The sequence below is a fragment of the Collinsella aerofaciens genome (assembly GCF_041537385.1).
Taxonomy (GTDB): domain Bacteria; phylum Actinomycetota; class Coriobacteriia; order Coriobacteriales; family Coriobacteriaceae; genus Collinsella; species Collinsella aerofaciens_BV.
The window spans coordinates 402,290-459,960 of the sequence record NZ_JBGORS010000001.1 but is presented as its reverse complement, the minus strand read 5'-3'; the positions used below and the strand labels follow the sequence as shown (position 1 = coordinate 459,960).

Here is a 57,671-nt window from a genome sequence, read left to right as displayed (position 1 = left end):
ATTGTGTGCACGGGCCCCATGCTGCTTGGCGTGCTGCTCCAGGTGGGTATTTTGGTGCTGTGCGGTCTGTGGGGTGTGGGCCGCGCCAACCAAGATCTGCTGGTGTGCATGGTGACCTATACGCTGCTGGCATCGCTCACGCTCACAAGCTTTTTCTCCATGCCGGTCACGCGCTTTTTGGCCGACATGCTCTTTGCCGAGCGCGAGGATGAGATCCTGCCTTCGTTTTGGGGATCTAATGCCATCATGCTCGTTGCGGGCACGGTGCTCTACGGCGTCTTTTTGCTGTTCTCGGGCGCTACGCTGCTGCAGGGGCTGCTGTGCCTGTGGCTGTTCAACATTATGATCGTCAACTGGAATGGCATGAGCTACCTCACGGCCATCAAAGATTACCGCGGTATCCTGTGCAGCTTTGCGGCTGCCATTGGTGTGGCATGCCTGTGCGCCCTGGCCGCGCTGGAACTGGGGCTGCCGCCGGTCGAGGGCCTGTTGGCGTCAATCGCCCTAGGTTACGGCGTCATGCTCGCCTGGGACGTGGTGCTGCTATACCGGTATTTTCCTCAGAGCGATCGCAGCCCCTGGCTCTTTTTGCAGTGGCTCGATCAGTTTATGCCGCTTGCGCTCACGGGCCTGTTAACCAATCTGGGACTCTTTGCGCACCTGGTGATCATTTGGGCCGGTCCCATTGGCGTGCAGGTCAAGGGCTTGTTTTATGGTGCGCCCTACTACGATGTGCCGGCGCTCATCGCGTTTTTGACCATCCTGGTCACGACCGTCAACTTTGTGGTCTCGGTCGAGGTCAACTTCTATCCGCGCTACCGCGACTACTACAGCCTGTTCAACGACGGCGGCGTGGTAGGCGACATTGTGGTGGCCGAGGAGGAGATGCTCTCCACGCTCAACAGCGAACTGCGCTTTTGCGCGCTCAAGCAGCTGTTTGTGACCGCTGCGGTCATTTCTCTCGAGACCACGGTGCTCTCGGCTCTGCCGCTGGGCTTTAACAACCTTATGCACGGGTATTTTCGCACGCTATGCGTGGGTTATGGCCTGTATGCCGTGGGCAATACGGTGATGCTCATCTTGCTGTACTTTACCGACTATAAGGGGGCCGTGCTGGCCTCGGGGTTGTTTGCCGGTGTGGCCGGGCTGGCGACTGCCGTGTCGTTGCTTTTGCCGCAGCAGTTTTACGGCTTTGGTTTTTTGTTGGGTGCGGCGGTGTTTTTTATCGTGGCGCTGCTGCGGCTCGATACCTATACCGCCAACTTGCCGTATCGTATCCTGAGCCAGCAGCCCATTGTGGCGACCGACAAGACGGGCTGGTTTACACAGCTGGGCCGCTTGCTCGACCGTGCCGAGCAGCGCTATGTGGAAGGTCGCCATAAGGGTGAGCTACATGGCGCGTTTGAGCGCGCAGTAGCTCACGTGTATCGCAAGCATTGGGGAGGTTCTGATGACCGATAGGATGATGTCTCGCCGTCGCCTGTTTGAGGCGGCTGCCGGTGCGCTGTTGCTTTCGGGTTGCTCGGTGCAGGAAGACTCCTCGACCAAAAAGGTCAAAAAGCAGGACAAGATTAAAAAGGCTGAGGCCTCGAATGAGGTCAAGCATCTGCGCGACAAGGACGAGCTCTACGATGTCTACGACGACTCGGACATTGTGACCATGTACCTGACGGTTTCGCGCGGTAACAGGTCCGAGAACACCGACCACAGCTGGGCCGAGATCAACACGTACTCGGTGTATGACTATGCCGACATGGGCGTGACGCGCTATCAGGTTATGGGCCTGCTGCAGGCGGGCGACGAAGACGGTCCGGTGGCCGGCGAGGTTGGCTATGGCGAGGAAGCGCCCAATGCTACCGTGCAGGTGCGCGGTCAGACATCGAGCATGAACTCGCAAAAGAATTACAAGGTGGAGCTCAAAAAGGGCAAGGGTACCTGGCGCCATCAGCGTGCGATTGCGCTTAACAAGCACATGGGCGAGGGTATGCGTTTTCGCAACAAGATGGCCTATGACCTCATCCGTGGGATTCCCCAGATGATGGGCTTGCGCACGCAGTTTGTGCATCTGTGGGTGTGCGACCAAACCGAAAAGTCCAACGATACCTTTGAGGACTACGGCCTGTTTACGCAGGTGGAGCAGCTCAACAAGACGGCGCTTAAGGCACATGGCCTGGATAAGAGCGGGCACCTGTATAAGGTGAACAGCTTTGATTTCCATCGCTACGAGGACACCATTAAGCTTGCCGATGACCCCGACTATAACCAGACGGCGTTTGAGGGCATGCTCGAGATTAAGGGCGACTCGGACCATACCAAGTTAATCGAGATGCTCGATGCGCTCAACGACGATACGCAAAAGATCGACGATGTGCTCGACACCTACTTTGATACCGAGAATTTGGTCTATTGGCTGGCGTTTCAGATCCTGACGGGCAACTGCGATACGCAGAACCGTAACTGCTATCTGTACAGCCCTCTCAACTCCGATACGTGGTACATCCTCGATTGGGACAACGACGGTATGCTGCGTAAGCTGGAGCTTTCTCTTGCCGGGTTCTCGGACTATGCGAGCTGGGAGCGCGGCGTAAGCAACTACTGGGGCAACGTGCTATTCAATCGTGCACTGCGTAGCAAATCGTTCCGCAGCGAGCTCGACCGCGCCGTAAAGGACCTGCGCTCGTATATGACCGAGGCACGTCTTGCCAAGATGATCAAACATTATCGCGAGGTTACCGAATCGCTGGTCTTTGCTTTGCCCGATATCGACAACCTGCCTGTCACCAAGGACGAATACGAACAGATTGCCGCGGCGATTCCCTCCGAGATCGAGGAGAACTACAAGAGCTTTCGCGAGAGTTATAAAAAGCCCATGCCGTTCTACATTGGCGTGCCGCAGATCGATAACGGGAAGCTGCGCATTAACTGGGATGCGTCCTACGACTTTAAGGCGCGTGACATTCGCTATACCGTGGAGCTGGCGCGCGACTATGCCATAAGCGACGTGCTTTTTAAGGCCGAGGACGTGCTACTTCCCGAGGTGACCTGTGATGCGCCCGATGCCGGCCAGTATTTTGTGCGCGTGCGCGCCACCAGCTCCGACGGCTATACGCAAGATGCGTTTGACTACTATGTGACCGACGACGGCAAGCACTACGGCATGAAGTGTTTTTACGTGCAAGACGGCGGTAAGGTCGTGGAGGATACGTATGAGGAGGGCTAGCGCGCTGCTTGAGCGCTTGGCGGCCCCGCCCGAGTGCAGCACACAGGAGCGCTATCGCCACGAACTCAAATATCTCATCAACGAGGGTGAGCACGCTGCGCTTGCCTGTCGCATGTTGCCGGTGTTTAAGCTGGACAAGCATGCGCGCTCGGGCGGTTACACCATTCGCAGCCTGTACTTCGATGACTATTACAACTCGGCGTACGAGGAAAAAGATGCCGGCATTCTCATGCGAAAAAAGTATCGCGTGCGCATCTATAACGGCAGCGATAAGGTGATTAAGCTCGAGCGTAAAAAGAAGTACGGCAGCTGGATCTACAAGGAGGACGCGCCGCTTACGCGCGACGAGTTTGAGCGCATCTTGGCCGGCGAGTACGACTTTTTGCTGAGGAGCCCCTATCCGCTCTGTCGCGAGTTCTACATCGAGTGCATCTGCAACATGATGCGCCCGCGGACCATCGTGGACTACGAGCGCGAGCCGTGGGTGATGGACGAGGGTACCGTGCGCATTACGTTTGACATGAACGTGCGTGCCGCGGTGGGAAGCTTCGATATCTTTGACGCGACGCTGCCCGTGCTGCCGGTCCTGGAGCCCGGCAAGCTGGTGATGGAGGTCAAGTTTACGGAGTTTTGCCCGCAGCTGGTGCGCGATTTGGTGCCTCCGGGCGCGGCTGAGCTCACGGCGGTCTCCAAGTACTGCCTGTGTTACGAAAAGACCGCCTACCTGCGCGGTTTTAACTACTGGGAATCGGATTTTGAGAACCGAGGGGATATTTAGACCATGAGCACCAGGGACTTTTTTAAGAACTCCGTTTTGGAGGCGTTTGGTCAGGTCGACCCTGCCAAGATCGGCCTGTCGCTGCTCGTGGCGCTCGCCATGGGCATCCTGATCTATTACGTGTACAAGCGCTTTTTTACCGGCGTGGTGTATTCGCGTAGCTTTGCGGTGACGCTTGTGGGCATGTGCGTGCTTACCTGCATGGTCACGCTCGCGATCTCGACCAACGTGGTCATCTCGCTCGGTATGGTCGGTGCCCTGTCCATCGTGCGTTACCGTACGGCGGTCAAGGACCCGCTCGACCTTCTGTATCTGTTTTGGGCCATTACCACGGGCATTACGGCGGGCGCCGGCATGTATGCGCTCGTGGGGCTCACGGCGGTGGTCATCGTGGTGATGATCGCCGGCTTTGCGAGTCACCAGGACAAGGCGCGCGTGTACATGATGGTCATCCACTATTCGGGTCAGACCACCGGCGATGATATCGTGCGTGCGTTTGGGCGCACCAAGTTCACCGTCAAATCCAAGACGATGCGCGGTGACAAGGTCGAAATGGCCGTCGAGGTGTTCTCGGACGGTGTGGATATGCCCTATGCCGACGCCATCCGCGCGCTCGATGGCGTGGAGGACCTGACGCTCATTCAGTACAACGGCGAATATCACGGCTAGTTTGGTTCAGTTTTATTTAAGGGGCGGTGTCGCGTGGACGTGCAGCAGCTTGAAGAGACCTGGGCCGTAAGGGCCGGCGCACGTGAAACGTGTCTTGTTGCGGCCTCGCATGTGCCGGCTGCGCTGTCGATGCTGGGGATTGTGCAGCCCGGCGATCGCTTGGTGGCCTTTGCGGATGACTTTGCCGATGCGTTTGCCTGCGGCTTTGATGGCTGCGATGTTGCGCTGGTGGGGGAGCCCGCGGCTGCGTCGTTTGCTGCTACGTTCGAGGGCTTTTATGCTTCGTTTGATGCCGAGGGGCCGCACCTGTGGTGGTTCGTCAACTCCATCGGCGGGTTTGGTCTGCGTGTGCCCGACCTTCGCGCTCTGGGCCGCGCGGCTCGTGAGTCGCATGCGCTGCTCGTGGTTGATAACACTGTGTCGGGCGTCTTTGGGTGCAACCCGCTGCGTCTGGGCGCCGTGCTTTCGTTCGAGGCGCTCGACCGCGTGTGTGCCGGCGTTGCGCCGCGCAAGCTCGTCGCCGCTTCGGTGGCGCGCTCGCCGCTCAAGCGCCATCGCGTGGATGCCGCCGCAGAGTGCGCACACGCGTTGCTTGCGGACTGCGGTGCGTCTGCGCTTGACCTGTCTGCCGAGGAGACCGACGTGCTAGAACGCGGGCTGTCCTCGCTCGATGCTCGCATGCAGGCCCACTTCGACCGCGCCCGTGCGCTGGCCGAGTATCTGGCCGCCAACGAGATGGTACGCAACGTGCGCTATCCCGGGCTGACCTCGCATCCCGACCATGCCATCGCGACCGGCATCCTGGAGCACGGTTTTGGCCCGGCAGTAGAGTTTGACCTGATGGACTGCATCGCGGGTGAATTTTTCAGCATACTGCCGGACGAATTCCGCACATCACCCGCCGGCGGCTCAACAACGCGCCTTTCGGCCCCGCGCGGTAAGCAGGGGAGCGCCATCCGCCTCTTCGCCGGCACCGACGACCCTCTGCAGGTGGCTGCCACTCTCGATAACGCCCTTCGCAAGTAGCTAATCGGGGTCTATGTCACGAAAACGGCCTATTTACTACGTTTAAGCAATAGGGGTCGACCACACCCGCCTATTTTGAAAATTACCAAGCTGTTTACCAGCGGTTTTAATTTCATAATGCCGGTATGGTTGTGGGTATTCAACTTAACGTAGTAGATGGGCCTGTTTTGTGGCGCGAGCCTCAACCCGAGGGCGCTGTGGGCTAAAAACCGCCTAAAAGGACTACTCCGCGTTGATGCTGGCGATGAGGTTGTCGGCTTTTGAGGCGATGACGTTGTTGATTTCTGTCTGCAGTTCCTCGTAGACCGCTATGGCTCGCTCGCCGGCGGGGGTGAGGGTGGATCCGCGGGCGCCGTCGCGCTCGATGAGCTTGCAGCCCAGCTGTCCTTCCGCCTCGTTCACAATGCGCCAGGCCTTGGAATACGCCATGCCCATGCTCTTGGCGGCGCGGTTGAGCGAGTGCTCGCGGGCGATGCCCTGAAGCAGCAAGACACAGCCGTGGCCGAACACGCCCGGCAGATCTTTGTCGCACGCTTGAATGACCAACTTTGCCGTCGTCTTGTACTCCATGTGCTCCACGTCTTCTCGCTAAAGTGTTTGCTGGGTAAACGCAAAGCCTGCGTCAAACCCTCGTGTGCTCTTCTTAAATCATGCATTGTAGCAGTCAAAGTGCGTTAAGATACTTCCCCAGTATTGGGCGCCCAAGGTTGGGCTGGGTCCTACGAGGCCTGCAGCCGACCGGTCGCATGGAAAAAGGAGAAACATGGCTACGTTCTTTCCCGGTGAGTCCCACACGTTTTCGGAGTATCTGCTGGTCCCTGGTTACTCGTCCTCGCAGTGCATCCCCAACAACGTCTCTCTTAAGACGCCGCTAACCCGCTTTAAGCGCGGTGAGAAGCCGGCAATCACCCTGAACATCCCCATGGTTTCCGCCATCATGCAGTCCGTCTCGGGCGTCGACATGGGTGTCGCGCTCGCTACCGAGGGTGGCCTGTCCTTCATTTACGGTTCCCAGACCCCCGAGTCCGAGGCCGCCATGGTCAAGGCCGTCAAGGATCACAAGGCCGGCTTCGTTCAGTCTGATTCCACGCTGACCCCCGACATGACCATGGAGCAGGTCATCGAGCTCAAGGAGAAGACCGGTCACTCCACCATGCCGGTCACCGACGACGGCACTCCCAAGGGCAAGCTCCTAGGTATCGTCACCAGCCGTGACTATCGCCCCAGCCGCGATGACCACCAGAAGAAGGTCTCCGAGTTCATGACCCCGCGTGAGCAGCTCATCGTGGGCGACAAGAACATCAGCCTCAAGGTTGCCAACGACGTCATCTGGGACAACAAGCTCAACGCTCTGCCTATCGTCGACGACAACGATCACCTTATGGGCATCGTCTTCCGCAAGGACTACGACAGCCACAAGACCAACCCCAACGAGCTGCTCGATAACGACAAGCGCTATATGGTCGGCGCCGGTATCAACACCCGCGACTATGCTGAGCGCGTGCCGCTGCTCATCGAGGCTGGCGCCGATGTCCTGTGCATCGACTCCTCCGAGGGCTTCAGCGAGTGGCAGAAGCGCACCATCGAGTGGATCCGCGCCAACTACGGCGAGGACGTCAAGGTCGGTGCCGGTAACGTCGTCGACGCCGAGGGCTTCCGCTTCTTGGCCGACTGCGGTGCCGACTTCATCAAGGTCGGTATCGGCGGCGGTTCTATCTGCATCACTCGCGAGACCAAGGGTATCGGTCGTGGCCAGGCTACCGCGCTGATCGACGTCTGTCGCGCCCGTGACGAGTACTACGAGGAGACCGGCGTCTACGTGCCCGTGTGCTCCGACGGCGGCATCGTCTACGACTACCACATGACGCTCGCCCTTGCCATGGGTGCAGACTTTATGATGCTGGGCCGTTACTTCGCCCGCTTTGACGAGAGCCCGACCGAGCGCGTCAACGTCAATGGCCAGTACATGAAGGAGTACTGGGGCGAGGGTTCTGCGCGTGCCCGCAACTGGCAGCGCTACGACCTGGGCGGCGCCGCGAAGCTCAGCTTCGTCGAGGGCGTCGACTCCTACGTTCCCTACGCCGGTTCCCTCAAGGACGGCGTGGGCGGCACGCTCTACAAGGTCAAGTCCACGATGTGCAACTGTGGTGCCCTCTCGATCCCCGAGCTCCAGGAAAAGGCACGCCTAACGCTGGTCAGCTCCACCTCCATCGTCGAAGGCGGCGCCCATGACGTAGTCGTCAAGGACTCCCAGCAGTCTGTGTCTTATCGATAAGCGGCTTTCCCAGGCACCGCACCTTGCCGTTCAAACCGTCGCTCGCGTACCAAAGTACGCGTCGCTCCTCTTTCACGGCAATCTGCGGCACTTGGAAAACCCGACCATGCTTGGGTGGGTAACAAATAGCGGTTGATTCACAACCACGTTATTTAGATAAAGCGAGATGCCTGCAAGTCGCAGGCATCTCGCTTGTCGTATTTGCTATCATCATGCGAGTTAACGATGTGGCGGGGCGTTCTTACCTTTGCTCGCTGCAAGTTCCGCACGAGCCGAAGAGCACTTAATGTGCTCTTCGTGCGAGCAGGACTGTTCGCAGCAGCGAGCAAAGGTGAGAACGCCCCGCCCCAACCGAGATAACAAAGGAGCTGATATGTGCGATTGCACAGATCATAAGGACGAGATTCCTGCCTACGACGCGCAGGCCATTGAGTCCAAGTGGATGAAGGCCTGGGAGGACTCCAACCTCTTTGCCGTCGACACCGACGCTAGCAAGCCCAAGAAGTACGTGCTCGAGATGTTCCCGTATCCGTCGGGCGACCTGCACATGGGCCACGCGCGCAACTACACCATCGGCGATGCTATGGCCCGTCAGGCCCGTATGCGCGGCTACGACGTGCTTCACCCCATCGGCTTCGATGCCTTTGGCCTGCCCGCCGAGAACGCCGCCATCAAGCACAACACGCAGGCTGCCGCCTGGACGTATAAGAACATGGACCAGGCGCTCGCCACGATGAAGCGCATGGGCTTCTCCTACGATCTGGATCGCATGGTCAAGACCTGCAGCCCCGACTACTACCGTTGGGGTCAGTGGATCTTTGAGAAGTTGTGGGAAAAGGGCCTGGTCTACCGTAAGAAGAACCCGGTCAACTGGTGCCCCACCTGCAAGACCGTTCTGGCCAACGAGCAGGTCACCGAGGGCAAGTGCTGGCGCTGTGGCACCGAGCCCGAGAAGCGCGACCTGGAGCAGTGGTACTTCAAGATTACCGAGTACTCCCAGGAGCTGCTCGACGATCTGGAGAAGCTCCCCGGCTGGCCCGAGCGCGTCAAGCAGATGCAGGCCAACTGGATCGGTCGTTCCGAGGGCGCCGAGGTCGACTTTACCCTGTGCGACCAGGATGGCGAGCCCATTGAGGGCGACGAGGGTAAGATCACCGTCTTCACCACGCGAGCCGATACGCTCTTTGGCGTCTCCTTCTTTGTCCTGGCTCCCGAGTACGCCGGCCTGCATGAGCTCGTCGAGGGCACGGAGTACGAGGAGGCCGTCACCAAGATCGTCGAGGACTCCAAGCATATCTCTGCCGTCGAGCGTGCCCAGGGCACCCTCGAGAAGCACGGTGCCTTTACCGGCCGCTATGTGGTAAACCCCGTCAACGGCGAGAAGGTTCCCGTGTGGGTTGCCGACTACGTCGTTGCCGACTACGGCACCGGTGCCGTCATGGCCGTTCCCTGCGGTGACCAGCGCGACTTTGAATTCGCCCGCAAGTACGACCTGCCGATCGTGCCGATCATCCTGGACGACGATGACCGCGCTGCCGTCGAGGCCAACGGTGAGACCATCGATACCTTCCATGCCGAGACCGTCGACTGGGATTGTGCCCACGCTGCCGAGGGCACGCTCGTCCAGTCCGGCAAGTACACCGGCATGCGCGGCGGCAAGCACTCCGAGGGCGAGGCTGCGATCGTGGCCGACCTTGAGGCCATGGGCTGCGGTCGTCGTAAGGTCGAGTTCCGTCTGCGCGACTGGCTCATCAGTCGCCAGCGCTATTGGGGCAACCCCATCCCGGCCATCCACTGCGAGCACTGCGGCATCGTGCCCGTGCCCGAGGACCAGCTGCCGGTGACGCTGCCCGAGAACCTTGACCTGGGCGCCGGCGAGACCCTTGCCGAGTGCAAGGAGTTCTACGAGACCACCTGCCCGGTCTGCGGCCGCCCGGCCAAGCGCGAGACCGATACCATGGACACCTTTACCTGCTCCAGTTGGTATTACCTGCGCTATACCGACCCGCACAACACCGAGCTGCCTTTCTCCCGCGAGGCCGCCGACCGTTGGATGCCCGTCGATAACTACATCGGCGGCATCGAGCACGCCATTCTGCACCTGCTCTACAGCCGCTTCTTTACCAAGGCACTGCGCGACCTGGGCCTGCTGAGTGTGGACGAGCCCTTCACCAACCTGCTGTGCCAGGGCATGGTCAAGGACGAGAACGGCGACACCATGTCCAAGTCCAAGGGCAATGTCGTGCCCCCGAGCTCGGTCATCGAGCCCTACGGCGCCGACACCATGCGTTTGGCGATCCTGTTTATCGCCCCGCCCGAGAAGGACTTCGACTGGGATCCCAAGGCCGTTGAGGGCGCCAACCGCTTCATTAAGCGCGCCTGGCGTATCGTTTGGCAGCTCGTCCAGTCCGGCGACGCCAACGTGGCCTTCGACAAGTCCGCGCTCGACGAGGTTGCGATGAAGCTCTATCGCGAGCGTCACCGCACCATCGCCAAGTGCACCGAGGACTTCGATCGCGGCCAGTTCAACACCGCCATCTCGGCCGTCATGGAGCTCGTCAACGCGGCGAGCGCCTACCTCAACGCCACCGAGGGTGCCGCCCGCGACAAGGCGCTGTGCTACGGCGTGGCTAAGGATATCGTGAGCGTCCTTGCCCCCATCTGCCCGTTCTGGGCCGACGAGCTGTGGCACGAGGCCCTCGGCTGCGAGGGCAACGCCTACACCGCCGCCTGGCCCGAGTTCGACCTGGCCGAGTCCATCGAGGATACGGTGCAGATCGTCGTACAGGTGCTTGGTAAGGTCCGCGGCCGCGTCGAGGTGGCCCGCAATGCCTCCAATGAGGATATGCAGGCTGCCGCTGAGGAAGCCGTTGCCAAGTGGCTTGAGGGCAAGACGGTCGTCAAGGCCATCTGCGTGCCCGGCAAGCTGGTCAACCTGGTGGTCAAGTAAGCGCTGCGTGTAAAGCTGGCATACAATACAAAACGAGGGACGGTCCGGTTGGGTCGTCCCTCGTTTTGTGTTGTATGCCCTGCTTAGCCAGTGCGTCGCACCGTCTTCTACGGGATGTGTACCAGGTCCCTAAAGTTAACGTTGCCCGTTGCCTCTTCGAACATCCAAATGTTGAGGTAGATGTCGTTGAGGTCGTTGTTCACATCAAAGTCCGGGTCGTCGAAGGTGCCTACAAAGGTGAGCATGGCGCGCGTTTCCTCGCCTGCTGCGACCTGCTGGCGCATGCGCACATCGCGGACCACGCCGTTGACGTAGGCATAGGAGTCCACATCGCCAAACATCATGTCGACACCGGTGTTGTTGGTCACCGTAAAGATGAGCGCAGCGTCGCCGTAGCCGTCGGTGTCCTTGCCCACGCAGGTAACATGGACGTTCTCGTCTGCCTCAAGGTCGATGGGGAACTGTTCTTGGGGGTCGGGGTCCAAACCCTGGGGATCGATGATGTCCTCGTCTATTTTGTCGAAGCTCACCGGGGGTTCGGTTTTTTCGATGGCTTTGGTGCTGCCAGGGTTCGGCTCGCATGTTCCGGTTTTGCCATTCGTGTTGCCGCAGCCTAAGAGGGCCAATGAACACGTTGCGATGGCGAGCGCAGTCATGCAGAGGGTGCCTAGGCGATTCATGGGTGCCTCCTTGCCGTAGAAGATCTCGAAAGGTTCGTCGTTGCGCGACTTGCTGGCTGGCTTGTTGCAGAATGTCCCTTAGCGTAAGTCTGATCGATAGGGGCTCGGGGAGGAATGCCCTTGGGGTCCGAACGGGCCTGTGGATTGGGACGCATGGCCCGTTTTGGGACTGTTGAGGGCGCGCCGCATGGGGTTCCTCGGTCAATTGTCCTATTCTTGTGGAGAAGCTGTGCGCACGCTGACCTGCAGATTCGTACGGTGCTTGCACGTTTCCGCAGCTATTGGTATAGTTTGCTTGCAAATGAAGTTGTAATTGAAAGAAGTGGGGTTTCGGCCCCGCTTCTTTTTTGTATGGATGGAGGTGCCGCAATGGTCAAGACCAAGACCGAGCAGGCGATCATCGACGCGCTCGAGGCCGTCGCTCCCCAGCACGATGTCGACATCGTCGACGTCGAGCTCGTGGGTGCCACCAAGGCCCCCTGCGTGCGCGTGCGTATCGAGGGTGCCGAGGGTCAGAGCCTGTCTCTCAACGACGTCACGGCCAACACCAAGTGGGTCGGCGATGTGATTGAGGAGCTCGACCCCATCTCTTCGAGCTATACGCTCGAGGTGTCGAGCCCGGGCATGGCGCGCCCGCTGCGCCGCCCGTGCGACTTTGCCCGCTTTGTGGGCGAGAACTGTGAGCTCACCTCCACCGCCACCGAGGGCCGTCGCAAGTACGCCGGCAAGATTGCCGCTGCGACCGAGACCGACGTGACCCTCGAGCTCGAGGACGGCGAGTCCGTTACCCTCGATTTCTCTGATGTTAAAAAGTGCAAGTTGAAGCCCACCTACGACTTCAAGCCCGCGAAGGAAGGAAAGTAAGATGGCAGCATCCGACATGATGTCCGCCCTGATGGAGCTTTGCCAGGAGAAGCACATCGACCAGCTCTACCTGATCGACCGCCTGGAGCAGTCGCTCGCCAAGAGCTATGCCGAGATCCTGCATCTTGAGTGGGGCGCCAAGGTGACCATCGACCGCACCACCGGCAAGATCTACGTCTACCGCCTTGAGCCGATCGACGATTCCATGGACGAGGAGGGCAACTTCACCGAGTTCGAGGAGATCGACGTCACCCCCAAGAACACGAGCCGCATCGCCGCCCAGCACGCCAAGGCCGAGATCAACGCCATCGTGCGTAACTCCGCCCGCGAGCAGATCTACGAGGAGTTCTCCGGCCGCATCGGTGACCTCATCAGCGGTACCGTGCTGCAGTCCACGCCCGACTTCACCATCGTCAAGATCCGCGAGGGCGTCGAGGCCGAGCTGCCGCACTTCGATCAGCGTCGTTACGAGAACGAGCGCAACGAGCGTCCGATGGGCGAGCGCTACCTGCACAACCAGCATATCAAGGCCGTGATCATCGACGTTCGCGACCCCAACTCCAACCTGCAGCCGGTTCGTGGCGAGCACAGCCGTCCGCCGATTGTCATCTCCCGTACCCACCCTGAGCTCATGCGTCGTCTGTTTGAGCAGGAGGTGCCCGAGATCTATGAGGGCACCGTTCAGATCAAGTCGATCGCCCGCGAGCCCGGCCAGCGCTCCAAGGTCGCCGTCCACTCGCTCGACGACCGTCTGGATCCCGTGGGCGCCTGCGTCGGCCCCAAGGGAAGCCGTGTTCGCGCTGTCGTGGGCGAGCTCCGTGGCGAGCGCGTCGACGTCATCCTGTGGGATGCCGATCCTGCCGTCTACGTCGCCAACGCCCTTTCGCCCGCTAAGGTCACCCGCGTCCTCATCGACGAGGAGAAGGCCTACGCCGGCGTCATCGTCCCCGACGACCAGCTGTCCCTCGCCATCGGCAAGGAGGGCCAGAACGCCCGCCTCGCCGCGCGCCTGACCGGCTGGCACATCGACATCAAGTCCGAGACGCTTGCCGCCGACATCCTCAAGAACGTTCCCGTTCACGAGGAGCCCGCCACCGACCTGATCGGCGACGAGGAGGACGAGGACGTCCGCCGCTGCGAGTACGTGTCCGAGGACGGCATCCAGTGCCGCAACCAGGCTCGTCCCGGCTCCCGTTTCTGCGGTGTCCATGACATCGACGCCTTCGATGATGCGGAGGACCTGATCTAGCGCGCGGTCGCGCCGGGCGGGTCCCGGCGCGTCTCCCACGCTCGTTCAGTCTCTAGGCACCCAAGGTGCCAGAAAGGGTAGGTGAAGTCATATGGCAAAAGTCCGTGTGTCCACCCTGGCCAAAGAGTTCGGCATGACCTCCAAGGAACTGATGGGTCATCTCGCCGATATGAAGATTCCCGCTAAGTCCGCTTCCTCCACTTTGGAGGACGCCTATGTCGCCATGGTCCGCAAGCAGCTCGCCTCGGTGATCGAGGCCCGCGCTCAGGAAGTCGAGGCCGCCAAGCAGGCCGAGGAGCAGGCAGCTGCCGCCGAGGAAGCCGCCCGCGCCGCCGAGGCCGAGCGCGAGCGCATCGCCGCCGAGAAGGCACGCGAGGAGGAGCGCCGCCAGTTTGCCGCAGCCCAGGCTGCCGAGGAGGCTGCCCGCGCCGAGGCAGAGGCCAAGAAGAAGGCCGAGCAGGAGCGCCTTGCTCGCGAGAAGGAGGAGGCTGCTCGCGAGGCCCAGCGCCGCGCCGTTCCCGCTTCCGACTCCGGTTCGCGCTTCCGTTCGCTGCTCGATCAGATCGCCGCACAGGAGACCGTGCTCAAGGAGAAGAAGGTCGCCGAGGACAAGGCCAAGGCCGAGCGCGCCGCCGAGCGCGGTAACCGTCGTGGCGGCAACAACGACCGCCGCGGTGGCCGCCGTAACGATCGTAACGCCTCCGACAACAACTCCGAGCGCAACGCCTCCGAGAGCCGTCCGCACAGCCATCGCACCAACGCCAGCAACAACGTCGCTGCCGGCATGGACTTCCCCAACCCCGATAAGCAGGGCAAGGGCAAGAAGCGCAAGGGCGATCACAACAACGAAAAGGACCACTATAGCCGCATGGCTCGCGAGGCCGAGGAGTACAGCCGCGAGAAGGTGCTCGAGGAGGCTCGTGCCGCCGTCGAGGAGGCCTCTCGCGAGTCCACCGGTCGCCGCAAGAAGCGCAAGGAGAAGCGTGAGCGCGAGGCTGCCAAGGCTCAGGAGGAGCGCAAGATAGAGGAGGCGTTGGCCCAGGGCGTGAACCCCGAGGAGCTCGACGCCATCAAGGTCTCCCAGGGCGTTACCGTCCAGGAGCTCGCCGAGGCGCTCGACGTTCCGGCCAACGACATCATCAAGCGCCTGTTCCTGCTGGGCACGCCGCTCACCATGACGCAGTCCATGTCCGACGACCTCGTCGAGCTCGTTGCCGACGACCTGGGCCGTCAGATTAAGATCATCACCCCCGAGGAGGAGAACACCTTCTCGTTCTACGACGATCCCGCCGACCTTAAGCCGCGCGCCCCGGTCGTCACCGTCATGGGCCACGTCGACCACGGCAAGACGAGCCTCCTCGACGCCATCCGTCACACCGGTGTCGCTGCCGGCGAGGCGGGCGGCATCACGCAGGCCATCGGTGCTTCGCAGGTCATGATCAACGACCGCAAGATCACCTTCATCGATACCCCGGGTCACGCCACCTTTACGGCCATGCGTGCCCGTGGTGCCAAGGTGACCGACATCGTCATTCTAATCGTGGCTGCCGACGACGGCGTCATGCCCCAGACCGTCGAGTCGATCAACCACGCCAAGGCCGCCGGCGTACCCATCGTCGTCGCCGTCAACAAGATCGATAAGCCGGGTGCCAACCCCGACCGCGTGCGCCAGGAGCTCACCGAGTACGGTGTCATCCCCGAGGAGTGGGGCGGACAGAACATGTTCGTCAACATCTCGGCGAAGCAGAAGATCGGTATCGACGACCTTCTGGAGACCGTGCTGCTCCAGGCAGATGTGCTCGAGCTCAAGGCCAACCCGGACACCTTTGCCTCCGGCAACGTCCTCGAGGCCAAGCTCGACAAGGGCCGCGGCTCGGTCGCTACCGTGCTCGTGACCCGCGGTACCCTGCACGTGGGCGATACGCTGGTCGCCGGCCTTACCTACGGCCGCGTCCGCGCCATGCTTGACCCCAAGGGTCGCGCCGTCACCGAGGCCGGTCCCTCCGACGCCGTCGAGATCCTGGGCCTGCAGTCCGTGCCCAACGCCGGTGACGAGTTCCGCGTTTTCGAGGACGAGCGCGAGGCACGTGCGCTGGCCGACGAGCGTTCGCTCAAGGCCCGTATCGAGGAGCAGAGCCGCGTCAAGCACGTCACGCTCGAGAACCTCTTCGAGACCATTGCCGACGCCGAGGTCAAGGAGCTCAACCTGATCATCAAGGCCGACGTCCAGGGTTCCATCGAGGCCCTTCAGGATTCGCTCGACAAGATGGATCAGTCCGAGGTCCGCATCAACACGATCCACTCCGCCGTTGGTGCCATCAACGAGACCGACGTCGTCCTGGCCGACGCCTCCAACGCCATCATCATCGGCTTTGGCGTCCGTCCCGACGGTAAGGCCCGCTCCGCCGCCGAGCGCGAGGGCGTCGAGATCCGTTGCTACGACGTCATCTACAAGTGCCTCGAGGAGCTCGACGCCGCCCGTATCGGCATGCTCAAGCCCACCGAGGTCGAGGTCTCCACGGGTACCGCGACTGTCCTGGACACCTTCAAGGTGCCCAAAGTCGGTATCGCCGCCGGTGTCCGCGTCGAAGAGGGCGAGATCGCCGCGACCGATTCCGTGCGTCTGGTGCGCGACGGCATCGTGGTCTTCAACGGCAAGATCGCCTCGATGCGCCACTACAAGGACGAGGCCAAGAGCCTCAAGAGCGGTTCCGAGGGCGGCATTGGCCTGGAGAACTTCCAGGACATCAAGCCCGGCGACCAGATCGAGGGTTACCGCATCGACCAGGTTGCCCGTACCGAGTAGGGGGTAGCGCTATGAAGCAAACGCAGGCAACCCGCCGTCTGGGCGAGCAGCTTCGCGAGAAGCTTGGTTATATCCTGCTCTTTGAGGTTTCCGATCCGCGTCTCGACCTGGTTACTTTGACCGCGGTCGAGGTCGCGGTGGACCGTTCGTTCGCGCGTGTGTTCGTGTCGTGCGATGCGAGCCGCTACGACGAGGTCATGGAGGCGCTCGCAAGCGCCAAGGGCCGTATTCGCAGCCTGTTGGCTCGCTCGCTCGATTGGCGTGTCACGCCCGAGCTCGATTTTCGCATCGATCGTTCGACCGATGAGGCCGAGCGTATCACGCGTGCGCTGGAAAACGTTCCCGCCACGCTTGCGATCGAAAAGGACGAGGACGGCTATCCGATAGCGGATGCCGCCCAGGAGGCAGCTTTAGATGACTAATTCCGCCGACCTCGCCTCGTGCGAGTCTGCAGATATTCAACGACGCATCCTCGAGCTTATCGAGAGTGCGTCCTCCATTGCGATTTCGGGACACACTTCTCCCGATGGCGACGCCCTGGGCTCCGTGCTGGGTTTGGGCCTCTCGCTTATGAAGTTTTTCCCTAACAAGGACATTGCCCTGCTGCTGGCAGATGATGACCCGGTTCCGCGCATCTACCGCTTTATGGAAGGCTCCGATCGCCTGGTACCGGCATCTGCGTATACCGGCAATCCGGACCTGTTCATCTCGGTGGACGTACCGGTCGTCGAGCGTCTCAATAATTCCGCCGAGGTGCTTCGTCGCTCCAAGCATGTGGTGTGCTTCGATCACCATCCGGCGCGCGAGGAGTTTGCCGAGCTCAGCCTGAGGCGCGTCGAAGCTGCAGCCTGCGCCATGATCATCGACCGCTTCTTGGACAATTGCGGCATTGTCGCACGTGATGGCGTTGCGACCTGCCTGCTGTGTGGCTTGGTTACCGATACCGGCCGTTTTCAGTACCAAAACGCCGATGCCGCCGCGTTCCATGCAGCCTCGCGTCTGGTTGCCCACGGTGCCGATCCGGCGCGTGTGGCACTCGAGGTCTACCAGAGCATGCGCGTTGAGTTTTTACACCTCAAGTCCATCGTTATGGGCCGCATCAAGACGGTGGCCCACGGGCGCGTTGCGTATAGTTACGCGTACCAGAGTGACCTTGAGGCTTGCGGTGTCACCTCGGATGAGTGCGACGGCCTGGTTGACGTGGTGCGCTCGGTGATGGGCGTGGAGGTCTGCCTGTTCCTGAAGGGCATTGAGGGCGATACCAAGGTGCGCGGCAACCTGCGCTCCAAGGGCGACCTCAACGTGTCCGAGATCGCTGCTGCATTTGGCGGAGGCGGACATCCCGCTGCCGCCGGTTTCTCCAACAACGGAACGATTCTCGAGACGCTTACCGTGGCACTTCCCATGCTGGCCGAGCTGGTGGGGGAGGATCCCGCTTCGGTGACCGTCGAGCTTTAACTTTTTGGATGGTACATGGCTCGTCGTACACCTTCTCAACTGAATATGCTGCTCGCCGTCGATAAGCCGGTGGGCTGCACGTCCCACGATGTGGTTTCGAAATGCCGGCGCGCCCTCCATGAGCGGCGCGTCGGCCATGCCGGCACGCTCGACCCCATGGCATCGGGTGTCATGGTGGTGGGTGTGGGCCAGGCCACCCGTCTGCTGGGCATGCTAACCCTCGATACCAAAAGCTATGTCGCCGACATTTCGTTTGGCGCCGAGACAAATACCGATGATGCGGAGGGCGAGGCGGTCCGCACGGTGGCTGTTGCCAACGAGCTCCGCGATCCTTCCTATGCACGTGAGCGCTTGGCCGCTATGCTGGGTCCGCAGATGCAGGTGCCGCCGGCGTTTTCGGCTATCTCGGTCAATGGCGTTCGCGCCTACAAGTCTGCTCGCGAGGGCAATGCGGTGGACCTACCTCCGCGTCCCGTCGAGGTCTATGCCGCCGACCTGATCGCCGTGGGCGGCGAAGGTGATACGTGTGTGTGGACCGTGGCGTTCTCGGTGAGCAAGGGCACCTATATCCGTGCGCTCGCTCGCGACTTGGGCCGCGCCTGCGAGAGCGCCGCGTACATTTCTGCGCTGCGCCGCACGGCCTCCGGTGTTGTTTCCATTGGCGCTTGTCATGCGGTTGAGGAGCTTTCTCCCGAGTCCGCGGCTGGCTTTGCCCTGGATCCCATTGCAGCCCTGGGCGCCACGCGTGTTGACTTGCCTGGCAATCTTGCCGACGATCTGCTCTGCGGCCGACGCATTCCCGTTGAGCGTGCGTTTGCCGATTTTGATGCCTCGAAGGCGCCTTTTGCGTTGGTGCTCGATGGGGGACTCAAGGCGCTCGCCCGCATCGAAAGTGGCCGCTTTGTCATGGAGCACGTGTTTCCGCAGGCAATCGGCGGTGTTCGATGATGTTGTCCGCTCGCGAGCTCGCGCGTATCTTTTTCGCGGGCGAGTCGGACGAGGCTCGCATCGTTACTGCCGATGCGTTTGATGAGTGCGAGCACTTGGGTGCCGCATCGATTGCCATCGGCGTGTTCGATGGTGTGCACCGTGGACACCAGGAACTCATCGAAGCGCTTGTTAGCGACGCGCGCGCCCATGACTGTAAGGCGGTCGTGGTCACTTTCGATCCCGATCCGGACGTTGTGGTGAGTCCTTCGCCCGCTCAAAAATTGATGACGACGACCGACCGTCTACATGCCTTGGCTCAGACCGGGGTCGATGCGGTGGTGGCCGTTCCCTTTACGCCTGAGGTTGCGGCACTCGACCATGTCGGTTTTCTCGCACTGCTGTCACGCGTGGTCGACATTCGTTCGATTCGCGTTGGCAGCGACTTTAGGCTGGGTCGCGGCGGTGCTTCTGGTGTTGCCGAGATGCGCGCCTGGGGTTCCGAGCACGGCGTTGACGTGTATGCTCACGACCTGCTTTGCGAGGGCTGTGAGGCCATTTGCGCCACCCGCATTCGTCATGAGCTGGGACAGGGCCATGTGGAGCTTGCTGCTGAGTTGCTCGGCCGCCCGTATATACTGCGTGGCGGTGTTGTTCGCGGCCGTCATGAGGGTTCTGGCATGGGCTTTCCCACGGCAAACCTGCAGGTTCCCGACGGCATTCAGGTGCCTGCCGATGGCGTGTATGAGGGCCTGGTGCTCGTCGATGACACCGTGTGGCCCGCTGCCGTGAACGTCGGCCTGCCGCCAACGTATGCCGACGATGCCGCTTCGGCGCATCTCGAGGCTAATTTAATTGGTTATACGGGCGACCTGTACGGCGCTTCCGTTTCGCTGGCGTTTACGCGCTGGCTGCGTCCCTCGCGTGTGTTCGAATCGCTGGATGAGTTGATTGCGACCGTCGAGGGGAATATCGAGGACATTCGTCACAACTTGGGTGAGCAAGGGGTGGGCATCCGTGATTAGCGATGAGGAAAAAGATCAGGTACGCGCTGCGTCCGACCTGGTTGCCATCGTGCAGGAAACGGTTGAGCTCAAGCCCCGCGGCCATGAGTTTTGGGGCTGCTGCCCGTTTCATGGCGAAAAGACTCCGTCCTTCCACATTATTCCCGCCACGCAGGTGTGGCATTGCTTTGGCTGCGGCGAGGGTGGCGACGTCTTCACCTATATCATGAAGCGCGAGAACCTGAGCTTTCCCGAGTCAATCCGCTATTTGGCCGATCGTGCGGGTATTGAGCTGCATGACACCGGAGATCGTCGCGAGCGCGGTACCAAGCGTGCCCGAATCTATGATCTGTGCGCCGAGACCGCCCAGTTCTACCACACCATGCTTATGCGCGGTAAGGACGGTCGTCCACGCGAGTACTTTGCCAGCCGCGGCATGGGTGGCGACGTCTGCCGTCGCTACTGCCTGGGCTTTGCACCGGGACGCAACGCGCTGGTGTCGCACCTGTCTCAGGCGGGTTTTACCCCGCAGGAGATGATCGACGCCAATGTTGCCGTGAGCCGCGGGCGCGGGCAGCTTGCCGACCGCTTCTACGACCGCGTGATGTTTCCCATCTTTGACGAGCAGGGTCACAACATTGCCTTTGGCGGGCGCATCATGGGTGACGGCCAACCCAAGTACCTCAACACCGCCGAGACGAGCGTGTTCCATAAAAAGCGAAACCTCTATGGCTTTAACTGGGCCAAGGAGTTTATCGTCGCGCAGGATACGGCCATCGTGGTGGAGGGCTATACCGATTGCATCGCCTGCTGGGAGGCGGGGATCAAAAACGTTGTCGCCACGCTGGGCACCGCGCTCACGGAGCATCACGTCAAGACGCTCACCCGCTTTGCCAAGCGCATCGTGTATATGTTCGACGGCGATGCCGCGGGCCAGAAGGCCGCCCGTCGCGCGATTCAGTTTATCGAGCAGGATTCGATGGATTTGCGCTGCGTGGTGCTGCCCGACGGCAACGACCCCATGGAGTTCATCACAGCGCATGGTGGACAGGAGCTTCAGGCGCGCATCGACGCTGCCGAGCCGCTTATGGACTTTGTCTACCGTTCGCTGCAGGAGTCGAGTGACATCACCACGCCGGGCGGTCGTGCCAAGGCGCTGGAGGATGCGCTGACGCTCATCTATCCGCTGCGCGATAGCTACATGATCGACACGTACTTTATCCAGATTGCCGACCTGCTTGGCTTGGATCTGGAGACAGTGCGTGCGAGCTCGGGCCGTGTGTTTCGCGATGTCGCCAAACGCGAGGATGCGGAACGACGTCGTGAGCAGAACTATGAGCGCCAGCGGGCACAGGCTGAGCGGTCCGATGGGACGGGCAGTCGGGCGTCGAGTTCTCGCGATGTCGGTCGCGGTGCTTGGGCATCGGGCGCCACGCCGGCAGTAGCGGCGCCGGTCGAGGAAGAGCCGTACGACTACGTCCCGCTCGATGCCTACGGTGCCGCGCCCGTGGAGGTCGTCGACGACCTGCCGCCGATCGATGTGCCTGATGGTATGGGTGCTGTACCTGTGACCGATGGTTCGGGCACTCCGGCTGCGGCGGCGCCGATGGTTCTTACTGATCTTGAGCGCAAGTCCTTGGCAGGGGAGCGCGAGCTGTTGACGATGCTTACGAGCTACCCCGACCTGTTCCGAACGTATGCCGACCGCATCTGCTCTATCGAGTGGGTTGATCCACGTCACGAGTCCATCGCATGGGCCGTGCTGGCAACGCCGCCGGGAACCGATCCTGCAGCCTGCATGGATGCGGCGCGCTCGGTCTGTCCCGAGGCGGCAACGCTAGTGAGTGCCGGGCGCATCTCGGCGACGAGCAAGCACCCCACCGAGACGAACATCGTGTTTATGCTCGATACGCTCGAGCTCTACACCATCAAGCGCCGCATGCGTGCCGCACAGGCCAAGCTGCGCCAGGACCGTTCGCTCGATGATGAGGCCCGTCGCGCGCTGACCGTGCAGGCCGCGCAGGATTCGCAGCGTCAACGCGAACTGCAAAAGTCGATCGGCGGGGTGGCGGACCCGTTCCGTTTGATCGGTCTGGAGTCCGCGGGCACCGAACAAGCCTAGATGTTGTGGTCAACCAGCGTATTCTCGCCTATATCCAGTCCTCTTTTTGGGTATAGACGTCAATGTGTGTGCTAAAGTATTGAGTCCTGTGGACTATGAAGGGAGAATCTGTGCCAAAAAAGACTGAGAGCACGGGTACTGGGCTGGAATCCTACGTTGCAAAGCTCATGGGCAACGGCTCAAACAGGACTTCGGTAACCGAGGACGAGATTCAGGTCGCCCTGAAGGATATCGATGTTTCTGACGAGCAGCTCACCGCGGTTTATTCCGCGCTGCGCAACAGCGGCATCCAGATTATCTCCGCGAGCGGTAACGACGACGCCCCCATGGACGTCGACGATGACGATAACGATACCGATACCGACGATTTCGATGACGACGACGAGCACGATTCCGGCTCGCTCGACGATCACGAGCTCAAGATGGCCCGTCAGGCCGACGCCGAGATGGGTTCTTCCAAGAGCAAGAAGAAGCGCACCGTGCGCACGTCCCGTTCACGCTCGCGCGTGCGTGGCATCGATGCCTCCACGGTGATGCTGACCGGCGATCCGGTTCGTATGTACCTCAAGGAGATCGGCAAGGTCGACCTGCTAACCGCCTCCGAAGAGGTCGATCTGGCCATGAAGATCGAGGCCGGTCTCGAGGCCACCGAGAAGCTCGAGGCTGCCGATGCCGGTGAGCTCGAGCTCACGCGTGCCGAGATGCGTCGTCTCACGCGCATTGAGAACGTGGGCCTCGAAGCCAAGCAGGCACTCATCAGCGCCAACCTGCGTCTGGTAGTCTCCATCGCCAAGCGCTACGTCGGCCGCGGTATGCTGTTCCTGGACCTGATCCAGGAGGGCAACCTCGGTCTGATCCGCGCCGTCGAGAAGTTCGACTACCAGAAGGGTTTTAAGTTCTCCACGTATGCCACGTGGTGGATCCGTCAGGCCATCACGCGCGCTATCGCCGACCAGGCCCGTACCATCCGTATTCCCGTGCACATGGTCGAGACCATCAACAAGCTTGTCCGCGTGCAGCGCCAGCTCCTTCAGGACCTGGGCCGCGACCCGACCCCCGAGGAGATCGGTGCCGAGATGGACATGAGCGCCGACCGTGTCCGCGAGATCCAGAAGATCTCGCAGGAGCCCGTGTCGCTCGAGACCCCCATCGGCGAGGAAGAGGATTCCCAGCTGGGCGACTTCATCGAGGACTCCCAGGCCATCGTTCCGCCCGATGCCGCCAGCTTCTCCATGCTTCAGGAGCAGCTCACCCAGGTGCTCGACTCGCTTGCCGATCGCGAGCGCAAGGTTATCGAGCTACGCTTTGGCCTTGTCGACGGGCATCCCCGCACGCTCGAGGAAGTCGGCCGCGAGTTTGGCGTCACGCGCGAGCGTATCCGCCAGATCGAGTCCAAGACCCTGGCCAAGCTCCGCCACCCGAGCCGTTCGAGCAAGCTCAAAGACTATATCGAAAGCTAGGAGTTACGCGGTTTTACCAAACCGCGTAACGGATCGACGCTGCGCGCCGCCCAGAGCGACAATTTGTCATTCAAAAGGCAAGGCATGACCAGAAGGTCTATGCCTTGCCTTTTTCATGCCAACTTGTTCGCTCTGGGCGGCGCTCGCTGTCCGTCCTTAACCTGCGACGTTGCTTTGGTCGGCACTTAGGGACGTTCCTTTTCTGCCGGCACTTTGGGACACTCCTTGTCGGGCAGCTAATTTGGGTGCAGGCGGAGAAAAATTCTCAAAAAAGTTCTTGCCCTGAGCTGATTCGTCCGTATAATAAACTTCGTTGCTTGAGAGCACGCACCTATTCCTCGGTAGCTCAATGGTAGAGCACGCGGCTGTTAACCGCGCTGTTGTAGGTTCGAGTCCTACCCGGGGAGCCAGAATTTCTCAGCCCATTCCGCTGGGCTTTTAAATTCCTCGGTAGCTCAATGGTAGAGCACGCGGCTGTTAACCGCGCTGTTGTAGGTTCGAGTCCTACCCGGGGAGCCAGGTTGTAGAACCCGTCGCTTATGCGGCGGGTTTTTTCATGCCGCGACCACTTGACTCGAACGTTGCCATATCAACATTTCGTGTCGAGGATGTAATCCCGCGACCCATCACCTCAACATGGCGCGGTCGTTGTAGAATATTGCAATGATTGCTCCCACGACATGGTGCCGTGAGCACCAGATAAGGAGATTCTTGTGTCTGAGACCATTAACGGCAGCCTGAGCGTCTCGAACGACGTTATTGCCGATATTGCCGGTTATGCCGCGATGACGTGCTATGGCGTCGTCGGTATGGCTGAGCAGCTCCAAGGCGCCGAGAGCGTGCGCCTGCTTGCCGGTCAGCGCCTCCGCAAGGGCGTGCTTGTCTCCGCCGACGAGAACGGCCTTACGGTCGATCTTCACGTCGTGCTCGAGAACGGCGTCAACATGAAGTCCGTCTGCCACAATCTTTCGAGCTCCGTTGCCTTCACCCTGCAGGAGATCGCCCAGATCGATCCCGCCAGCCTTAAGATCGGCATCCATATCGACGCGCTCAAGAGCCGTCTGAACTAGCATCCGAAAACGGAGATTCAAATACCCATGATTGCAAAGACCATTCGCACCTGTTTTCCGATCGCTGCGGCTGCCGTTTCCGACAAGGCCGAGGAGATCAACAAGCTCAACGTCTTCCCCGTGCCCGACGGTGACACCGGCACCAACATGTCGCTCACGCTCGCCTCGGTGACCAAGGAGCTCTCCGCCCTTCCTGCCGACGCCGACATGGAGGCCATCGCCGGCGCCATCACCCACGGTTCCCTGATGGGCGCCCGTGGCAACTCCGGTGTCATCACCTCGCAGATCCTGCGCGGTGTGGCCGAGGGTCTTGTCTCTGCCGACGAGCCCATTACGTCCGCCAACATCGCCTATGCGTTCCGCCGAGCCGTCAAGGTCGCCTTCCAGGCCGTCCGCAAGCCCATCGAGGGCACGATCCTCACGGTGCTGCGCGATGTCTCGACCAAGGCCGACGAGTGCGAGAAGAAGAAGTTCTCGGCCGAGGACGCGCTCGACGCAATCGTCGTCGAGGCCTACCAGTCCGTCGCCCGCACGCCCGACCTGCTGCCCGTCCTCAAAGAGAACGGAGTGGTCGACTCCGGCGCCTTTGGCTTTGCCATCTTCCTGGAGAACTTTGTTGCCGCTGCGCTTGGCCGCAGCACCGTGGTCGAGGATTTCTCCGCTACGTTTGATTCCGCCGGTTCTGCCCGCGATGCCGCTCTTGGCCGCGTTGAGATCGAGGCCAACGACGACTGGGAGGGCTCGGAGTTCCGTTACTGCAACGAGTTCCTGTTTAAGGCTGACGCTCCCTTTGACGAGGACGAGTGCCTCAAGTTCCTGGGTTCCATGGGCGACTGCGAGCTGCTCGTGGGTGCTTACCCCGATTACAAGATCCACGTGCACTCCAACACCCCCAACCTGGTGCTCGAGCACATGCTGCAGCTTGGTCAGATCTATGAGGTCTTTATCCATAACATGGAGATGGAGGCCCACGACCGTACCGCCAAGATCCACGAGGATCAGGAGAAGGCCGCCGAGCCCGCGAAGGCCCTGGGCTTTGTCGCCGTTGCCGCTGGTTCCGGCGAGGCAGACATTCTCAAGTCCCTCGGCGTTGACGTGATCGTGTCCGGTGGCCAGACCATGAACCCCTCGACTGCAGACCTGCTGGGCGCGGTGGACCAGGTCAACGCGACCTCGGTCATCATTCTGCCCAACAACGGCAACATCCGCATGGCCGCCGAGGCCGCTGCCTCAGCCTGCACCGACAAGAAGGTCGCCGTCGTTCCCACCAAGACCGTTCCTCAGGCCTTCTCCGCGCTGTTCGCGGTCCTGCCCGATTCCGAGCTTGAGGATGCCGTCGCCGCTATGGTCGACGCCATCAGTGAGGTTCGCGATGGCGAGGTCACCCGTGCCGTGCGCGATTCCAGCGCCTCCGACGGCTCGCCGATTCACTCCGGTGACGTCATGGGTATCATTGCCGGCTCCATCGATGTGGTCGGCTCCGACGTGAAGCAGGTCACGCTCGATTGCATCAACCGTATGCAGGAGGAAGATGAGGGCGACGCGCTGACGATTCTGGCCGGCGAGGAGCTGTCCGACGAGGCCTTCCAGGAGATCGTTGACGCTATCGAGGAGGCTCAGCCCGATCTGGAGATTGACGCTCATCGTGGCGAGCAGCCGCTCTATCCCGTGATCTTCTCGATCGAGTAGGCATCTGCCCATGTCCGAGCTGTGCTCCGTGCCGCGCGTCTCGGAGCGCTTTGCCCAGAGCAATGCGCTCGACGAGGATATCGCGCGACTCAAATATGTTTCGGGTAAACGTGAGGAGGCCCTTCGCCGTCTGGGAATTCGGACGGTGGGGGACCTCCTTCTCCATATCCCTCATCGATACCTGGACTTTACGCGCTCCTGGTCCATCGAGATGGCGCCCATCGGTACCGTGTGCACCATCATCGCCACGGTCGACCGTATCGTCCAAAAGCAGCCGCGTCCGCGCATGCAGGTGACCGAGGTCTCACTCGTTGACGAGACGGGCGTGCTGCAGGTCGCCTTTTTCCGCCAGCCCTGGATTGTCCAGCAGCTTAAGCAGGGCGACCGCCTGGCCGTGATGGGTAAGGTCGAGTTTGCCTACGGCTTTAAGCAGATGGCCTCGCCGCACTTTGAAAAGCTTGAGGAAGGGCGCGCCGCGGGCACTATCCTGCCGGTCCATTACGTGAGTGATGGCGTGAGCCAGGCGTGGATGCGCCGCATCGTAAGTGGCGCGCTCGAGGTCGTCGGCAATCCCTTTGATCCCATTCCGGCACGCTTACGCGTTAAACGTCGCCTGATGAGCAATGCCCGTGCGCTTCGATCGATCCACTTTCCCTCGAGCATGGCTGAGCGCGATATCGCGCGCGCACGGCTTGCCTACGAGGAGTGCCTCTACCTGCAGCTGGCGCTGCGCCTGCGCAACGACGGCGGCCTGGTCGATGTGGTGCCCTATGCCCACGCCGCGGGCGAGCACCTGGCCGCGCTCAAGCAAGCCCTGCCGTTTTCGCTGAGCGACGAGCAGGAGGCCGCGTTCCAAGATATCCTGCGCGATATGTGCGATGGCGGGCGCGTGATGAACCGCCTGCTGCTGGGCGATGTCGGAACCGGCAAGACCGCCGTTGCCGCTTGCGCGCTGGCAGTGGCTGCCGATAGCGGCACCCAGGCCTGCGTTATGGCGCCCACGGGCGTTCTGGCGCGCCAATATGCCGATAAGACTGGCCCTCTGCTCTCGCAGGCCGGCATGTCCTGGGCGCTTCTGACGGGCGCCACGCCGGCCGCAGAGCGCGAGCGCATCCATGTACAGTTGGAATCGGGCGAGCTCGACGTCCTCTTTGGCACCCACGCGGTGCTTTCGGATAACGTTGCGTTCAAGCATCTGTCGCTCGTGGTCATCGATGAGCAGCACCGGTTTGGCGTCGGCCAACGCAACGCCCTGCGTGCGAAGGGCCCTGGTGCCGATCTGCTCGTTATGACGGCAACGCCCATCCCGCGTACGCTGGCGCTTTCGGTCTACGGCGATCTGGACACGAGCATCATCCGCCATCGGCCCGTCCCTGGCGCTGGCGTGACGACACGCGTGCTTACCGAGTCGAGCCGCGACCTTGCCTATGGCGCCATCCGCGAGGCGCATGAAAAGGGTCAGCAGGCCTACGTGATTTGCCCGCTCGTGGAGCCGAGCGACTCGGCAGATGAGCTGGAGGACGTGCCCGGTATAGCCCGCGACGACGAGGGCCGTGTGACGGTCCCCGTGCCGCTGCACGATACGGCGACCGAGCTCGATCGCCTGCGTCTGGCGTTGCCGGGTCTTGTCATCGAGCGCCTTCACGGACGCATGCCAGCGGGGGAGAAGGACCAGGTTATCGATGCCTTCAAGCGTGGCGAGATCGACGTTCTCGTCTCGACTACGGTGGTCGAGGTGGGCGTCGACGTGCCCAACGCCACCGTCATGGTCATCGAGAATGGCGAGCGCTTTGGGTTGGCGGCCTTGCACCAGCTGCGCGGGCGCGTGGGCCGCGGCAGCGTGTCGGGCACGTGCCTGGTCATGACGCACTCCAAGGGCAATGGCGGCGCATCGGCGGCGCAAGACCGTCTCCAGTCGCTCGAAAAAACCTCAGACGGCTTTACGCTCGCCCAGATGGATCTGCGTTTGCGCCACGAGGGTGAGATTCTTGGCTACCGTCAGCATGGCGGCGTGACCCTGCGCTTTGTGGACCTGGACGCCGACGAGGAATTGATCGAATGGGCCCATTTGGACGCGGTCGAGCTCTTGCGGTATGCTTGCAACCTTGACTCCGTGGCGACGCGCCCCCTGCGCGATGCGGTCGCCATGCGATATCGACACATTTTTAAGGAGGTCAGCGGAGGATGAGAATCATCGGCGGCGAATGGCGCGGTCGTAAGATCGAGGAGCCCCGTGGTCGCGATGTCACCCGCCCCACGACCGATCGTGTGCGCGAGGCATGCGCATCTATGGTCATGTCGGCATTTGACTTCGATCTGGACGAGGTCCGCGTGCTGGACGCCTTTGGCGGCTCCGGCGCTTTGGGTATCGAGATGCTCTCACGTGGTGCCCGCTCGCTCACGACGTTCGAGATCGATCGGAATGCCGCGCGGCTCATTACCAAGAATATCGAGTCGCTCTGCCGTGACCGTGCGCGTTGGCGCGTGATAACGGGCGACATGCTGGTGAGTGCCTCGCGCGGTCGTGTGCCGGGCGGCCCCTTTGATTTGGTCCTGCTCGACCCGCCCTATGCTTTTGGTGCCGAACCGGTCGAGGTGTTGCTGCGGAACCTGGCTCAGCAGGGTCTGCTTGCACCTGGCGCTTATGCCCTGTTTGAGCATGCCGCCGCCGATGTGGGCGCGCATCCGGCAGACTTTGAGATCGTGCGCGAGAAGCGCTACGGCATTACCTCGGTCGACCTGCTTCGTTGGGTCGGCGATGACGATGGCGAGGGCGATAGCGCCGGCACCGATGCTGACAACAACGATGCCACGACGTTTCAGGAGGACGCCCATGAATGACACCATCAACCGCGTGATCGTCCCGGGCACCTTCGATCCCATCACGTTTGGCCATATCGACGTCATCCGTCGCGCCCGCCGCATCTTTCCCAGCGTGATCGTCGCTGTTGCCGAGTCGCAGGGTAAAAACGGTGTGGGTACTACGTTTATGCTCGATGAGCGCGTGGCGCTGGCCCGCGAGGCGCTCGGTGATATCGACGGCGTCGAGGTCCTGCCCTTTACCGGCCTCTTGGTCGACTTCGCTCGCGAGCAGGGGGCGGGGGCCGTGGTCAAGGGCCTGCGCGCCATGACCGACTTTGAGTACGAGCTGCAGCAGGCAGACCTCAACTATCGCTTGGATAGCGAGCTAGAGTCCATCTTTGTCATGAGTGCGCCGCAGTACGGCTATATCTCGAGCTCGGTCGTTCGCCAGATCGCCTCGCTCGGCAGCGATGTATCGACGTTTGTCCCGCCCAACGTGGTCGAAGCGCTCAGACATCGCTTTTCGTGACGTTTCTTATTGCCTGGTGGCATGTGGTAAACTAACACGATGATATGATACCTATGAAAGGAGACCGGATGCCGGGCGAGAATTTTCCTGGCGATAGGATCGTCAGCTTGGTCGATGAGCTCGAAGGGCTGATCGAGGAAGCCAAGCCGCCTTTCGGCAAGAACGCTCAGTTCAAGGTCATTGACGCCGACGTGTTCTTCAACATCCTCGACGAGATCCGCATGAGCTATCCCGAGGAGTGGCAGAAGTCCCGCCGTATCCTTAAGGAGCGCGAGGAGCTTATGGCTTCCGCCGCCGCTCAGGCCGATTCCATCATCGCCGATGCTCAGCAGCAGGCCCTCACCATTGCCGGTGAGCAGGAGATCGTCCGCTTAGCACAGCAGCAGGCCGACGACATCCGCGATCGTGCCCAGCAGTACGAGCGCGAGACGCGTTATGCTGCCGAGGACTACGCAGAGCAGGTCTTTACGCACCTGGAGGAGAACCTTAAGAGCCTGACCGGCACCGTTACCCGTTGCCGTCAGCAGCTCAACGAGGGTGCCGCCCAGCAGAATGGTCAGTGGTAATGGCTGAGTTCCCGAGCGTTACCGTCGATCTTTCCGAGCAGCTCGAGTTTCCTGGAGATTCGTATCCGCTGACCGGTAAGGTCGATGTCGCCACCTACACGGTGGGCGAGAAGGAGTACCAGCTGCAGGACGGCATCGACTACGACGTTGTCTTTACCAATGCCGGTACCGGTGTTTTGCTTACCGGCATGGTCCGCGCGCACGCCACCGGCGAGTGCGACCGTTGCCTGGAGCCTGCATCGTTTGATATCGCCGGCGAGATCGAGGAGTTCTACCTCTTTGAGGAGCCCGAGGATCCCGAGGCCTACGAGGACGGCTATGAGCTCCTCGGTGAGGACCGCATCGTGGATCTGGGTGAGCCCATCAACGACGCGGTCGTTATGGACACGCCGTTTGTGGTGCTCTGCAAGCCCGATTGCCGCGGTCTGTGTCCCACTTGCGGTTGCAATCTCAACGTCGAGCAATGCGATTGCGCCGCCCAGGCAGAGGCAGAATGGGCCGCTGCCACGGAAAATCCATTTGCAGCATTGAAGAATCTCAAGCTCGATGAGTAAAACTGTGGTAGTATCGCTACTTGCGCGTAATCGCCACACTGGATAGTTCATAAGGAAGGTCACTATGCCCGTACCTAAACAAAAGCAGGGTCGTATCCGCACTCACACCCGTCGTTCCGCCAACATGAAGATCTCGGCTGCGGCTCAGTCCACGTGCCCCCGTTGCGGCGCTGTCAAGCTTCCGCACCACGTGTGCCCCAGCTGCGGTTTCTATAAGGACCGCGAGGTTATCGTTACCGAGTAACGGTATACTCTGGATGCGATGCCGTTCCAAATGGAACCACAATGGCCGGCTCAATGAGTCGGCCATTTTTGTATAAGGAGCATGTATATGAGTAACGTTCGCGTTTGTGTAGACGTTGTGGGCGGAGACGAGAAACCTCAGGTTGTTCTCGATGGTATCGAGGCTGCACTTGCCGCCGATCCCGATATCGAGGTCTTGGCAGCTGGCCCCGCCGAAATCGTCAATCCCTTTGCTGCTTCCCATGCACGTGTTGAGGCCCTTGAGGCACCCGACGTTATCGCCATGGATGACGATCCCATTCGCGCCGTGATGACCAAGCGCAAGTCGTCGATCGTGCTGTCGTGCCGCGCCATCAAGAAGGGAAATGCGGACGCGTTCTTCTCCGCCGGCTCGACCGGTGCCATGACCGCTGCCGCCACCGCCTATGTGACGCCGTTTAGATATATGGTCGAAGGCAAGAAGCAGCCGGTGCGTCCCTGTCTGACCAATGCGCTGCCCAATCGCGCCGGCGGTCTGACGGTGCTGTGCGATATGGGCGCCAACCCCGATGTCGAGGTCGATGACATGGTGCGTTTTGCCCAGATGGGTAGCGCCTATGCCCGCGTCGTCCTGGGTATCGAGCATCCCCGCGTGGGCCTGCTTGCCAATGGCACCGAGGACGAGAAGGGTTCCAACTTTACCAAGGCCTGCTTCCCGGCCATGAAAGCCGCCGTTCCCGGCTTTGTGGGCAACTGCGAAGGCACCGACCTCACCTCGGGCAATTTTGACGTCGTGGTCGCCGATGGCATGTCGGGCAACATCGCGCTCAAGGCCACCGAGGGCGCTGCCAAGTTTTTGCTGCAAGAGCTCAAGGGTGCCTTTATGGCCTCGCTTGGCACCAAGGTCGCCGCGCTGCTCATTAAAAAGCAGATGCGCGAGATAAAGGCCAAGCTTTCGGGCGATGCAAAGGGCGGCGCGATTCTTTTGGGCCTGCGCGGCGTGGTCCTGATCGGCCATGGCGCCACCTCGGTCGAGGCTGTTAAAAACGGTACGCTCGCGGCGGCCGAAGCCGTGCGCGCGGGGCTGGTCGAGAACGTCGCCAACTCCATGGACGGCATCGTTTTGTAAGAGCGAGTTAGAGCGCTGTTATGTGCCTCGCGGCCTGCTTCGTGGGGTAGAATCAGAACCGTGTCTTGGTACCGCCCGGGCGGTACCATTCTTTTGGTATTCATGCACTATGAGAGGAAGCGCTATGGACCGCTCCGAAATCTTCGACAAGATCGCCGAGGTCGCTGCTGACGTTCTGGGCGTCGATGTTGCCGAAATTAGCGATGAGACCACCTTTGACGACCTCGATGCCAACTCGCTCGAGCGCCTGCAGCTGGTTACGGCTATCGAGGACGAGTTCAACCTCGAGATCGATGACGAGACTCTGCTCTCGCTCAACTCTGTCGCCGACGCCGTCGACGCGATTGAAAACGCCAGGGAGGCCTAGGTCTTGGCTTTGTCTGAACGACTTACGCGCGCCCAGGAAATCCTGGGCCACGAGTTCAATAATAAGGTGCTGCTGCGCGCGGCCCTTACGCATCCCTCGGCAGTCGAGGGCCAGCCGGTTTCTGCCAGCTATGAGCGCCTTGAGTTCTTGGGTGATTCCATTTTGGGCGCCGTCGTCGCCCGTTCGCTCTTTGAGTCCTATCCCGAGTTTGACGAGGGCAAGCTCACGCGCCTGAAGGTGTCGCTTGTCTCGGGCGCTACGCTGTCCGAGGTGTCGCATGAGCTGGGCATCGACGACATCATTATCTTTGGTGCCTCCGAGACCGGTACCGGTGCGCGCGGCCTGCACTCGGCGCTCGAGAACGTCTACGAGTCGCTCGTGGGCGCGCTGTACCTGGATGCCGGCTGGGATGTTGCGGCGGACTTTATCCATCGTACGCTCAAGCCGCACCTGGCCTCCGAGCGTGCCGAGCACCCCGCGAACCCCAAGTCGTTCTTGCAGGAGTGCGTGCAGGCAGACGGCCACGAGCCTCCCGCGTACAAGCTGGTCGGCTCCGAGGGCCCCGCGCATGCGCCCACCTTTACCGCTGTGGTGCTCATCGACGGTATTCGCCAGGGCCGCGGCACCGGTTCCTCCAAGAAGGAGGCCGAGGGAGCCGCTGCGCTCGAGGCACTCGACCGCATGGGCTACACCACCAACGGCGTGATTCTCAACAAGAAGCCTGTTTAAGCGAGGAACCGTGTATCTCAAGTCCCTCACGCTCAAAGGGTTCAAGTCGTTTGCCGACCGCGCCCATATGTCATTTGAGCCGGGCCTGACCGTCATCGTCGGTCCCAACGGCTCGGGAAAATCGAACATCTCCGACTCGATTCTGTGGGTCCTGGGCGAGCAGAGCGCCAAGCAGCTGCGCGGCCAGGCCATGGAGGACGTCATCTTCTCGGGCTCGTCGGCACGCAAGCCGGTGGGTGTCGCCGAGGTCACGCTGGTGCTCGATAACTCGGACCATATGCTGCCCGTCGATTTTGACGAGGTCGCCATCACCCGTCGCATGTATCGCTCGGGCGAAAGCGAGTACCTCATCAACTCGAGTCCGTGCCGCCTGATGGACATTCAGGACATCCTACACGATTCGGGTCTGGGCAAGGATACGCATTCCATCATCAGCCAGGGCAAGCTCGATGCCATTTTGCAGAGCCGCCCCGAGGAGCGCCGTGCCCTCATCGAGGAGGCCGCCGGCATCTCCAAGCACAAGCGCCGCAAGGAGCGTGCGCTCAAAAAGATTAAGTCGATGGACGAGCACCTGACGCGTGCCCGCGACATCAGTAAGGAAATTGCCCGTCAGCTGCGACCGCTGGAGCGTCAGGTCGATCGTGCGCGTAAGTACAAAGAGCTGTCCTCGCGCGCGAACGAGCTTACGCAGATGTTAGCCGTCGACGAGCTGCGTTCGCTGCAGTCGCAGTGGAACGACCTTGAGAGCCGCTCCAAGGAAGGTGCCGCCGAGCTGGAGCTTGCGCAGTACCGCATGGGCGAAAAGGAGCGCGAGCTCGAGAAGCTTCAGGTCATGCTCGAGGAAAAAGGCCTGTTTGTGGGCGACCTGGGCGAGCAGCGCCGTCATATGCAAGATGTGGTCGGTCGCATTAACTCCGATATGCGCCTGCTCGAGGAAAAGGGCCACAACATGGTGTCGCGCCTGTCCGACATGCGCGGCCAGATCTCGAGCTCCGAGCATCAGCGTCGTCGCGTGGTAGAGGAGCTCGAGGGCGCGCGTGCACAGCTTGAGGAAGTGACCGGTGCGCACATGCAGGCCCAGGAGGACGTTGACGCCGCCGGGCCTGCCGCCGCTGAGCTCCACGAGCGACGCGTTGCTCTCGACAATCAGATTTCGCAGCTTACGCGTGAGCAACGCGATGTGCAGTGTGTGGCCGATAACGCCGCGCTCGAGCTCGCTAAGGTGAAGGATTCCTTGAGCAATGCCGAGGTCGAGGACAACATGTACGCCTCGCGCCTGGAGCAGATCGATGAACAGCTCGAGGAGGTCACGGCTTCGCTCGAGAGCCGTCGCGACCGCGCCGAGGAGCTTGAGGGCGCACTCGATCAGGCCCGCCAGGCCCAGGTCGATGCGCGTGAGGCCACCGAGGTCGCCCGTGCGGCCCTCAAGGACCTGCGTGCCCGCGAGAGCGAGGCGCGCAACAAGCTGTCCGAGGTGCGCTCGGAGCTTGCCAGCCAAAAGAAACTCGATGCCCGCATGGCCGACAGCTCGCCGCTCGTGAGTCGACTGGTGGGGGCGTTGGGCGATGACGTAGCGGGTCGCCTGGGCGATGTGCTCGAGGCCCCGCGCGAGCTCGAGGGCCTGGTCGAGCAGCTGCTTGCCGGCGACATCGATGCCCTGTTGTTTGATGACGCTGATGCTCTTGAGCGCGCCGGGCGTGCCGCCCTGGACCAGAAGAAGGCCTCGGGCGAGGCACTGCTGGTGGCGCGCGGCGTGAGCGGCGGTGCTGCTGCCGAGGGCGCTGCCGGCTCTCGTCTGGTCGATTGTCTGTCTGTGCGCGCCGGTTATGGTCCGATTGTCGAGGCGCTGCTCGGCGGCTATTACGTGGTCGATGACTTGGCCACCGCGCTGGCTGCGCCTGTCATTGACGGTGTGACCTACGTAACTCCCGATGGCGCCCGCGTGTGCTGTGGCGGTCTGGTGCGCGTGGGGCTCGATGCCGGCGAGGCTTCGGGTGCCTTGGAGCGTAAGCGCCGCATTCGTGAGCTCGAGGGCCTGGAGCCCGATCTGGCTGCTATCTTTGAGCATGTTTCGGACCAAGTCGTTGAGGCCAACGCCGCCGTTGAGGAGGCCCGTGCTGCCGAGGGCGATGCCGCCGGCGAGATCGCTCGCCTTGAGGGCGAGCGTCGCTCGCTGCTCTCCGAGATCGGCCGTCTGGAGCAAAGCGCCAACAATGCCGAGGTCGAGCGTGTGCGCATCTCCAAGCGCCGCGAGCAGGCCGCAGAGGCCGTTCGTGCTGCGCGCCCGCGCGTGGACGAGCTCACTCGTTCGCGTGACGAGGCTCGTGCACAGGCGAGCGACCTGGGCTTGCAGATTGCCGAGGCCAATGACGAGCTCGACCGTGTGCGCCGCGATGACTCCGAGGCCGCCGGCAAGCTCGCCGATGCCAAGGTCCGCCTGGCCCAGACGAGCGAGCGCCTTCGTTCTCTGAAGGGCCGCGTGCCCGATCTGGAGCATCGCCTGGAGGGCATCGACCGCCGTATCCGCGGAACACGCCAGGCCTCGCGCTCACTCGAGCTGCTGCGCCTGCGCGTCGATCCCATGCACGAGCGCTATTCGGCCCTGCTGGAGCGCGCGTCAGATTGGGCCGCACGTCTGCGTGACCAGGCCTCTCTGGAGGAGGCGGACTCCGCTTCGCTTAAGAAGACCATCGAGGATGCCAAGGCAGAGGTTGCCCGTGCTAAGGAGCGGGTCGATACCGCCACCGCCACGCAAAACGAGTTCAAGGTCGCACGCGGCAAGCTCGAGGTGCAGGTAGAGGCCGCCATTAAGGCCATTACCGCCGATGGCAACACGGTACTCGAGGAAGCGCTCATGCTTCCCGCGCCCACGGACCGCGATGCCGCCGAGCGCGAGCTCAACCAGCTTGTGCGCCAGATCAACAACCTGGGGCCTGTGAACCAAGTTGCCATGGAGGAGTACGAGCAACTCAAGCGTCGCGCCGATTACATCGAGGAGCAGCTGGCCGATCTGGAGAGCGCGCGCAAGGCGCTCACCAAGATCACGTTGGCCATTGATCGCAAGATGCGTAAGGCCTTCCTGGTGACCTTTGAGAAGGTCGATGCGAACTTCCGCGAGATCTTCGCCATGCTGTTCCCGGGTGGTCAGGCGCATCTGGAGATGACCGACCCCGAGCATCCGGCCGAGACAGGCATCGAGGTCGTGGCGCAGCCGCGCGGCAAGCGCATCACCAAGATGATGCTCATGTCGGGCGGCGAGAAGAGCCTGACGGCTCTCGCCCTGCTCTTTGCCGTGTATCGCACGCGTACGGTGCCGTTCTATGTGCTGGACGAGGTCGAGGCGGCGCTCGATGACGCCAACCTGTCCAAGCTCATCGGCGCGCTCGACGTGTTGCGTTCCGATACGCAGCTCTTGGTTATCTCGCATCAGCGCCGTACTATGGAGGACGCTGACGTCCTCTACGGCGTCTCGATGCAAGCCGACGGCGTCAGTCGCGTCGTCTCGCAAAAACTCGATCGCGAAACCGGAAAGGTCGTGAATGCATAATGGGATTCTTTGACGCTCTCTCGCGCGGACTTGAGCGCAGCCGCGAGGCCCTTAACGAGGTCTTTTACTTTGGCGGTGAGGTCGACGAGGATTTTTGGGAGGACCTAGAGGACACCCTCGTCATGGGTGACATGGGTGCCGAGGTCGCGATCAAGGTGTCCGATGATCTGCGCGATACCGCGGCCAAGAAGAACCTCAAGACCGCCCCGCAACTCCGTCGTGCCCTGGCCGAGCAACTCGAGCAGCATTTTGTGCCCGCCGAGCGCGATCCGTTCGCCAACACGCCGAGCTGTGTGCTGTTTGTGGGTATTAACGGTGCCGGCAAGACCACGACGGTCGGCAAGATCGCGAGCGCCATGGCCGCCCGCGGCAAGAACGTCGTGATCGGCTCGGCCGATACCTTCCGCGCCGCCGCCATCGAGCAGCTCGATGTGTGGGGCCAGCGCGCCGGCGTCCCCGTTATCAAGCGTGACCGCGGCTCCGACCCGGCAAGCGTTTGCTACGACGTGCTCGACGAGGCCGATAAGCGCGGCAGCGACCTGGTACTTATCGATACCGCCGGTCGCCTGCACACGAGCCCCGAGCTCATGCGCGAGCTTGCCAAGGTGGTCAACGTGACGCGCAAGCGCGCCGCCAATATGGCCGCCGGCCCCATGCCCGTCTCGGTTGTCCTCGTGATCGATGCCGCAACGGGCCAAAACGGTCTGAACCAGGCGCTCGAGTTTAACGAGGCGTTGGGTCTGGACGGTATTATCATGACAAAGCTCGACGGTACGGCTAAGGGCGGCATCGCTATGGCCGTGGCCGATAAGCTCAAGCTCCCGATTCTGCGCATCGGCGTGGGCGAGCAGGTCGATGACCTGCAGGAGTTCAATGCCAAAGATTTCTGCCGCGCCCTGGTGGGCGAGTCCAACTAAGGAGTAACCAGTGTTTGATTCCCTGAGCGATCGCCTCAACGACACATTTGACCGCCTGCGCGGCAAGGGCAAGCTAACCGAGGCCGATATCACCTCGGCCATGCGCGACATTCGCATGGCGCTGCTCGAGGCCGACGTCAACTTTAAGGTTGTCAAGGAGTTTGTGGCCAAGACCAAGGAGCGCTGTATGACCGCCGAGGTCATGGAGTCGCTGTCGCCGGCGCAAAACGTCGTCAAGATCGTGCTCGACGAGCTCACCGAGATGCTCGGCTCCACCGAGAGCAAGCTCGTCTTTAGCAACCGCATTCCCAATGTCATCATGCTCGTGGGCCTTCAGGGCTCCGGTAAGACCACGGCGGCTGTAAAGCTGGCCTACCTGCTTAAGAAGCAGGGCCGCTCGCCGCTGCTCGCCGCGTGCGACGTCTACCGTCCCGCCGCTGCCGACCAGTTGGCCACACTCGGTGGAGAGATCGGTGTGCCGGTCTTCCGCGGCGACGGCGAGCATCCGGTCGATATCGCCAAGGGCGCCATCCAGGAGGCCGTCGACCACCTGCGCGACGTGGTCATCGTCGATACCGCCGGTCGTCTGCAGATCGATGAGCAGATGATGCAGGAGGCCGTGAACATCAAGAAGGCCGTCAAGCCCGATCAGGTGCTGATGGTCGTCGATGCCATGACCGGCCAGGATATCGTCAACGTGGTCTCGACGTTTGCCGAGCGCACCGACTTTGACGGCGTGATCATCTCCAAGCTCGATGGCGATGCCCGTGGCGGCGGTGCGCTTTCCGTGCGCCAGGTGACCGGCAAGCCCATCAAGTTCGTGAGCATGGGCGAGAAGCCCGATTCGCTGGAGCCGTTCTACCCCGACCGCATGGCCAAGCGAATCTTGGGCATGGGCGACGTCGTCGGCATCATCGAGAAGGCCCAGGAGGCCGCCGATGCCGAGCAGCTCGAGGCCGCCGAGCGCATGCTGCGCGAGGGCTTTACCATGAACGACATGCTGGACCAGATGAAAGCCGTCAAGAAGATGGGCGGCATGAAGGGTATCCTGGGCATGCTCCCCGGCGGCCAGCGCGCGCTCAACCAGATGGGCGGTAACCTGGACGAGGGCATCTTCGACAAGAACGAGGCCATCATCATGTCGATGACCAAGGAGGAGCGCCTGCGTCCCTCCATTATCAACGGCCAGCGTCGCGCGCGTATCGCCAAAGGCGCCGGCGTGACCCCCACCGAGGTCAATAGCCTTATGAAGCAGTGGGGCGAGATGAATAAGATGATGGGCCGCATGCGCACGATGGCCAATCAGGCGCAGGCCGGCGGCAAGAAGGGCAAGAAGGGCAAAAAGGGCAAAAAGATGCGCATGCCCAATATTCCCGGTCTGGATGCCATGGGCCTTGGCGGCATGGGCGGCCTGGGTACGGGCGGTCCCAAGTCCGATATGGAGCTACTGCGCCAGATGGAAGCGCAGATGCGTAATATGAAGTAACGACTGCTTGAGTCGTGTATGGCGAAGGCCGCCTGGATGGTACTCCAGGCGGCCTTCGCCGTTCGTTCGCAGGTTGTTGCAAGCGTTGAAGCGTGCTGACGCGCAGTTTTGCCGTTAGTGGCAGCCACAGCCCTCGTGGCCCTCGTGCTCGTGATGACCGTGGCAGCTGCAGGACTCGCCATGCTCGTGGGCGTGCTCGTGGTCGTGGCCGTGGCAGCCGCACGTGGCCTCGCCGTTCTGTGCGAGCGTGCCGGCGATAAGGGCCTCGACGCAGGCATCGCAGCTGCCTTGGGCTCCTGCATAGACCGTGATGCCGGCCTGGGTGAGCGCGTTGATAGCGCCGCCGCCGATGCCGCCGCAGATGAGCGTGTCCACGCCGCCGTTGGCGAGCAGACCCGCAAGGGCACCGTGGCCGGTGCCGCCGGTGCCTACGACCTGCTCGTTGAGCACCTTGCCATCTTGGATGTCGTAGATCTTGAACTGCTCGCTGCGACCAAAGTGCATAAAGATGTTGCCGTTGTCATACGTGGTTGCCACCCTCATGGTGTCGACCTCCTTTGCTGGCCATGCGGCCGTCGTCGTGGTGATGGGGGAGTATGCGATATTGCCGCCCTCAATGCTGAGTTTCCGACCGTTGACCAGCGCGTTTGCCACCTTGCGATGTGCGCGGCTGCAGATGGCCGCCACGGTGGCACGGGCGATGCCCATTTGTTGGGCGACGGCCTCCTGATTGAGGCCTTCCAAGTCGCACAGGCGCAGCACCTCGAGTTCGTCGATTGTCATGTCGATGGCGTCTCCACTGGCTAGGCCGTCGGGAGTAAAGCCGCGATATTCGGGGATGATCCCAACACGGCGTAATTTTTCGCGTCTTCCTGCCATACACTCTCCAAATCTGACATATGTCAACAATAGAATAGCGAACGTGCGGATTTGCGCAAGGAATTTCTGGCATATGTCAGAAAATGAGGGCTTATGTTTGGGCTGTGGGTCCGCGTGCGCCTGGGCTACAATAAAAATCGCTTATAGGCGACTGACAGGAGGGTCAATGAGCAAGGCTGATCAACAGTTTGTAGCCATGTGCCGCGATATTCTGGACCATGGCACCACCACCGAGGGCCAAAAGGTCCGTCCGGTGTGGGAGGACGGCACCCCTGCCTATACCATTAAAAACTTTGGCGTTACGGCACGCTACGACCTGCGCGAGGAGTTCCCCGCGCTTACCCTGCGCCGCACGGCGCTTAAGTCTGCGATGGACGAGATCCTGTGGATCTATCAAAAGAAGTCCAATAACGTCCATGACCTCAACAGCCATATTTGGGATGAGTGGGCCGATGAGACCGGCTCCATCGGCAAGGCCTACGGGTACCAGATTGGTCAGAAGAGCCATTATGCCGAGGGCGATTTTGACCAGATGGACCGCGTTCTGTACGACCTTAAGAACACGCCGTACAGCCGCCGCATTATGACGAATACCTATGTGTTTAGCGACCTGTCCGAGATGCACCTGTATCCGTGCGCCTACAGCGTGACCTATAACGTGACGCAGCGCCCGCAGGACGACAAGCCGACGCTCAACATGATTCTCAACCAGCGCAGCCAGGACATTTTGGCCGCGAACAACTGGAATGTGTGCCAGTACGCCATCTTGCTGATGATGGTCGCGCAATCGGTCGATATGATTCCCGGTGAGCTGTTGCATGTGATTGCCGATGCCCATATTTACGACCGTCATGTCGATATCGTTCGCGAACTTATCGAGCGTCCGCAGTTTGCGGCGCCCAAGGTAACGCTTAACCCCGACGTGCACGATTTCTACGCGTTTACGACCGACGATCTGATTGTCGAGGGCTACGAGCACGGGCCGCAGGTCAAGAACATCCCCATTGCAGTGTAGGTGACGCTCATGACGTGTAAGCTATCTGCCATCGTCGCCGTGTGTGACGATTGGGGTATTGGGTGCGAGGGGGACATGGTGGTGTCCAATCGCGCCGACATGCGCCATTTTGTGGCGTGCACCAAAGGCTGCCCGGTCATTATGGGGCGCAAGACGCTGCTGAGTTTTCCCGGCGGGCGTCCGCTCAAGAACCGCCGCAATATCGTGCTTACCCGCGATGAGAGCTTTGCCCCCGAGGGCGTCAACGTGGTGCATAGCATCGACGAGGCGCTCGCCGCGGTTGCCGATGAGCCCGTAGCCTGGGTGATCGGTGGCGGCGAGGTGTATCGGCAGTTTTTGCCGTATTGCGCCGAGGCCGAGGTCACGCACAACCATTGCACTCATGCCGTGGACACGTACTTTCCCGATTTGGATGCCGATCCTGCGTGGGAAGTTGCGCGGCGCGAAGGGGTTGCCACGATTGCCGCGGGCGAGGGTGACGAAGGCCTCGATTATGAGTTCGTGACGTATCGTCGCGTTGAGGCGTAAATCGCCTAGCGTGAACGGTATCATCAGGTTGATTGAATGAATGGGGCGGCGCTTAGCGTCGCCTCGTTTGGTATAGATGTGCTGTAAAGAAGGGTGCGGGCTAGCTGCTATGACTGATGCCGTTGAGGTTCTGCGAATTGATTCGCTCGAGGACGAGCGGCTCGATGCCTACGTGCGACTGACCGAGCGCGAGCTGCGCTGCGTGCTGGAGCCGCAAAAGGGCATCTTTATCGCCGAGAGTGCCAAGGTTATCGAGCGTGCGGTGCGTGCCGGATACCAGCCGGTGAGCTTTCTTTTGGGCGAACGCTGGCTCGACCAGATGATGCCGCTGTTTGAGCGCCTGGTTGTAAGCGAGGACGCGGGTCCGGTTCCTGTGTTCGTGGCGTCCATGGAGCTCATGGAGCAGTTGACGGGCTTTAACGTGACGCGCGGTGCGCTCGCGGCGTTCCGTCGCCCGCGTCAGATTCCGGTTGATGAGTTCTTGGGCGGCGTCGTCGAGGCGGCGGGTGAGCGCCCGGTGCGCGTATGCGTGCTCGAGGGCATTGTCGATCACACGAACGTGGGCGCGATTTTCCGCTCGGCCGCCGCGCTGAACGTCGATGGCATTTTGGTGAGCCCCACTTGCTGTGACCCCCTGTATCGTCGCTCGGCTCGTGTGAGCATGGGCACGGTGTTTCAGGTGCCGTGGACGCGTATTGGCAGCGAGGCGCGCGTATGGCCGCACGACGGCCTGGCGTCGTTGCATCATGCCGGGTTCTCATGTGCCGCCATGGCGCTGACGGACGACTCCGTTTCGCTGGACGATCCGGCGTTGCAGGAGATTGATCGTCTGGCGATCTTTATGGGCACCGAGGGTGCTGGCCTGGGCGCCAAGACTATCGCGGGCTGCGACCGGGCCGTGCGCATTCCGATGGCGCACGGGGTCGATTCGCTCAACGTGGCCGCGGCGAGTGCCGTCGCCTTTTGGCAGCTGTGTCCGCACGTGAGCAATGAGTACCACTACCAGCCGGGGCTGTATCACTAGGCAGATAGTTCGCACCGGGCTCTGACTCGGGGTGTTTCGGTCGACGCCGGTCGGTGCTAAGCTGCTATTGGCTTTGGTCTTAAATTGCCGTTTTGTTGTTTGACGTACGCTGGCGGGGAGGGCGTGTGGCTAAGAAATCTACGGCTATCGATGTAACGCAAGGTGTTATTTGGCAGCAATTGCTGTCGCTGTGCGTTCCCATCTTTTTTAGTTCGTTTTTTCAGCAGGCCTATACGCTTATCGGTACCTATATCGTCGGTCAGTTTGGCGGCAAGCTCGCGCTGGGTGGCATTCAAGCAACGATGGTGCTCACCGAGCTCTGCATTGGCTTTTGCGTTGGCGTCGGCGCCGGCTGCGCGGTCATTACCGGACAGTATTTTGGCCAGCACGATGATGAGCGGCTGAGTCGTTCGGTCCATACGGCCATGACGCTCGCGCTGGTGGGCGGTATCGTTTTCTCGATTCTTGGCATAGTGTTCGTTGAGCCCATGCTGGTACTTATGAACACGCCGCATGAACTATTGGCCGAGGGCGTGGCCTATGCTCGTTGCTATTTTGCCGCCATGGTTGCGGCACTGCTGCTCAATATGGGAACGGCACTGCTGCGAGCCGTGGGCGACACGCGCGGGCCTGCTGTGATCATCGCTTCCGGCTGCCTTGTTAATGCGGTGCTGGATGTCATCTTCGTTGCCGTGCTTCATATGGAGGCTCTGGGCTGCGGCATCGCGGTAGCGCTGACCATTTGCTCCAACGCCACGATGATCGTGATTCGTATGATGCACGCACCGGGTGCGTGGCGGCTTTCATTGTCCAAACTCGGTATTGATCCTGGCATTTGTAAGAGCATGATCTCGTGTGGTCTGCCGCTTGGCTTTCAGTCTGCTGCGTATTCGATTTCCAACGTTTTGATTCAGGTGTCGGTCAACTCGTTTGGCGCCGATGTCACCACGGCGTGGGGTCTTTCGGGCCGCTTAGATGGCATTGTCTGGATGGTTACCGAGGCGCTTGGCGTGTCGATCACCACGTTTTCGGCACAGAACTTTGGCGCGCGCAACTACGAGCGCATGCGCAAGGGCTACCATACGTCGCTCGTGCTGTCGTTTATGCTCATTGGTGGCCTGTCTGCCGTGCTGCTGGTGTTCTCGGGTCCTCTGTCGCGTCTGTTTGTCGACGATGCTTCGATTTCGGCGTACACCACGACGATTCTTCATTTTATCGCGCCGTTCTACGCGATCTTCTCTATTATCGAAAACGCGTCGGGCTCCATTCGCGGTGCCGGCGTGAGCTTGCAGCCCATGCTGCTCACGATTTTTGGCACCGTCGTGCTCAGGGTGATCTGGGTGTTCGCGATCATGCCGTTCGACCCGTCGCTTGAGCACCTGCTGCTGGTTTACCCCGTAACCTGGCTCATTACGGCTACGATGTTTACCATCTACCACCACAGCGGCAACTGGCTCGGTCGCGCCACCGCCTAACGATCCCTGGGGGACGGAGGAAAACGGATCATTGCTCTCCGTCGTGATGTCGATGATCCGTTTTCTTCCGTCCCCTTTGGATCATTTAGTATTCGATGCCTTGGCGGGCTAGGAGTCCTTCGTCGAAGTAGTGTTTGACGGGGCGCATTTCGGTGACCAGGTCGGCGAGGTCCGCGAGGGGCAGCAGCCCGCGTCCGGTGAGCACGAGCTCCGTGGTGGCGGGCTTCAGCGCGATCAGCCCCTCCACATCCTCGCGCGTCACAAAGCCGCGGCGCATGGCTTCTCCCAGTTCATCCAAGATCAGCACGTCGACCTGTGATATCTGCTCGCGTGCGAGCTCCATGATCTGTGCGGCGCAAGCCTCAGGCGTGTCACGGTCTGCCTGTACAATGCGCAGTCCCAGGCGCGGCGCGGCATCGTGTTCGGCGCAGTGCAGCTTCTTGGCAAACTGAAGCATGAGCACGTTAAGTCCATAGCCCGTGGCGCGCAGTGCGAGCCCCAGCGCAGCCGTCGTCTTGCCCTTGCCGTCTCCCGTATAGATCTGAACCTTGCCGATTTCAAGTGATGCCATCTCTGTCCTTTCGTGCCCGGCGTCGGTTTATCGCCGTCCGGGTTGGGTATTATAGATAGCATTATCAACCCCAGTAGATGGAGTTCAAGCAGATGGAGATGGATGACAACAAACGTAGACGGAATATGATCCTCTACGTGCTCATCGCCTTCGTCGTCTACCTCGTGCTCTCGACCGTTCTGTTCCCCAACATCGGTCACACGCAGCAGATTACGAAGACCGATTACTCGACGTTTGTCAAAGCGCTCGATAAGAAGAGCGTCGATAAGGTCGAATACAATACCGACGATTACACCATTTATTACTCCAAAAAGGGCGAGGACGAGAATATCGCCTACAAGACGACCGGCGTGCCGAATGATGCGGGTTTTACCGACCGCGTGCTTGAATCCGGTGCGTCCCTGGAGTCGGTCGTTCCCGATGAAAATTCGGGTCTGATGACCTACTACCTGCTCACGCTCATCCTCCCCATGGCCATCTTCTTCCTCATCGGTTGGTGGCTCAACCGTCGTATGAAGAAGGCTATGGGTGATGACGGTCCGTCGATGAACTTTGGCGGCGGCTTTGGCGGCGGCGGACTGGGCAAGTCCGGCGCTCGCGTTATCGCCTCCAAAGATGTGGGTGTGACCTTTAAGGATGTTGCCGGCCAGGAGGAGGCCAAGGAGTCTCTCAAGGAGGTCGTCGACTTTCTGGAGAAGCCGCAGCGCTACGAGGAGATCGGCGCCAAGCTGCCGCGCGGCGCTCTTCTTGTTGGCCCTCCGGGTACCGGTAAGACCCTGCTTGCCAAGGCTGTTGCCGGCGAGACGGGTGTGCCGTTCTTTAGCATTTCGGGCTCCGAGTTCGTCGAGATGTTCGTCGGCCGTGGCGCTGCCAAGGTGCGTGATCTGTTTAAGCAGGCCAAGGAAAAGGCCCCGTGCATTGTCTTTATCGATGAGATCGATACCATCGGCAAGAAGCGCGATGGCGGCGGCTTTAGCGGCAACGACGAGCGCGAGCAGACGCTCAACCAGCTGCTGACCGAGATGGACGGTTTCGATAACCACAAGGGCATCGTCGTCCTCGCTGCCACCAACCGTCCCGACAGCCTTGACCCGGCCTTGCTGCGCCCCGGCCGTTTTGACCGCCGCATCCCCGTTGAGCTGCCCGACCTGACCGGCCGCAAGAACATCCTCGAGCTGCATGCGAAGAGCGTGAAGACGCAGCCGCCGATCGACCTGTCCGCGATTGCCCGCGCCACCCCCGGCGCCTCGGGCGCCGACCTGGCCAACATCATCAACGAGGGCGCCCTGCGTGCCGTCCGCGAGGGGCGCAAGCGCGCGACCCAGGATGATTTTGAGGAGTCGGTGGAGGTCGTCATCGCCGGACAGCAGCGTAAGTCCACGGTGCTGTCCGACCACGAGAAGCAGGTCGTTTCCTACCACGAGATCGGCCATGCTATCGTCGCCGCCCGCCAGAAGGGGTCTGCGCCGGTCACCAAGATCACCATCGTGCCGCGCACGAGCGGCGCTCTGGGCTACACCATGCAGGTTGAGGAGGATGAACGCTTCCTGACCACGCGCCAGGAGGTACTGGACAAGCTCGCTGTCTACTGCGGCGGACGTGCCGCCGAGGAGCTTATTTTTGGCGAGATGACGACCGGCGCAGCCAACGATATCGAGCAGGCCACCAAGCTCGCCCGCAACATGGTGACGCGCTTTGGTATGTCCGATGAGTTTGGCATGATGGCGCTCGGTACCGTTCAGAATGCGTACCTCAACCAGGACACGTCGCTCACCTGCGCCCCTGGTACGGCCGAGCGCGTGGACGCGATTGTCGCCAAGCTGATCGAGGATGCGCACGACCGCGCCCTGCAGATCCTGAAGGAGAACAAGTTTAAGCTTCACGAGCTGGCTCGTTATCTCTACAAGAAGGAGACGATCACCGGCGAGGAGTTCATGAATCTCCTCACGCGCGAGAATCCGCTGATGCCAAAGCAGCAGTAGCGTTGCGTTCGGGACAGTAAATGTCGATGCCCCATTTGAGTGCGTATCTCAAATGGGGCGTTTTGCTTGAGGGGAATGCACATGAAGATTGTGGTGAGCGCCTGCTTGATGGGAGAGAGCTGCAAGTACAACGGTCTCGATAATTACCATCGCGACCTGGTCGAGTCCTGCGAGCGTACGGGGACCGAGGTCCTCTTGGTGTGCCCTGAGGTCTTTGGCGGCCTGCCCACGCCGCGCGATCCCTCCGAGATCGTGGACGGCGAGGTCCGTACCTGCGAGGGCGCCTCGGTCGATCGCGAGTTTCGCTTGGGCGCTCAACGTGCGCTCGCTATGTGCGAGCAGGCGGGCGGCCCTTCCGAGATTGCTGCGTGTATCTTGCGGGACCGCAGCCCCTCATGCGGTGCGGGTCGCATCTACGATGGCACGTTTAGTGGTACGCTCACCGCGGGCAACGGCGTTTTTGTCGATCTGTTGCTGCGTCACGGCTACCGCGTCATTCCAGCTAGCAACTTCGACCCCAGCATGCTGAAATAGCAAATGAAAGGGGCGGCCATCGAGTGGATGGTCGCCCCTTTTTCTGTCGAGTTAAACTATTTCAACAATTGTTCAATGGAATTTACCCATATAAAACCTGCCAAAATAAACTTGTCCCTTTTTGGCAGGTTAGGCGAGGAACGTGTTGCCGTAGGCGTTGGCAGCCTTGATGGCGGCGGCGAACTTTTCGTCGGTGAAGGGCTCGGGGTTTCCCTGCTTCCACTCGTTGGTGTCGTGCGCATACTCGCACAGGGCGGGGATATCGGACTCGGAAAGCCCGACCTGCTCAAGCGTCACGGGCAGCCCCATCTCCTTGTTAAAGGCTGCGTAGCGCTCAAGGTTCTCGGTATCGCCCGTGTAGGCAAACAGCACCAGCACGCCCAGGCTTACGACCTCCCCGTGCAGGTAGGAGCCCTCGCGCGGAATGCTGCACGTGGCGTTGTAGAACGCATGCGCCACGCTCGAGTTGTAGTAGTAATCGTTTTGGTTGGTCAGGTTGGAGACGTAGCCCGTGTTGACCACGATATCGAGCGCGATCTGCTTGACGGCTTCGGTCGACTGGTCCTGGCGCACGTCCTTTAGACCCTGTACGCCATAGGTAAACAGCGGCTCGGAGCAGGTGTGCGCAAGTGCTAGGCCAAGACCGGCGGTGTGCTCCAAGTTGCCGGCGCTCGTGGCGTACTCGACCTCGGGTTGCTTGGACAGGGCGTCGCCCACGCCGGCCCAGAAGTACTCCGCCGGAGCCTCGGCGATGATCTTGGGGTTGATGAAGATGTGCGCGGGGCGGTTGGGGTACGAATAGCCCTCGAGCGAGCCGTCGTCGTTGTACACGACGGCAATGGCGGTCGCGGCGGAGCAGTTGGAACAGATTGTCGGGACGGTGAAGACGATCTTCTTGAGCTCGATGGCTGCGGTCTTCACGGTGTCGAGCGCCTTGCCGCCGCCGCATGCGATGAGCACGTCAGATTCCTGGCAGGCAGGGGAGTTCACGACCTTGGCGATATTGGCACGCGTGCTGTTGGTGCCATAGACGCGCTTCTCTAGAATCTCGACATCGGTACCTTCAAGCGCCGCCTCGATGCCCGGCAGCGCCGCAGCCAGTGCCCGCTTGCCACCGATGATCGCGACCTTGGTCGCTCCGTACTCGGCCAGCGCGCCGGGCAGTTCGTCAAAGCAGTCCTCGCCGACGGTATAGTCGCTCATTCCAATTGTGCGCATAGGTACCTTCTTTCGTGAGATAGAGTGCTTTCAGGTATTTTGCTCCAAGAGAATGCTCGCGACCATGATAAATTTCCAAAATATGAAACCAATGTTGAGGGTTTTTCGCCGGCTCGGAACGTGCTAGCATACTCCGCATAAGCGTTGATGGGGACGAGTAGTCGGCCGTCCGCATGCTACAGAGAGCGGGGAGCGCTGAGAACCCGTGCATGCGACCGATAAAAATCACCCCGGAGCTGCGGTCCCAACGGGCGCGCCGCACAGGCACGTCTTAGTAGATATCGCCGAGATGGTCGTCGATACAGGCCAGCCGAGTAACGGATGCGAGCGCGCGAATACGCGGGCGAGGGCATCTAAGCTGGGTGGTTAAGCGAAGAGCTTTTGCGGGCGTACAGCCCGTTTTGTGGCGCTTCGTCCCAGCTTGTAGGGACGGGCGCTTTTTTGGTGCCCAACGGGCGTGCGCGCCCACGACATGAAAGGGGTACCGTGGCAAACGAGTACAAGCAGACGATGAATCTGCCCAAGACCGGTTTTCCCATGCGTGCCGGTCTTTCCAAGTCCGAGCCCAAGCGACTCAAGGACTGGCAGGACAACAAGGTCTACGAGCAGGTTCTGAAGAAGAACGAGGGTCACAAGAAGTTCGTGCTGCACGACGGCCCTCCGTACGCCAACGGCCCGATCCACATCGGCCACGCCATGAACAAGATCTCCAAGGACATGATCAACCGCTACTGGATGATGCAGGGCTATGAGGTTCCCTATGTCCCCGGTTGGGACTGCCACGGCCAGCCGATCGAGCACAAGGTCGAGGAGAAGCTCGGCACCGAGAAGTTCAACCAGACCCCCACGGCCAAGATCCGTGAGCTCTGCAATGAGTTCGCTGTCGAGAACATCGAGCTGCAGAAGGCCGGCTTCCGTCGTCTGGGCGTGCTTGGCGACTGGGACAACCCCTACCTGACGCTCTATCACCAGCATGACGCCGCCGACATTGAGGTCTTTAAGGCCATGTTCGATAAGGGTATGATCTATCGCGGACACAAGCCGGTTCACTGGTGCAAGCACTGCCACACCGCGCTGGCCGAGGCCGAGATCGAGTACTCCGACGAGACGAGCCCATCCATCTTCGTTCGCTTTGAGATGACCTCCAAGCCCGCCGGCCTCGAGAACTTCGACGGCCCGGTCGACTTTATCATCTGGACGACCACCCCGTGGACCATCCCCTCCGACCAGGCCGTTTCCCTTAAGCCCGGCGCCGCCTATGTCGCCGTTGAGCACGAGGGTCGTGCCGAGGTCATGCTTGAGGACCTGGCTCCCAAGTGCTGCGAGGAGTTTGGCTGGGAGTACACCCCGGTTATGGTTGACGGCAAGCCCTACGTGGTTCCCGCCGAGACTTTCCACCACATCCACTACAAGCAGCCGATCTTTGACGGTATTGAGGGCGTGGCGCTGCTGGCCGATTACGTCGGTGTCGATGACGGTACCGGTATCGTCCACAACTCGCCCGGCCACGGCGTCGACGACTACTTTGCCTGCCTCAAGGAGGGCATCACCGACATCTGCATGCCGGTTGACGACGACGGCAAGTTCTACACCGGTGAGGAGTTTGGCACAGGTGGCCCCTTCAGCGGTATGGATACCGATGAGGCCAACCCGCACATCATTGAGTTCCTGCGCGAGCGCGGCACCCTGGTCCTCGAGAAGAAGATCACGCACAGCTATCCGCACTGCTGGCGCTGCAAGCACCCGGTGCTCTTCCGTGCTACCGATCAGTGGTTTGTCTCGATGGACAAGACCGGTTTGCGCGAGCAGGCTGGCAAAGAGGTCCGCGAGAACGTCAAGTGGTATCCGACCCACGCGGCAAACCGCATCGGCGCCATGGTCGAGCAGCGTCCCGACTGGTGCATCAGCCGTCAGCGCAACTGGGGCGTGCCTATCCCCAGCTACACCTGCGCCGACTGCGGCGAGAAAGTCATGAACGGCGCCACGCTCGATGCTGTCATCAAGCTCTTCCACGAGAAGGGCTCCGATGCCTGGTTCACCGACGCTCCCGAGAGCTACCTGGGCGAGGCCTGTGTCTGCCCCAAGTGCGGTGGCCATCACCTCAAGGCCGATAAGGACATCCTCGACGTGTGGTGGGACTCCGGCGTATCTTGGAAGGCCGTCTGCGAGTATCGCCCCGAGCTGGAGTATCCGGCGGACGTGTATCTTGAGGGCTCCGACCAGCACCGCGGTTGGTTCCAGAGCTCGCTGCTGACCTCGGTGGGTGCCAACGGCCACGCTCCGTACAAGGCAGTCGTCTCGCAGGGCTTCACGCTCGATGGCCAGGGCCGCAAGATGTCCAAGTCGCTCGGCAACGTCATCGACCCCAACAAGGTCTGCGACGAGATGGGCGCCGACATCATTCGCCTGTGGGTCGCCTCGGTCGACACCAGCTCCGACGTCTCCATCGACCACGAGATTCTTGCTCGTACGTCCGATGCCTACCGTCGTTTCCGCAACACGCTGCGCTTCCTGCTCTCCGAGCTCGAAGGTCAGTTTGAGCCCGAGACCGACGGCGTCGCCTTTGCCGACCTGTTGCCGCTCGACAAGCTCATGGTTGCCCGTCTGACCCAGGTCCAGGCCGAGGTCGACGACGCTTACTCTTGCTACGAGTTCCCGCGCGCCTACCGTGCGCTCTACGACTTTGTTGTTACCGAGCTTTCCAACGTGTACCTCGACGCCCTGAAGGACCGTCTGTACTGCGAAAAGCCCGGCTCGCTCGAGCGCCGCAGCGCCCAGACCGTGCTCGCCGAGCTCTTCTCGATGCTCATGCGCGATCTGCAGCCGATTCTGTCCTACACCGTCGATGAGGCCATGGCCTATGCGCCCGCCGGCTGCGTCGATCATCAGAAGTACGCTGCGCTGCTCGATTGGTACAGGTCGCCCATCACGATCGACGAGGCCAATGAGTTTGAGGGCGTGCTCGAGGCTTCGCTCGAGCTCCGTGGCGCCGTGACCAAGGCCCTTGAGGATGCCCGTTCTGCCGGCACCTTCACCAAGAGCCAGCAGGTCCGTGTCAAGGCGGTCGTTCCCGCCGAGATGTATGCGCTGCTGACCGGCGACAAGGCCGTCGACCTCGCCGAGTTCTACATCGTCTCCGATGTTGAGCTGACCCAGGGTGAGGAGCTCTCCGTTGCCATCGAGGCTGCCGAGGGTGAGTGCTGCGACCGTTGCTGGAACTATCGCACCACCGTCGGCGAGTACAACGGCCACGCGCATATCTGCAAGCGCTGCGCTGATGCCCTTTAAGGCACAGTAACTCGGCATTTTAGTTATAGGGAGAATTTGGACGCCTTCGGCCCATTTGCCCCGTTGAATAAAAGCGACATTCTGTTATCCGGAATGTCGCTTTCTTTTATGCTGGTTATTTATCTGACGTTAGCGAATATGTCGTGCGCTCTGCGTGTGGCGATATAAGATGGTTAATTGCATTAAACGTAATTCGATGTTCTTGAGGGTAGGGGATTTCTTTGGGTCGTGGTGCGGATATGACGCCGCCTTTGCGTTGGCGGTTGGGTGCTGCTGGTGGGGTAGCGCTCATTGTGCTGCTTGTTGACCAGCTGGCCAAGCTTGCGGTTCGTGCCGTGGGCGATGCTCTGCATGTGACCGTTATCCCCGGTGTGATTGACTTTCTGTTTGTCCGCAATATCGGAGCTGCCTTTAGCATGGGCGAGGGCCATGGCGTTGCGTTCGCCGTGCTGGCGCTTGCAGTTATCGTCGCCATTGCCGTGTACCTGGTTCGTGCGCCTCAACTCGCACGCCTAGAGGTTGTGGGCATGGCTATGGTTGCGGGCGGTGCTATCGGCAACGCGATCGATCGCCTGGCCATGGGCTTTGTGACTGATTTTATCGCTACTACCTTCATCGACTTTCCCGTCTTTAATGTCGCCGATATTGGCATTACGGTCGGTGTCGTGCTGGCGCTCATCGGTTATATGTTCTTGAGCCCCGCTGCTCGCGAGGTCGATGCGACCGCCGAGCTCAACGCCCGTGACGAGGCCCGCGCCAAGCGCAAAGCCAAACAGCGTGGGGAGCGTGCCCGCAAGATTCGCGAAAGGAATGAGCGTTAATGGCCGACATCCACATTCTCGTTGCCGATGATTCCGCTGGTCAGCGCCTCGACGCCTATCTGGGCGCCAACGATGGCTGTCCTACGCGCTCTGCCTGCGCACATCTGATTGAGGGCGGTGCCGTATGTGTCAATGGCGAGACCTGCCTGTCAAAAAAGTATGCCGTGCGCTCGGGTGACCGCATCTCGGTCGACCTGCCCGAGCCGCATGATCCCACCGATGTGATTCCCGAGGCCATCCCGCTCGACATTCGCTACGAGGACGACTACCTCATCGTGCTCTCCAAACAGCGCGGTCTCGTGTGCCATCCCGCCCATGGCCACGAGAGCGGCACCCTTGCGAACGCCCTGGTCTACCACTGCGGCATCGATCATCTGGGTACCGTGCAGGGTGAGGACCGCCCCGGCATCGTGCATCGCCTGGATCGCGATACCTCGGGCCTTATGCTCGCGGCAAAAGACGACGACACCCAGCGCGCGCTTCAAAATCTTATCCGCACGCGCACGCTCGACCGTCGCTATATCACGCTCGTTCACGGGCACATCGCCATGGACGAGGGCACTATCAACACCGGTATTGCTCGATCGACGCGCGACCGCGTGAAGATGGCGGTTTCCGATGACCCCTTTGCCCGTCAGGCCATCACGACCTTCAAGGTGCTCGAGCGCTTTGATTCCACGCGTTTCGACGACGGCTATACGCTTGTCGAGTGCCACCTGTTTACCGGCCGCACGCACCAGATTCGCGTGCACATGCGCCATATCAACCACGCCTGCGTGGGCGATCCGCTTTACGGCAAGTGCGATGTGCGTGCCGATCAGGGTCTGACCAGGCAGTTTCTGCATTCTTGGCGCGTGGCGTTCGACCATCCCGTGACGGGGGAGCGTATTGAGTGCCGTGACGAGCTGCCGTGGGACCTTGCGGCGGTTCTGGATGATCTGGCCCCGCGTTCGCTTGGCCGCACTGCCGCCGGTGACGAAATCGTCCCGCAGCTCGGTCTGCTCGAAGCCTAGCCAGTATTAGGTGGTTTCTTGAACTCGGTAAGCCTACGGTAAGATATACGGTTGTTTACGTAACGCGTTGCTGGGAGCCTGCATGCTCGCCTTTTTACATACCAACACACCCATCGTGATCTTCAACCAGATTGTCGTCACGCTGCTCACGGTCTGCTTTCTGTACCAGGTGGTCTTCTTTGTCATTGGCGCTCTCCGTGGTGAGGTCGCGCCTCCCAAGGCAAAAAAACTCCATCGTTATGCCTTCTTTATTGCGGCGCATAATGAGGAGGCCGTGATTGCCAACCTCGTTCGCTCCATCAAGGATCAGGACTATCCGTCCGAGCTTATCGAGGTCTTCGTGGTCGCCGATGCCTGCACCGACAACACGGCGCAGCTCGCGCGCGAGGCGGGCGCCATCGTTTATGAGCGCAACGACCTGGCCCGCAAGGGTAAGAGCTGGGTCATGGACTTTGGCTTTGACCGTATTCTTAACGAGTATCCCGATACCTTTGAGGGCTACTTTATTTTCGATGCCGATAACGTCATCTCCCGCGATTACGTGTCCAAGATGAACGATGCCTTTGACCAGGGCTTCCATGTGGTCACGAGCTATCGCAACTCCAAGAACTTCGGCAGCTCGTGGATCTCGGCGGCTAATGCTACGTGGTATCTGCGCGAGGCGCGCTTCCTTAACAATGCGCGTAATATCTGCAAGACGTCCTGCGCTGTCTCGGGTTCGGGTTACCTTATCTCGGCGAGCGTGATCGAGGGCATGCACGGTTGGCAGTTCCATACGCTGACCGAGGACATTCAGTTCACCACGTTCTGCGCCATTCACGGCATTCGCATTGGCTATGCGCCGGCGGAGTTCTTTGACGAACAGCCCGTGACGTTTAAGGCGTCCTGGAAACAGCGTATGCGCTGGACCAAGGGCTTCTACCAGGTGTTCTTTACTTACGGTAAGCACCTTGTCAAATCGACCTTCCGCTACCATCGCTTTGCCGCTTACGACATGTTCATGACCATCGCCCCTGGTATGCTGCTGTCCTTGATCTCGATGCTCGCTAATGCGACGTTCTTGATTGTGGGTGGCCTTTCGCATGGTTTCTTGGCTACTGAGGTTGAGATGCAGGCTTGTGCTGCCTCGCTTATCATGACGTTCGCGATGATGTACCAGACCTTCTTTATCCTGGCGCTGCTCACGACCATCTTTGAGTACAAGCACATTCATTGCGCGCAAAAGTGGCGTTTGGTGACCAACCTGTTTACCTTCCCGATCTTTATGTTCAGCTATATCCCCATTACGGTGGCAGCGCTGTTCTTGAAGGTCGACTGGGTGCCGACGCAGCACGCCGTGAGCGTTACCCTCGACGAGGTCATGCAAGGCGCCAAATAACCAGCATCAAAACCACCACAAAGGGACAGCGCCTTTGTGGTGGTTTTTGCTTTTGCGATGCAGCTCGAGGAGGTGCTCGATGGTCTATATCCCGTTTTGGATCTGCGCTTTTGCCGGTGCGGTGATTGATCTCCGTGAGCAGCGGTTTCCGAATGCGCTTGCCGGCGCGTGTGCCGTGGCGGCGTTTGCGGGCGTTTGGCTCGACAAGGGCGTTAACACGGCGCTTGACCACGCCGGTCCTGCTGTCATCGTCTACCTTGCCCTTGTGCTTACTGAGTCACTCTGGCGTCGTGTTCGCCACGCCCCTGGCATTGGCATGGGAGATGCCAAGGCGCTCTTTGCCCTTTGCACTCTTGACCCACTGGGTGGCATCGTTGCGTTTGCTGCCTCGCTCCTTGCCCTTGCCTCCTCCTGCCTCTTCACAAAATCGCGCTCCCTGCCTTTGCTGCCGTTTTTGGTGCCAATATTTGCCATAATCGAGGTTGTGGGTAGTACGCTGTAACCGTTTGCGCGCCCTTTTTAAGGAGCATGCCATGGCAACCAATCAACAGACAGCCGCCATCAAGGCGCGGATGGATCGCATTCCCGCGGCGTTGTCGCCCGAGTTGGTCGAGCGTATCGCCGCCGACCGCGCCTCGGGTGTCGTTAATCCCTATCGATGCGGTGACGACCAGGTCATCCGACGTGTCGATCGGACCGCAGACGAGGGCACGCTCATGCGTCCGGCCTTCATGCGCGATACCGAAAAGATTCTGCATCTGCCCGCATACACCCGTTATGCAGGCAAAACGCAGGTCTTCAGTTTTCGCAGCAATGACGACCTTTCGCGTCGCGGCCTGCACGTGCAGCTTGTCTCGCGCATCGCTCGCGATATCGGACGTGCTCTGGGGCTCAACTGCGATCTGATCGAGGCGATTGGCTTAGGTCATGACTTGGGTCATACGCCCTTCGGTCATGCCGGTGAGCGTTTTCTCAACAATATCTATCACGAGCACACGGGTCGTTATTTTTTCCATAACGTTCAGTCGGTCCGCGTGCTCGACGCGCTGTACGGCCGCAACGTGTCGCTTCAGACGCTCGATGGCGTGCTATGCCACAACGGTGAGTACGAACAGCGTGTGTTTGAGCTTTCGGACCTGAGCTCCTTTGACCAGTTCGACCGAACCGTCGAGGAATGCATTGCTACGGGCTATAGCGCAATTGAGCATCTGCGCCCCATGACGCTCGAAGGCTGCGTGGTTCGCATCTCGGATATCCTTGCCTACGTTGGGCGCGATCGCCAAGACGCCATTGCGGCAGGCCTGCTGTCACCTGACGCTTTTGACGATGACCTGGTCGGAGGATACAACAGCTGGATCCTCACGCATGCCTCCATCGATATCGTCGAGCACAGCTATGGCAAGCCACGCATCGAGATGAGCGAGGACCTGTTTGAGGAGATCCGCCGAGCCAAGCGCGAGAACTACGAGAAGATCTATAGCAAGGGCGGCATTGAAGGCGACTCCGAAGCGGAGCTGCGCGAGGCCTTCGAAAAGCTCTACGACCGTTGCCTGCAGGATATAAACGAAGGCAACGAGTCTTCTTACATCTTTAAGCACCACATTTCTCGCATTGAGCGGCAGCTTTCCTACTACGAACGCACCTATGCCTGGCAGGACGATATAGATCAGACCGTAGTGGATTACATTGCGAGCATGACAGATGGCTATTTCTGCGAGCTCACGAGCAAGCTGTTCCCGGGCTTGAAGTTTCCGCACCGTACCTATATTAACGAACGGTAGTTCGTATATTTTCGGTATACTGTAGGTGAAAACGTTTTTGATTGATGCACGGGATGGCTATGGACGACCTTTTTTCTGCTTCGACGCGTGAGCGTTCCTTTCAGAATGCGCCGCTTGCGGTGCGCATGCGCCCTAATTCGCTGGACGAGTACGTGGGCCAGCAAAAGGCCGTCGGTAAGGGCTCTTGGTTGCGTGCCGCGATTGAGCATGACGTGCTTTCGAGTGTGATCCTGTACGGGCCGGCCGGTACAGGCAAGACGACGCTGGCCCACATTATCGCCAACCATACCAAGAGCGAGTTTGTCGAGGTCAGCGCCGTGACGGGCACTGTAAAGGACCTTCGTCGCGTGATTGACGAGGCCAAGACGCGCCTGAATACCTACGACCGCCGCACCATTCTTTTCATCGATGAGATTCACCGCTTTTCCAAGTCGCAGCAGGATGCCCTGCTGCATGCAGTTGAGAACCGTACCGTCATTATGATTGGCGCCACGACGGAGAATCCGTACTTCGAGGTCAACTCGGCGTTGCTCTCGCGCGGTCGCGTGGTGGAGCTTGAGCACCTCAAGGACGAGGATATTGCCATGCTTATCGAGCGTGCGCTCGAGGCGCCGCAGGGTTTGAACGGCAAGTTCTCGGTCGATGAGGATACGGTTAAGACCATCTGCACGCTGGCAGCGGGTGACGCTCGCTCGGCGCTCACGACACTCGAGCTTGCGAGCGAGATTGCCGTCACGCGTCCCGATACCGAGGGTACGTCAGCGCCGGCGGCGGGAGAGCGTTATCCCATTACCGTGGATGATGTAAAGATTGCCAACCCGCGTCGTGGCTTTTCGTACGACAAAAACGGCGACATGCACTACGACATCATTAGTGCGTTTATTAAGTCTATGCGCGGTAGCGATCCCGATGCCACGATCTATTGGCTTGCGCGCATGATTGACGCAGGGGAGGACCCCAAGTTTATCGCTCGTCGCATTATGATTCAGGCTTCCGAGGATGTTGGCAACGCCGACCCACAGGCGCTTTTGGTGGCACATGCCGCGTTTAAGTCTGCCGAGGTCATTGG

The 57,671-nt window shown here is 60.7% G+C and carries 48 protein-coding genes and 2 tRNA genes (2 of these 50 running past the window's edge); 45 read left to right on the top strand and 5 right to left on the bottom strand.

Going from position 1 to position 57,671, the window contains the following annotated elements; genetic code table 11:
• The 5 genes in view from pelG to ACEG18_RS02085 are tightly spaced (at most 33 nt apart) and all read left to right on the top strand, a layout consistent with a single transcriptional unit that may run on beyond the window.
• Positions 1 to 1,461 carry the 3' portion of an exopolysaccharide Pel transporter PelG gene (gene pelG, locus ACEG18_RS02105; protein WP_372541068.1) on the top strand. The gene continues 84 nt to the left of window position 1, outside the view, so the window shows 1,461 of its 1,545 coding nt (coding positions 85-1,545); the start codon falls outside the window, past its left edge; the stop codon is at positions 1,459 to 1,461.
• Positions 1,451 to 3,220 (top strand): CotH kinase family protein, encoded by a 1,770-nt coding sequence (locus ACEG18_RS02100; RefSeq protein WP_372541067.1) that lies wholly within the window; start codon positions 1,451 to 1,453, stop codon positions 3,218 to 3,220. The genes pelG and ACEG18_RS02100 overlap by 11 nt, the downstream gene beginning before the upstream one ends.
• Positions 3,207 to 3,998, top strand: a complete 792-nt coding sequence (locus tag ACEG18_RS02095) for a polyphosphate polymerase domain-containing protein (protein WP_372541066.1) — start codon at positions 3,207 to 3,209, stop codon at positions 3,996 to 3,998. Before ACEG18_RS02100 ends, ACEG18_RS02095 begins: the two co-directional genes overlap by 14 nt.
• A gap of 3 nt (positions 3,999 to 4,001) precedes the next feature.
• Positions 4,002 to 4,667, top strand: a complete 666-nt coding sequence (locus ACEG18_RS02090; protein WP_372541065.1) for a DUF4956 domain-containing protein — start codon at positions 4,002 to 4,004, stop codon at positions 4,665 to 4,667.
• 33 nt (positions 4,668 to 4,700) lie between these two features.
• Complete coding sequence (locus ACEG18_RS02085) at positions 4,701 to 5,693, top strand: PLP-dependent transferase (RefSeq protein ID WP_372541064.1); 993 nt, start codon at positions 4,701 to 4,703, stop codon at positions 5,691 to 5,693.
• Between the two features lie 222 nt (positions 5,694 to 5,915).
• Here the strand turns inward: ACEG18_RS02085 and ACEG18_RS02080 are convergent, their stop codons facing one another.
• Positions 5,916 to 6,263, bottom strand: a complete 348-nt coding sequence (locus ACEG18_RS02080) for a winged helix-turn-helix domain-containing protein (RefSeq protein WP_372541063.1) — start codon at positions 6,261 to 6,263, stop codon at positions 5,916 to 5,918.
• Between the two features lie 193 nt (positions 6,264 to 6,456).
• Between ACEG18_RS02080 and ACEG18_RS02075 the strand changes: the two genes are divergently transcribed.
• Positions 6,457 to 7,968, top strand: coding sequence for an IMP dehydrogenase (locus tag ACEG18_RS02075; protein ID WP_089571691.1), 1,512 nt, complete (start codon positions 6,457 to 6,459; stop codon positions 7,966 to 7,968).
• Positions 7,969 to 8,341: 373 nt separating this feature from the next.
• Positions 8,342 to 10,918: a leucine--tRNA ligase gene (gene leuS, locus ACEG18_RS02070; protein ID WP_372541062.1), complete on the top strand. Its 2,577-nt coding sequence runs from the start codon at positions 8,342 to 8,344 to the stop codon at positions 10,916 to 10,918.
• Between the two features lie 107 nt (positions 10,919 to 11,025).
• On the opposite strand, the gene ACEG18_RS02065 is transcribed toward leuS, so the two are convergent.
• Positions 11,026 to 11,598, bottom strand: coding sequence for a hypothetical protein (locus ACEG18_RS02065; RefSeq protein ID WP_372541061.1), 573 nt, complete (start codon positions 11,596 to 11,598; stop codon positions 11,026 to 11,028).
• A gap of 369 nt (positions 11,599 to 11,967) precedes the next feature.
• Between ACEG18_RS02065 and rimP the strand changes: the two genes are divergently transcribed.
• The 25 genes from rimP to ffh all read left to right on the top strand — a co-directional run bounded on the left by rimP (position 11,968) and on the right by ffh (position 39,095).
• Complete coding sequence (rimP, locus tag ACEG18_RS02060; RefSeq protein ID WP_117629483.1) at positions 11,968 to 12,462, top strand: ribosome maturation factor RimP; 495 nt, start codon at positions 11,968 to 11,970, stop codon at positions 12,460 to 12,462.
• A gap of 1 nt (position 12,463) precedes the next feature.
• Positions 12,464 to 13,711, top strand: coding sequence for a transcription termination factor NusA (gene nusA, locus ACEG18_RS02055; protein WP_372541060.1), 1,248 nt, complete (start codon positions 12,464 to 12,466; stop codon positions 13,709 to 13,711).
• 91 nt (positions 13,712 to 13,802) lie between these two features.
• On the top strand, positions 13,803 to 16,517 hold the full coding sequence (infB, locus tag ACEG18_RS02050) for a translation initiation factor IF-2 (protein WP_372541059.1): 2,715 nt from the start codon (positions 13,803 to 13,805) through the stop codon (positions 16,515 to 16,517).
• An 11-nt stretch (positions 16,518 to 16,528) separates the two neighbouring features.
• Positions 16,529 to 16,939 (top strand): 30S ribosome-binding factor RbfA, encoded by a 411-nt coding sequence (gene rbfA, locus ACEG18_RS02045; protein ID WP_117629486.1) that lies wholly within the window; start codon positions 16,529 to 16,531, stop codon positions 16,937 to 16,939.
• Positions 16,932 to 17,975: a DHH family phosphoesterase gene (locus ACEG18_RS02040; RefSeq protein WP_372541058.1), complete on the top strand. Its 1,044-nt coding sequence runs from the start codon at positions 16,932 to 16,934 to the stop codon at positions 17,973 to 17,975. Before rbfA ends, ACEG18_RS02040 begins: the two co-directional genes overlap by 8 nt.
• Positions 17,976 to 17,990: 15 nt before the next feature.
• The gene (truB, locus tag ACEG18_RS02035; protein ID WP_372541057.1) at positions 17,991 to 18,923 is read left to right on the top strand and encodes a tRNA pseudouridine(55) synthase TruB; all 933 of its coding nucleotides are present in this window, start codon (positions 17,991 to 17,993) and stop codon (positions 18,921 to 18,923) included.
• On the top strand, positions 18,920 to 19,927 hold the full coding sequence (gene ribF, locus ACEG18_RS02030) for a riboflavin biosynthesis protein RibF (RefSeq protein WP_372541056.1): 1,008 nt from the start codon (positions 18,920 to 18,922) through the stop codon (positions 19,925 to 19,927). Before truB ends, ribF begins: the two co-directional genes overlap by 4 nt.
• Positions 19,920 to 22,028, top strand: a complete 2,109-nt coding sequence (gene dnaG, locus ACEG18_RS02025; RefSeq protein ID WP_372541055.1) for a DNA primase — start codon at positions 19,920 to 19,922, stop codon at positions 22,026 to 22,028. Before ribF ends, dnaG begins: the two co-directional genes overlap by 8 nt.
• Before the next feature lie 110 nt (positions 22,029 to 22,138).
• A complete protein-coding gene (gene rpoD, locus ACEG18_RS02020) occupies positions 22,139 to 23,488 on the top strand; it encodes an RNA polymerase sigma factor RpoD (RefSeq protein WP_055286388.1) in 1,350 nt (449 codons plus the stop codon).
• Between the two features lie 335 nt (positions 23,489 to 23,823).
• Positions 23,824 to 23,898: transfer RNA gene (locus ACEG18_RS02015), tRNA-Asn, on the top strand.
• A 34-nt stretch (positions 23,899 to 23,932) separates the two neighbouring features.
• Positions 23,933 to 24,007, top strand: a tRNA-Asn gene (locus ACEG18_RS02010).
• Positions 24,008 to 24,201: 194 nt separating this feature from the next.
• Positions 24,202 to 24,558 carry an Asp23/Gls24 family envelope stress response protein gene (locus ACEG18_RS02005; RefSeq protein WP_022093773.1) on the top strand — a complete coding sequence of 119 codons (357 nt, stop codon included), beginning with the start codon at positions 24,202 to 24,204 and terminating at the stop codon, positions 24,556 to 24,558.
• Positions 24,559 to 24,585: 27 nt separating this feature from the next.
• The gene (gene fakA / locus ACEG18_RS02000) at positions 24,586 to 26,247 is read left to right on the top strand and encodes a DAK2 domain-containing protein (RefSeq protein WP_372541054.1); all 1,662 of its coding nucleotides are present in this window, start codon (positions 24,586 to 24,588) and stop codon (positions 26,245 to 26,247) included.
• Positions 26,248 to 26,257: 10 nt separating this feature from the next.
• Entirely contained in the window at positions 26,258 to 28,435 is a 2,178-nt protein-coding gene (locus ACEG18_RS01995; RefSeq protein ID WP_372541053.1) for an ATP-dependent DNA helicase RecG, read from the top strand.
• Positions 28,432 to 29,088 (top strand): 16S rRNA (guanine(966)-N(2))-methyltransferase RsmD, encoded by a 657-nt coding sequence (rsmD, locus tag ACEG18_RS01990; protein WP_372541052.1) that lies wholly within the window; start codon positions 28,432 to 28,434, stop codon positions 29,086 to 29,088. Before ACEG18_RS01995 ends, rsmD begins: the two co-directional genes overlap by 4 nt.
• Positions 29,081 to 29,578, top strand: coding sequence for a pantetheine-phosphate adenylyltransferase (coaD, locus tag ACEG18_RS01985; protein ID WP_117847654.1), 498 nt, complete (start codon positions 29,081 to 29,083; stop codon positions 29,576 to 29,578). The genes rsmD and coaD overlap by 8 nt, the downstream gene beginning before the upstream one ends.
• 68 nt (positions 29,579 to 29,646) lie before the next feature.
• On the top strand, positions 29,647 to 30,144 hold the full coding sequence (locus tag ACEG18_RS01980) for an ATP synthase subunit B family protein (protein ID WP_040358176.1): 498 nt from the start codon (positions 29,647 to 29,649) through the stop codon (positions 30,142 to 30,144).
• Complete coding sequence (locus tag ACEG18_RS01975; RefSeq protein ID WP_055309521.1) at positions 30,144 to 30,698, top strand: YceD family protein; 555 nt, start codon at positions 30,144 to 30,146, stop codon at positions 30,696 to 30,698. The genes ACEG18_RS01980 and ACEG18_RS01975 overlap by 1 nt, the downstream gene beginning before the upstream one ends.
• Before the next feature lie 64 nt (positions 30,699 to 30,762).
• A complete protein-coding gene (rpmF, locus tag ACEG18_RS01970) occupies positions 30,763 to 30,942 on the top strand; it encodes a 50S ribosomal protein L32 (protein WP_022094017.1) in 180 nt (59 codons plus the stop codon).
• Positions 30,943 to 31,029: 87 nt separating this feature from the next.
• On the top strand, positions 31,030 to 32,049 hold the full coding sequence (gene plsX, locus ACEG18_RS01965) for a phosphate acyltransferase PlsX (RefSeq protein WP_372541051.1): 1,020 nt from the start codon (positions 31,030 to 31,032) through the stop codon (positions 32,047 to 32,049).
• Between the two features lie 124 nt (positions 32,050 to 32,173).
• Positions 32,174 to 32,416 carry an acyl carrier protein gene (locus ACEG18_RS01960; protein WP_055309519.1) on the top strand — a complete coding sequence of 81 codons (243 nt, stop codon included), beginning with the start codon at positions 32,174 to 32,176 and terminating at the stop codon, positions 32,414 to 32,416.
• A 3-nt stretch (positions 32,417 to 32,419) separates the two neighbouring features.
• Entirely contained in the window at positions 32,420 to 33,145 is a 726-nt protein-coding gene (gene rnc, locus ACEG18_RS01955) for a ribonuclease III (protein WP_195535315.1), read from the top strand.
• A 10-nt stretch (positions 33,146 to 33,155) separates the two neighbouring features.
• Entirely contained in the window at positions 33,156 to 36,692 is a 3,537-nt protein-coding gene (gene smc, locus ACEG18_RS01950; protein ID WP_372541050.1) for a chromosome segregation protein SMC, read from the top strand.
• Complete coding sequence (ftsY, locus tag ACEG18_RS01945) at positions 36,692 to 37,609, top strand: signal recognition particle-docking protein FtsY (protein WP_372541049.1); 918 nt, start codon at positions 36,692 to 36,694, stop codon at positions 37,607 to 37,609. Before smc ends, ftsY begins: the two co-directional genes overlap by 1 nt.
• Before the next feature lie 10 nt (positions 37,610 to 37,619).
• The gene (ffh, locus tag ACEG18_RS01940) at positions 37,620 to 39,095 is read left to right on the top strand and encodes a signal recognition particle protein (RefSeq protein ID WP_372541048.1); all 1,476 of its coding nucleotides are present in this window, start codon (positions 37,620 to 37,622) and stop codon (positions 39,093 to 39,095) included.
• Positions 39,096 to 39,209: 114 nt separating this feature from the next.
• Here ffh and ACEG18_RS01935 read toward each other — a convergent pair whose 3' ends face one another.
• Positions 39,210 to 39,974 carry a NifB/NifX family molybdenum-iron cluster-binding protein gene (locus ACEG18_RS01935; protein WP_372541047.1) on the bottom strand — a complete coding sequence of 255 codons (765 nt, stop codon included), beginning with the start codon at positions 39,972 to 39,974 and terminating at the stop codon, positions 39,210 to 39,212.
• A gap of 166 nt (positions 39,975 to 40,140) precedes the next feature.
• On the opposite strand from ACEG18_RS01935, the gene thyA reads away from it, so the two are divergent.
• The 4 genes from thyA (at position 40,141) to ACEG18_RS01915 (ending at position 44,016) form a co-directional block, all read left to right on the top strand.
• Positions 40,141 to 40,989 carry a thymidylate synthase gene (thyA, locus tag ACEG18_RS01930; RefSeq protein ID WP_089571709.1) on the top strand — a complete coding sequence of 283 codons (849 nt, stop codon included), beginning with the start codon at positions 40,141 to 40,143 and terminating at the stop codon, positions 40,987 to 40,989.
• 9 nt (positions 40,990 to 40,998) lie between these two features.
• The gene (locus ACEG18_RS01925) at positions 40,999 to 41,517 is read left to right on the top strand and encodes a dihydrofolate reductase (RefSeq protein WP_372541046.1); all 519 of its coding nucleotides are present in this window, start codon (positions 40,999 to 41,001) and stop codon (positions 41,515 to 41,517) included.
• A 109-nt stretch (positions 41,518 to 41,626) separates the two neighbouring features.
• Complete coding sequence (locus ACEG18_RS01920) at positions 41,627 to 42,541, top strand: TrmH family RNA methyltransferase (RefSeq protein WP_372541045.1); 915 nt, start codon at positions 41,627 to 41,629, stop codon at positions 42,539 to 42,541.
• 125 nt (positions 42,542 to 42,666) lie between these two features.
• Positions 42,667 to 44,016: an MATE family efflux transporter gene (locus ACEG18_RS01915; protein WP_161115832.1), complete on the top strand. Its 1,350-nt coding sequence runs from the start codon at positions 42,667 to 42,669 to the stop codon at positions 44,014 to 44,016.
• Positions 44,017 to 44,101: 85 nt separating this feature from the next.
• Here ACEG18_RS01915 and ACEG18_RS01910 read toward each other — a convergent pair whose 3' ends face one another.
• On the bottom strand, positions 44,102 to 44,587 hold the full coding sequence (locus ACEG18_RS01910; RefSeq protein WP_372541044.1) for a cob(I)yrinic acid a,c-diamide adenosyltransferase: 486 nt from the start codon (positions 44,585 to 44,587) through the stop codon (positions 44,102 to 44,104).
• Between the two features lie 92 nt (positions 44,588 to 44,679).
• Between ACEG18_RS01910 and ftsH the strand changes: the two genes are divergently transcribed.
• Positions 44,680 to 46,569 (top strand): ATP-dependent zinc metalloprotease FtsH, encoded by a 1,890-nt coding sequence (gene ftsH, locus ACEG18_RS01905; RefSeq protein WP_372541043.1) that lies wholly within the window; start codon positions 44,680 to 44,682, stop codon positions 46,567 to 46,569.
• 81 nt (positions 46,570 to 46,650) lie between these two features.
• Positions 46,651 to 47,103 carry a 2-thiouracil desulfurase family protein gene (locus ACEG18_RS01900; protein ID WP_372541042.1) on the top strand — a complete coding sequence of 151 codons (453 nt, stop codon included), beginning with the start codon at positions 46,651 to 46,653 and terminating at the stop codon, positions 47,101 to 47,103.
• A 129-nt stretch (positions 47,104 to 47,232) separates the two neighbouring features.
• Here ACEG18_RS01900 and ACEG18_RS01895 read toward each other — a convergent pair whose 3' ends face one another.
• Positions 47,233 to 48,321: an iron-containing alcohol dehydrogenase family protein gene (locus ACEG18_RS01895; RefSeq protein ID WP_372541041.1), complete on the bottom strand. Its 1,089-nt coding sequence runs from the start codon at positions 48,319 to 48,321 to the stop codon at positions 47,233 to 47,235.
• Positions 48,322 to 48,831: 510 nt separating this feature from the next.
• On the opposite strand from ACEG18_RS01895, the gene ileS reads away from it, so the two are divergent.
• The 7 genes from ileS to ACEG18_RS01860 all read left to right on the top strand — a co-directional run.
• Entirely contained in the window at positions 48,832 to 51,609 is a 2,778-nt protein-coding gene (ileS, locus tag ACEG18_RS01890; protein ID WP_372541247.1) for an isoleucine--tRNA ligase, read from the top strand.
• Positions 51,610 to 51,848: 239 nt separating this feature from the next.
• Positions 51,849 to 52,430: a signal peptidase II gene (gene lspA / locus ACEG18_RS01885; RefSeq protein WP_372541040.1), complete on the top strand. Its 582-nt coding sequence runs from the start codon at positions 51,849 to 51,851 to the stop codon at positions 52,428 to 52,430.
• A complete protein-coding gene (locus ACEG18_RS01880) occupies positions 52,430 to 53,443 on the top strand; it encodes an RluA family pseudouridine synthase (RefSeq protein WP_372541039.1) in 1,014 nt (337 codons plus the stop codon). The genes lspA and ACEG18_RS01880 overlap by 1 nt, the downstream gene beginning before the upstream one ends.
• An 82-nt stretch (positions 53,444 to 53,525) precedes the next feature.
• Positions 53,526 to 54,821 (top strand): glycosyltransferase family 2 protein, encoded by a 1,296-nt coding sequence (locus ACEG18_RS01875; RefSeq protein WP_372541038.1) that lies wholly within the window; start codon positions 53,526 to 53,528, stop codon positions 54,819 to 54,821.
• 79 nt (positions 54,822 to 54,900) lie between these two features.
• The gene (locus ACEG18_RS01870) at positions 54,901 to 55,323 is read left to right on the top strand and encodes a prepilin peptidase (RefSeq protein ID WP_372541037.1); all 423 of its coding nucleotides are present in this window, start codon (positions 54,901 to 54,903) and stop codon (positions 55,321 to 55,323) included.
• Between the two features lie 31 nt (positions 55,324 to 55,354).
• Positions 55,355 to 56,602: a deoxyguanosinetriphosphate triphosphohydrolase family protein gene (locus tag ACEG18_RS01865; RefSeq protein WP_372541036.1), complete on the top strand. Its 1,248-nt coding sequence runs from the start codon at positions 55,355 to 55,357 to the stop codon at positions 56,600 to 56,602.
• Between the two features lie 59 nt (positions 56,603 to 56,661).
• Positions 56,662 to 57,671, top strand: partial view of a replication-associated recombination protein A gene (locus ACEG18_RS01860; RefSeq protein ID WP_372541035.1) — the 5' portion only. The gene runs 340 nt beyond the window's last position; only the first 1,010 of its 1,350 coding nucleotides appear in the window; its start codon is at positions 56,662 to 56,664; the stop codon falls past the right edge of the window.

Bases quoted from the DNA above. Each gene is read 5' to 3' on its own strand.
- nusA (WP_372541060.1), top strand. From the start codon at position 12,464: ATGGCAGCATCCGACATGATGTCCGCCCTGATGGAGCTTTGCCAGGAG.
- thyA (WP_089571709.1), top strand. From the start codon at position 40,141: ATGAGCAAGGCTGATCAACAGTTTGTAGCCATGTGCCGCGATATTCTG.
- ACEG18_RS02040 (WP_372541058.1), top strand. From the start codon at position 16,932: ATGACTAATTCCGCCGACCTCGCCTCGTGCGAGTCTGCAGATATTCAA.
- ACEG18_RS02100 (WP_372541067.1), top strand. From the start codon at position 1,451: ATGACCGATAGGATGATGTCTCGCCGTCGCCTGTTTGAGGCGGCTGCC.
- rimP (WP_117629483.1), top strand. From the start codon at position 11,968: ATGGTCAAGACCAAGACCGAGCAGGCGATCATCGACGCGCTCGAGGCC.
- ACEG18_RS01920 (WP_372541045.1), top strand. From the start codon at position 41,627: ATGACTGATGCCGTTGAGGTTCTGCGAATTGATTCGCTCGAGGACGAG.
- rpmF (WP_022094017.1), top strand. From the start codon at position 30,763: ATGCCCGTACCTAAACAAAAGCAGGGTCGTATCCGCACTCACACCCGT.
- ftsH (WP_372541043.1), top strand. From the start codon at position 44,680: ATGGAGATGGATGACAACAAACGTAGACGGAATATGATCCTCTACGTG.
- ribF (WP_372541056.1), top strand. From the start codon at position 18,920: ATGATGTTGTCCGCTCGCGAGCTCGCGCGTATCTTTTTCGCGGGCGAG.
- ACEG18_RS02075 (WP_089571691.1), top strand. From the start codon at position 6,457: ATGGCTACGTTCTTTCCCGGTGAGTCCCACACGTTTTCGGAGTATCTG.
- fakA (WP_372541054.1), top strand. From the start codon at position 24,586: ATGATTGCAAAGACCATTCGCACCTGTTTTCCGATCGCTGCGGCTGCC.
- ACEG18_RS01900 (WP_372541042.1), top strand. From the start codon at position 46,651: ATGAAGATTGTGGTGAGCGCCTGCTTGATGGGAGAGAGCTGCAAGTAC.
- truB (WP_372541057.1), top strand. From the start codon at position 17,991: ATGGCTCGTCGTACACCTTCTCAACTGAATATGCTGCTCGCCGTCGAT.
- ACEG18_RS02080 (WP_372541063.1), bottom strand. From the start codon at position 6,263: ATGGAGTACAAGACGACGGCAAAGTTGGTCATTCAAGCGTGCGACAAA.
- rsmD (WP_372541052.1), top strand. From the start codon at position 28,432: ATGAGAATCATCGGCGGCGAATGGCGCGGTCGTAAGATCGAGGAGCCC.
- leuS (WP_372541062.1), top strand. From the start codon at position 8,342: ATGTGCGATTGCACAGATCATAAGGACGAGATTCCTGCCTACGACGCG.
- lspA (WP_372541040.1), top strand. From the start codon at position 51,849: ATGACGCCGCCTTTGCGTTGGCGGTTGGGTGCTGCTGGTGGGGTAGCG.
- ftsY (WP_372541049.1), top strand. From the start codon at position 36,692: ATGGGATTCTTTGACGCTCTCTCGCGCGGACTTGAGCGCAGCCGCGAG.
- ACEG18_RS02090 (WP_372541065.1), top strand. From the start codon at position 4,002: ATGAGCACCAGGGACTTTTTTAAGAACTCCGTTTTGGAGGCGTTTGGT.
- infB (WP_372541059.1), top strand. From the start codon at position 13,803: ATGGCAAAAGTCCGTGTGTCCACCCTGGCCAAAGAGTTCGGCATGACC.
- ACEG18_RS01875 (WP_372541038.1), top strand. From the start codon at position 53,526: ATGCTCGCCTTTTTACATACCAACACACCCATCGTGATCTTCAACCAG.
- ACEG18_RS01865 (WP_372541036.1), top strand. From the start codon at position 55,355: ATGGCAACCAATCAACAGACAGCCGCCATCAAGGCGCGGATGGATCGC.
- plsX (WP_372541051.1), top strand. From the start codon at position 31,030: ATGAGTAACGTTCGCGTTTGTGTAGACGTTGTGGGCGGAGACGAGAAA.
- ACEG18_RS02065 (WP_372541061.1), bottom strand. From the start codon at position 11,598: ATGAATCGCCTAGGCACCCTCTGCATGACTGCGCTCGCCATCGCAACG.
- ACEG18_RS01960 (WP_055309519.1), top strand. From the start codon at position 32,174: ATGGACCGCTCCGAAATCTTCGACAAGATCGCCGAGGTCGCTGCTGAC.
- ACEG18_RS01880 (WP_372541039.1), top strand. From the start codon at position 52,430: ATGGCCGACATCCACATTCTCGTTGCCGATGATTCCGCTGGTCAGCGC.
- ileS (WP_372541247.1), top strand. From the start codon at position 48,832: ATGAATCTGCCCAAGACCGGTTTTCCCATGCGTGCCGGTCTTTCCAAG.
- ACEG18_RS01895 (WP_372541041.1), bottom strand. From the start codon at position 48,321: ATGCGCACAATTGGAATGAGCGACTATACCGTCGGCGAGGACTGCTTT.
- ACEG18_RS01870 (WP_372541037.1), top strand. From the start codon at position 54,901: ATGGTCTATATCCCGTTTTGGATCTGCGCTTTTGCCGGTGCGGTGATT.
- ACEG18_RS01980 (WP_040358176.1), top strand. From the start codon at position 29,647: ATGCCGGGCGAGAATTTTCCTGGCGATAGGATCGTCAGCTTGGTCGAT.
- ACEG18_RS01975 (WP_055309521.1), top strand. From the start codon at position 30,144: ATGGCTGAGTTCCCGAGCGTTACCGTCGATCTTTCCGAGCAGCTCGAG.
- ACEG18_RS01995 (WP_372541053.1), top strand. From the start codon at position 26,258: ATGTCCGAGCTGTGCTCCGTGCCGCGCGTCTCGGAGCGCTTTGCCCAG.
- ACEG18_RS02095 (WP_372541066.1), top strand. From the start codon at position 3,207: ATGAGGAGGGCTAGCGCGCTGCTTGAGCGCTTGGCGGCCCCGCCCGAG.
- ACEG18_RS01935 (WP_372541047.1), bottom strand. From the start codon at position 39,974: ATGGCAGGAAGACGCGAAAAATTACGCCGTGTTGGGATCATCCCCGAA.
- ACEG18_RS01925 (WP_372541046.1), top strand. From the start codon at position 40,999: ATGACGTGTAAGCTATCTGCCATCGTCGCCGTGTGTGACGATTGGGGT.
- ACEG18_RS01910 (WP_372541044.1), bottom strand. From the start codon at position 44,587: ATGGCATCACTTGAAATCGGCAAGGTTCAGATCTATACGGGAGACGGC.
- rbfA (WP_117629486.1), top strand. From the start codon at position 16,529: ATGAAGCAAACGCAGGCAACCCGCCGTCTGGGCGAGCAGCTTCGCGAG.
- coaD (WP_117847654.1), top strand. From the start codon at position 29,081: ATGAATGACACCATCAACCGCGTGATCGTCCCGGGCACCTTCGATCCC.